This is a genomic window from Polaribacter marinaquae, assembly GCF_038019025.1.
GTDB lineage: Bacteria > Bacteroidota > Bacteroidia > Flavobacteriales > Flavobacteriaceae > Polaribacter > Polaribacter marinaquae.
Window position 1 is genome coordinate 1,295,868 of the sequence record NZ_CP150496.1, and the last position, 57,671, is coordinate 1,353,538.

A 57,671-nucleotide genomic window follows, 5' to 3' on the forward strand; every position below is an offset into this window, starting at 1 on the left:
AGAGGTTGAACAAATAAAAAAGACAGTTCCTTTTTATTTGGTATCAGTAATATTTGTAATGTTTTTAATATTTTTTTTATTAGAATCTAAAGTGTACAGCTTTTTTGGTGGTATTAAAAATTTTATAATTTTCTGTATTATTTTAACTATAAGCATTTGTGTTTCTTACGTTTATTTAAGTATTAAAAAAGTAAAGCGAAAAGAAAAATTATCAAAAAATATAGGTTCGAAAATATATAATTTAATGAAATTAGAAGATGAGTAGAAAATCTGTAGAAAATATATCATTATTAAAAGATAATAATCTTAAAGAGAAAAGTTTTAAACACGAAAACTTTGTAGCTGGTATTGCACCAAATTTAAGAGGTCCTTATTCTACAATGTACGTTAGAAGACCCTGGACAATTAGACAATACGCAGGGTTTTCTACTGCAGAAGAAAGCAATGCATTTTATAGAAGAAATCTAAAAGCAGGTCAAAAAGGATTGTCTGTTGCATTTGATTTGGCAACTCACAGAGGCTATGATTCAGATCACGAACGAGTTCAAGGAGACGTGGGTAAAGCTGGTGTTGCAATTGACTCTGTAGAAGACATGAAAGTTTTATTCGATCAGATTCCATTAGATAAGATGTCTGTTTCTATGACTATGAATGGTGCTGTATTACCAATTTTAGCATTTTATATTGTCGCTGCAGAAGAACAAGGAGTTTCGTTAGACAAACTCTCTGGAACAATCCAGAATGATATTTTAAAGGAGTTTATGGTAAGAAATACCTACATCTACCCTCCTTCTCCATCCATGAAAATTATTGCTGATATTTTTAAATACACCAGTAATAATATGCCAAAATTTAATTCTATTTCTATTTCTGGTTATCACATGCAAGAAGCCGGTGCAACTGCAGAAATTGAATTGGCTTATACATTAGCAGATGGTTTAGAATATATTAGAAAAGGAATTGATGCTGGTATGGATATTGATTTATTTGCACCAAGATTATCTTTCTTTTGGGCTATTGGCATGGATCATTTTACAGAAATAGCTAAATTAAGAGCAGCTAGAATGTTGTGGGCAAAAATTGTAAAACAATTCAATCCTAAAAATCCAAAATCTTTAGCATTAAGAACTCATTGCCAAACAAGTGGTTGGTCTTTAACAGAACAAGATCCTTTTAACAATGTTGCTAGAACTACCATAGAGGCTATGGCTGCAGCATTTGGAGGCACACAAAGTTTACATACAAATGCTTTGGATGAAGCCATTGCTTTACCAACAGATTTTTCTGCTAGAATTGCTAGAAATACTCAAATATACCTTCAGCAAGAAACTCATATTACTAAAACAGTAGATCCTTGGGCAGGTAGTTATTACGTAGAAGAGTTAACCGAAGAAATAGCAAACAAAGCTTGGGCACTTATACAAGAAGTAGAAGAACTAGGCGGAATGACAAAAGCTATTGAAAAAGGAATTCCGAAAATGAGGATTGAAGAAGCTGCTGCAAAAAAGCAAGCTAAGATAGATAGCGGACAAGATGTAATTGTTGGGGTAAACAAGTACAAGTTAGCGCAAGAAGATCCTCTGCATATTTTAGAGGTAGATAATGAAGCTGTTCGTAACTCTCAAATAGAAAGATTAAATAAACTAAAAACAGATAGAAATAATGATGCCGTTAAATCTTCGCTTTCAGATTTAACAAGTGCTGCAAAATCTGGTAACGAAAACTTATTAGATTTAGCGGTAAAGGCTGCTAAAAACAGAGCTACTTTAGGTGAAATATCTGATGCTTTAGAAGAAGAATTCGGAAGACATAAAGCAGTTCATAAAACAATTTCTGGTGTGTATAGTAAAGAAATTAAAGAAGACAAAGTATTTAAAGAAGCTAAAGAGTTAGCAGATAAATTTGCAGAACTAGAAGGCAGAAGACCAAGAATAATGATTGCTAAATTGGGGCAAGATGGCCACGATAGAGGAGCAAAAGTTGTTGCTACTGGTTATGCAGATTTAGGTTTTGATGTAGATATTGGTCCTTTATTTCAAACACCAAAAGAGGCAACTAAACAAGCTGTAGAAAATGATGTACATATTTTAGGAATATCTTCTTTGGCAGCAGGACACAAAACTTTGGTGCCGCAAGTAATTGCAGAATTAAAAGCATATGAAAGAGAAGATATAATGGTAATTGTTGGTGGTGTTATTCCTGCACAAGATTATCAATATTTATTTGATGCAGGCGCTGTTGGGGTTTTTGGCCCAGGAACTAAAATTGCACAAGCAGCAATAGATATGTTAACCATATTAATAGATAGTATTTCTGAATAATTAAAAAAAAGCAACTTTAAAAAGTTGCTTTTTTTATTCTTCATCTATTTCTTAAACATAATGTTTTCTGATTCAGAAAAATTCTCATCAGGAATTTTATTAAAAAACTCTAATGTCTCTGTTTCGTTTGTATTACCATACGGAACCAAAATTGTTCCTTTAGTATCGTCTTTCGTTTCAATTACATATAGTATAGACATATCAGACGGATTACTATAACCTTCGTATCTGTGTTTAGCCACAACCTTAATTCCGTTTGGTGTAAACCTCATGTCAGATCCGTTTTCAATCAACATATTTCCGTCTACTCTGTAACTATTTGTATAGCCTTCGTTTTCATATTTTTTAATGAAATCTAATTCGTTTGTTCCTTCGTTATTCATAATGTAGATTTTTAATTTTTACTAAATTAGAAACATTCTTAAATTTTGAATATCGCAATCCATATAAAAATTAACGCAAACAAAACTTCTATTTTTTTTGATAGAGTTAATTTTAAATCGATTAACGACAACATTACAGCCTGTATTCGATTAAATTTGTGTAAAACAATTCAACCATGGCTATTTTAGGAAATATTATTAAAGGAATTATCAGTTTAACTGATACACTTTCTACCGAAACAAATCATATAGAAAATCAGAAAGAAATATTAAATAAATTATTAGAAACTGCTAAAGAAACACAATTTGGAAAGCATTATAATTTTGAAGAAATTTTAAATTCTGATAATACTCAAGAAGCATTTCGTAAAGAAGTACCTTATTTTGATTACAATTCTTTACATAAAAATTGGTGGTATAAAATTCATGAAGGTGAAGAAGATGTAACTTGGACAGGTTCACCCTCCTATTTTGCATTAAGCTCTGGTACAACAGGTAAAACAAGTAAGAGAATTCCTGTAACCGATGATATGATTTCTGCTATTAGAAGCTCTGGAATAAAACAAGTTACCTCTCTTAACAACTTCGAATTACCCGCAGATTTTTTCGAAAAAGACATTATGATGTTAGGTAGTTCTACAGATTTAGCTGAAAAGGACGATCATTTAGAAGGAGAAATTAGCGGAATTAGTGCAAGTAATATTCCGTTTTGGTTTAAAGGATATTATAAACCCGGAGAAGAAATTGCTAAAATAGAAGACTGGGACGAGCGTGTAAATCATATAGCAGAAAATGCAAAATCTTGGGATATTGGCGCTTTAAGTGGTATTCCGGCATGGATTGAATTAATGTTACAAAAAGTGATCGAACATCATAATTTAGAAAATATTCATGAAATATGGCCAAACTTAAAGGTTTACACATCAGGAGGTGTTGCTTTTGGTCCTTATGAGAAAAGTTTTAAAGCATTATTAGGAAAACCGGTAACTGTAATTGATACATATTTAGCATCCGAAGGTTATATTGCAACACAAACAAGACCAGAAACAGATGCAATGCAATTAAATACAGAAAATGGTATTTATTTTGAATTTGTGCCTATGAATCCTGATTATATAAACGAAGATGGTTCTTTAAAGCAAAATGCACCTTCGGTTAGTTTAGATAATGTAGTTTTAAATCAAGATTATATCTTAATAATTAGCACCGTTAGTGGCGCTTGGCGATATTTAATTGGTGATACAATCGAATTTAAAGATGTAGAAAAAGCTGAAATTAAAATTACGGGTAGAACAAAATTCTTTTTAAATACAGTAGGTTCTCAATTATCTGTTAATAAAATGGATGATGCTATTCAATATTTAGAAGAAAAATTTGCTACTCAAATAACCGAATATACTATTTGTGCAAAAAGATTTGAAGATGGCGAGTTTTATCATTCTTGGTATTTAGGAACAGAATTGAAAGAAGATAATTCTAAAATTGTTGATGAATTAGATAACTATTTAAAAGGAGCTAATAAAAATTACAAAGTAGCTAGAAGCAAAGCTTTAAAAGGAGTTAAAGTAAACATCATTCCGGTAGAAAAATTTTATGACTGGAATGATAACAATAAGAAGAAAGGCGGACAAGTAAAGATGGAACGCGTTATGAAAGAATCTAAATTTGCAGAATGGGAACGTTTTGTAAATAACAACGATCTTAAATAATTAATTATGGAAACAATTACAACTATTAATCCGGCAACGGAAAAAAAAATAAAAACATACAAAAGAGATTCTAAAGAAGAAGCATTAAATAAAGTTGAAATAGCAAATAAAGCCTATTTAAATTGGAAAAACACTTCGTTCGAAGAACGCTCTAAATTAATGCATAAACTTGCAGATATTTTTGATAAAAAAAAGAACGAATATGCAAATTTAGCAACAGAAGAAATGGGAAAAATAATTTCTCAATCTAAAAAAGAAATTGAAAAATGTGCTTTAGTTTGTAGATATTATGCAGATAACATTGAAGAATTATTAGCAGATAAAATTATAGAAACAGAAGCTAAAAAAAGCTACGTTACATATCAACCATTAGGTGTAACTTTGGCTGTAATGCCATGGAATTTTCCGTTTTACCAAGTAATTAGATTTGCAGCACCTGCTTTAATGACTGGTAATACAGCTGTTTTAAAACACGCATCTAATGTACAAGGTTGCGCATATGCTTTAGAAGATGCGTTTAAAGAAGCTGGTTTTCCTAGTGGAACTTTTACCAATTTAAATGTAACCTCAAAATTAATTAAACCAATTATAGAAGATAAAAATATTGTTGCAGTAACGCTAACTGGTAGTGAACCTGCAGGAAGATCTGTTGCAAAAATTGCGGGAGAAAATTTAAAGAAAACCGTATTAGAATTGGGCGGTAGCGATGCTTACATTGTTTTAGATGATGCCGATTTAGAAAAAGCTACAGATTTAGCTACTTTTGGTAGATTACAAAACAACGGGCAAACTTGTATTGCTGCTAAACGTTTTATAGTTTTAGAAGGTATTTATGATGATTTTCTAAAATTATTTACTAAGAAAATGCAAAATGCAAAATTAGGCAATCCTACAGACGAAGATGCCTATTTCGGACCAATGGCAAGAATTGATTTAAGAAATGAAATTCATGAACAAGTAGAAAAAACGATAAAACAAGGTGGGAAATTAGTTTTAGGAGGAAAAATTCCTGATCGTGTTGGTGCTTTTTATCCTGCTACAATTTTATCAGAATTAAAACCAGGAATGACTGCCTTTGATGAAGAACTTTTTGGACCCGTTGCTTCTGTTATTAAAGCTAAAGATGAAGACGAGGCTATAGCATTGGCAAACAACTCTACTTTTGGTTTAGGCTCTGGTGTCTTAACAGGAAATTCTGAAAGAGGTGAAAAAATTGCACTACAATTAGAAGCCGGAAATAGTTTTGTTAATAAACTAGTAGCTTCTGACCCTAGAATGCCGTTTGGCGGAATTAAAAATAGTGGTTACGGAAGAGAACTTTCTAGTTATGGAATTAAAGAGTTTGTAAACACAAAATCTATTTGGATTGACTAAGAAAGATTAAAAACATAACTCACTTACTAAAATACTCAACAAAAAATCCAATTTTAAAAATTGGATTTTTTTATGTTAAATCTAATAATTACCATTACAAAAACTTAAATTATTTTGTAAATTGCAAAGCTATTTTCATTAAAAAATCGAACACGCAAAAAACTACTTATCAGTAATTTATGTCATTTACTAGAACCTTAGAAAAGCTTAAAATTCTTGCTGACGCCGCCAAATACGACGTTTCATGTTCTTCTAGTGGAAGCAAAAGAACAAATACAAATAAAGGTTTGGGCGATGCAACTGGTATGGGAATTTGCCATTCGTACACAGAAGATGGTAGATGCGTTTCTTTATTAAAAATACTTCTTACAAATCATTGTATTTTTGATTGCGCTTATTGCGTAACTCGTAAAAGTAACGATGTTAAACGTGCTGCTTTTAAAGTGCAAGAAGTAGTCGATTTAACTATCAATTTTTACCGAAGAAACTATATTGAAGGGCTATTTTTAAGTTCAGGAATTTTTAAAAGTGCAGATTACACAATGGAACGTTTGGTTGCCGTTGCAAAAAAATTACGCTTAGAAGAAAATTTTAATGGCTACATACATTTAAAATCGATTCCGGGTGCTTCTGATGAATTGATGAGAGAAGCTGGATTATACGCAGACCGATTAAGTGTTAATATAGAAATACCCACAAAATCTGGATTAAAGTTATTAGCACCTGATAAAAATTTTGATGATTTTATAAAACCAATGAATAAGGTTAAGAATGAAATCATTCAATACAAAACCGAAAAGAAAATTATAAAAAGCACACCAAAATATGCGCCTGCTGGCCAAAGCACTCAAATGATTGTTGGTGCGAGTGGCGAAAACGATTTTCAAATTTTAAAAACTGCAGAGCATTATTATAAAAACTACAATTTAAAAAGAGTTTATTATTCTGGTTATGTGCCAATAAGTTTAGATAACCGATTGCCAAAAATTGGTACAGAAGTACCCATGTTAAGAGAAAATCGATTGTATCAATCAGATTGGTTAACTCGTTTTTATGGCTTTCAAACAAATGAAATAGTAAATCTAAATCATCAAAACTTAGATTTAGATATCGATCCTAAATTAAGTTGGGCTTTAAGAAATTTACATGAATTTCCGGTTGATGTAAATACAGCAGACAAAAGAATGCTGGCTAGAATTCCGGGAGTTGGTATGAAATCTGTTTCTAAAATTTTAATGGCAAGAAAATACAGAAGATTAAATTGGGATCATCTTAAAAAAATAGGAATCGCTTTTAACAGAGCACAATACTTTTTAGTTTGCGATAGCAATATTTTTGAAAGACGAGATTTAACAGCAGAAAAACTAAAGGCAAAGATCTTGAAGAATTCTAAGAGCAAATATGATAAAATGCTAAGTCCGCAATTAAATTTATTCTCTTAAATGCAAGAGAAAACACTAATTTACGATGGCTCTTTTGACGGATTTCTATGTTGTGTTTTTTACGTTTTTGAATATAAACTTAAAAATGCTAAAATTCAGAATGAATTTGTTTTACAAAATGCCTTATTTTCTGAAAATGAAAAAATAAGTACAAATAAAGACAAAGCAGACAGAGTTTGGAAAGGTTTAAAAACCAAAGCATCTACAATTAGCACTACAAAAATTTATTACGCATTTTTAAGCGAGCAGCCTGGTGTAGAAAATATTTTATTAGACTATATATCTTATATTTTTAAGAGTAATAAAAAAGTAGACACAGATTTTACTTACGATAGTGTTTTAAAAACATCAAAGATTGCTAAAAACGTTAGTAGAGAAAAACATAGAATGGAAGCTTTTGTTAGATTTAAACTTACAAAAGACGCAATTTATTTTGCAAACATAGCCCCAGATTTTAACGTTTTACCTTTAATTTCTAAGCACTTTAAAAGCAGGTATGCAGACCAAAAGTGGGTTATTTATGATATTAAAAGAAATTACGGATTATATTATGATTTAGAAGTAGTTACAATAATGCAAATGGAGTTTCCTAAAGATTTCAATTTTTCTAAAACTGATAAAAACTTTTTTTCTGAAGAAGAGCTTGAGTTTCAAACGCTCTGGCAAAACTATTTTAAAAGTACAAATATAACAGAGAGAAAAAACATGAAACTTCATATTCAGCATGTTCCAAAAAGATACTGGAAATATTTAAGCGAAAAACAACCTTAACTAAACTGTAGTTAAGTTATTTCTTTCTTCAACTAACACCATTATTTCTTCCGGAGATAAATAATATCTCTTAATTCTTTTTTTATAAACTTCAGAAATATCAGCATTATTTAAAATAAAATCCTTTGTTTTTAAAATATACGATTCCATTTTGTGTTTTACAGCAAAACTATCAGCAGCTCTTTCTGCTTCAACAATATGATTATCAGAAAAAAGGTATTTAACTCCAAACCAAATTAGGTTTAACTTGCTTCTATCTTGGTAATCCATAATATGACCTAATTCATGACCAATCCAACCAATAAATACATCCGTAGGTATATCTCTGGTAGAAAATTCTTTATCAGAAATTTTAAATTTCTCGCTAATTAAAATTAAAAATTTACGATCTTTTTTAGATTTAAAAAAACTATCAAAAGTTGGTCTCGCTTGCATAGTAGATTTTTTAATATTCTTTTTAAACTTAAATTCAATATGAATATTTTTTAACTGCGGATAATATTTTAAAGCGGTTTCTACTTCTGCTTTTATAGAATTTGGTATGATATGATATGAAGACATAAATATTGTGATTTTTTTAAAACTTTAATACATAAATATACCGCTATCTAGAAGTTCTTTTGTGCTTTTATGCTTAAATTTGTAACTCTTTTAAAAAGCATTTCAAAAGGATGAAAAAATTATTAAATTTCCTATATTCTACTCGCTTAATGGCGATATTATTTTTCTTATTTGCAACTGCAATGGCAATAGCCACTTTTATAGAAAATGATTACGGCACACAAACTTCTAAAGCTTTAATTTACAATGCTTGGTGGTTTGAAGCTATCATGTTTTTCTTTGTAATTAATTTCTTTGGTAATATTTTTAGATATAAACTTTACAAAAAAGAAAAATGGCCCGTTTTAATGTTTCATGCAGCTTTTTTATTAATATTAGTAGGTGCTGGTATTACACGTTACCACGGTTACGAAGGTATAATGCTAATTAAAGAAGGCGAAACAACAGATAAATTTTTATCGGAAACAACATATTTAAATGCAATTGTAGACGATGGTAATTCGCAAAAACCAGAAATAAATGCACCTATTATGCTTTCTGCTTGGGGTTCTAATTCTTGGTCTTATGCAGATAATTTTAAAACTGATAAAAATGACATCGATTTTAAATTTGAATTGGTAGACTACATTCCGTGGGCAGAAAAAAAATTAATTGAAGATGAAAATGGTGTAGAACATTTATTCTTTGTAGAATCTTCTGAAGGTACACGTCATGAACATTGGATAAAAAAAGGAACATTACAAAACATTCACGGTGTTTTAGTAGGTTTTGAAGCCGATAACAATAACGCGTCTATTAACTTTACAAATAAAGATGGTGCATTAAAAATGATTTCTAAAGACGATGGAGATTGGTTTAGAATGGCAGATCAAAAGAAAGGAAAAGTAGTTAAAGATTCTCTTCAAAATTTTCAATACCTAACTTTACACAACATTGGTAAATTACAATTTGTAATACCAAAACCTGCAGAAAAAGGGATAATGAAAACAGTTAGCGGACCAAAAAGTGATAGTGTTTTAGATGTTATTACTTTAGATGTAACGGCTAATAATGAGACCAAAAGAGTAGAACTAAAAGGCGGTAAATTTAATTCTGATGGTTCTAAAGAAGTTTCTGTTGGTGGCTTAAATTTTAGAGTTTTGTATGGTGCAAAAATTCTTACAACACCATTTAGTATTAAGCTAAACGATTTTCAATTAGATAAATATCCGGGTTCAGAAAGTGCTGCTGCATACGCTAGTGAAGTTACTGTGATAGACCCTAAAGAAACTTTCGATTATAGAATTTTTATGAATCATATATTAGACCATAGAGGTTATAAATTTTTTCAAGCTAGTTACGATTTATCAGGAGAAAAAGAAGAAACACATTTATCTGTAAATCATGATTTCTTGGGAACTTTTGTAACTTATTTAGGTTACTCGCTCTTATATATTGGTATGATATGTATTCTTTTTGCAAAAAATACTCGTTTTGATGATCTTAAAAAAAGATTAACAAAAATTAAAAAGAAGAAGCTAACAATGTCTGTTGTATTTGCAATATTCTTATCTAGTTTTACTTTTGCACAACATCAAAATCAGCATCAACCAAATAAAATTACCAATCAGCAAATAGATTCTATTTTAAAAGCTAACATGGTAGATGTAGCGCATGCAGAAAGCTTTAATAAATTGGTTATTCAGGATAATGGTAGAATGAAACCAGCGCATACTTTTGCTTCTGAATTGGTAAGAAAAGTGAGCAAATCTGAGAAATTTAAAGGTATGGAACCTAGTCAGGTTTTATTATCTATTATAGAAAATCCTAGATTTTGGTTTGAAGTTCCTGTAATTTATTTAGAAAAAGGAAATACTCAAATTAGAGAACTTATAGGTGTTGCAGAAACTACAGAATATGCTGCATTAACAGATTTTATAACCCCTGTTGGTATTTATAAAATAGAAAAGAAAGTTGCAGAAGCACAAAAAAAGAAAATTAAAAATAAATTTGAAAAAGATTTAATTAAAATTGACAGAAGAATTGGTTTACTATATTCTGCTATTGGCGGTGGAATTCTTAAAATTTATCCAATACCTGGTGATGAAAACAACAAATGGGTTTCACAACCAGAAACTTCTGAAGCTAATTTTAAGGGAACAGATTCTGTTTTTGTAAGACAATCTTTACCTGTTTATATTAACTTTTTACAAAAAGGTAAGAAAACCGGTGATTATTCAGATGCTGATAAAATTTTAGACGGAATTAAAAAATTTCAACAAAAATTTGGATCAGAAGTAATACCTACTGATAAAAAAATAGAATTAGAAATCTCATATAATAAAATTCAACCATTTCAATTACTATCAAAGTACTATGGTTACTTAAGTTTTTTATTATTAATTTTTGTTTTATGGCAAATCTTTATTTCTAAAAAATGGATAAACAATACAGTTAAAATATTATCTTTTGGTGCTGTTGGTTTATTTCTATTTCATACGTTAAGTTTAATTGCTAGATGGTACATAAGTGGTTATGCACCTTGGAGTAATGCATACGAATCTATTATTTTTGTTGCCTGGGCAACAATGCTATTTGGGCTTTTCTTTGGACGAAAATCTGCACTTACAATTACTGCAACTACATTTTTAGTAGCGATTACCTTAGGTTTTGCTCATCAAAATTGGTTAGATCCAGAAATTGCTAATTTACAACCAGTTTTAAATTCTTGGTGGTTATTGGTACACACTTCTATTATTGTAGCTAGTTACGGCCCGTTATCTTTAGGTATGATTTTAGGAATCTTTGCACTCTTATTAATGATTTTTACGAATGATAAGAATAAAAAGAGAATGGATTTAAACATTAAAGAAATTACCATAATTAACGAGATGTCTATAACTGTTGGTTTGGTAATGTTAACTATTGGTAACTTTTTAGGTGGAATGTGGGCTAACGAAAGTTGGGGGCGTTATTGGGGTTGGGATCCTAAAGAAACTTGGGCTTTAATTTCTATAATGATTTATGCATTTGTATTACACATGCGATTGATACCTGGTTTACGAAGCAAGTACACGTTTAACTTGTGGTCTATTATTGCATACGCTTCTATAATGATGACTTATTTTGGAGTTAATTTTTACTTGGCTGGTTTACATTCTTATGCTAGCGGAGACAGAGTAATTACACCAACATCTGTTTATTATTCTGTTGGTTTTGTATTAATAATAGGTGTTTTCGCATTTTTGAAACACAAAAAATATTATAAAAAATAATTTTAAAAGGAAGTAACTTTATATTTTAAGAAGAAAATGTATTTTTGCTCACGAAAAAATCAATCATAAATATTCTAGTTTACTAGAAATCACAAAAGAAATACTTATATGTTTCATAAAAATATTAAATTAATTTTAGCCGGTTTAATTTCTGTTTGGGCTGTTTACCATTTTGCACAAGGAAATATCATGAACGGAATTTCAATCTTACTATTAGCAGGAATTTTTGTTTTGTTTTATTTTAAAAACGAGTTTATTTTACTTGCTTTTTTACAATTACGTAAGCAGAATTTCGAAGGAACAAAAAAATGGTTAGATTATATCAAAAATCCAGAGGCTGCTTTAATTGTAAAACAACAAGGTTATTATAATTATTTACATGGTATTATGTTAAGCCAAAAGAATATTACACAATCAGAAAAATATTTACGTAAAGCTGTAAAACTTGGCTTGTCTATGGATCATGATTTGGCGATGGCTAAGTTACAATTAGCAGGAATTGCAATGACTAAAAGACGTAAAAGAGAAGCTACTAATTTAATGGCAGAAGCTAAAAAATTAGATAAACATGGTATGTTAAAAGAACAAATGCAAATGATGAAACAACAGATGAAAAAAATCTAACGTTTAATTTGCTTTATATTGCATAAAAAAATCCGATGAAATAATTTTCATCGGATTTTTTTTATAACTAAAACTCTAAGATTATTTTATTCTTGTTAGAGTTAAATCTTCATTATACTTTACAATAAACAAACCTTTATTTTCTACTATTTTAAAAAGCTTATCTGTATAATCAAACTTACTTTCTACTCTGTAAGAATAACCATCATCAAAAGTAGATTTTAAACTTTTTCCTGAGGCCAAACGCACAAGAATATCATAAGTAACATCAAAACCTTTTGTAGCATATGCAGAAGGTAAAACTCCGTTTTTAGCTAAATAATTTTTATTAAAAGCCATAGCGCTGTAAGAATCTTCTCTAACATACTCATCGCTAACATACGTAAAACCTAATTTAGCTAATTTAGAATTGTCTATTTTATCAAATGCGCTAACCTTATCAAAAGTAAATAATGATGCAGTTGTTTCTTCTGGCAAACTAATTAAACTATTGATAACACTTGCAATAATAATTTTATCGCTTGTTGTTAATACAACAATATTTTTCATGTTTGGTTTTAAAACATCTGTAAATTTTTGCTTTTTTATATAACCATCTTTTGGTGTGATTAAGCTAACACTGTTTATAGAATCGTGTGATTTTAAAACTTCTCTAATTTTATTAGAATCAAAGTTAGAAGTTGATTTTCCATCTCCAACAATAATTATGTTTCCGTCATGAAAGCTTTCTTCGATATAACTTAACAACTTATCTCTAAATAATTTTTTATTTGGAGAAGTTTTGATAATTCTACTAGAAGAAAATTTGGATTGCTTTTTAGAATATACCGGAAAAACAATAGGTGCATTTACATTATCTGCTACATATTCTACCTCTTCAGAATATAAAGGACCAATAATTACATCTTTCTTCTTAAGATTATTTTCTGCAACAATTGTTTTAATTTTTGTACTATTTCTACCAGTATCAAAAACTTCTACGTTTAATTCTACACCTTGTTTTCTTAACGAATCTATTGCTATTTCTGCACCTAAATATAAATCTGTAACAATATTTGCCAACCTACTGTTTCCAAAGATTTCATCGCTAGTTTTTGCTTCTAACTCTTGCGCTCTAAAAGGTAATAGAATTGCAGCATTTATAGAAACACCATCTTTAATTTCATCTACATAAACCAGTTCTTCTTCAAAAACATCTTCTACAGGCATAATTTTTATAAGTTGCCCAAGATTTAAACCGTCTTTTAATTCTGGGTTTAATTTGATTAACTCTTCTCTAGAAACACTGTAAAACCTCGTTAAGCTAAAAAAAGTATCTCCTTTTTTAACTTCGTGAATTTTGAATTCTTTTTCTAACTCAGAAATTAACAAACTTCTTTGTTTTTCTTTTTCTGATATTAAATCAACGTCTAAGTTTTCTGTTTCCTTTACTTTAGAATTGTCTTCTGTTGCATTTTCGTTCTTTTCTTTTGAAATAGAATTACTTACCGAATTCATATTCTTATTAGGAATAATGATTACAGTATTTGCATCCGGATTTTTATCTACATCAGGATTAAGACGCAATAAATCTTTGGTTTTCATATCTAATTTCTTAGCAATCTCACCAATAGATTCTCCTTCTTTTACTTTATATTGAATGTATTTTTTTTGCTGACCGCATGATACGGTAAACGTTAGAATACACAGAAAAACAAAAAATTTAAGATGTTTCATATATTTTATTCCCATTCTATAGTTGCAGGTGGTTTAGAACTAATGTCATACACTACTCTATTAACGCCTTTTACTTGATTTATTATTTTATTTGAAGTTTTTTGTAAAAATTCATAAGGTAAATTTACCCAATCTGCCGTCATTCCGTCCGTACTTTCTACAGCTCTTAAAGCAACAACTTTTTCGTATGTTCTTTCATCGCCCATTACACCAACAGAGTTTACAGGCAACAACATTGCACCTGCTTGCCAAACTTTATCGTACAAACCGTCTTCCTTTAATCCGTTTATAAAAACAGCATCAACTTCTTGTAAAATTCTTACTTTTTCTGCTGTAATGTCTCCTAATATTCTAATTCCTAAACCTGGTCCTGGAAAAGGATGACGACCTAATAATTCTGAATCAATTCCCATAGAAGCTCCAACTCTTCTTACTTCATCTTTAAAAATCATACGCAAAGGCTCTACAATTTTTAATTTCATATAATCTGGCAATCCACCAACATTATGATGACTTTTAATAGTTGCTGATGGTCCTCCGTTTACAGAAACCGATTCAATAACATCAGGATAAATTGTGCCTTGTGCTAACCAAGTTACGTCTTTTATTTGATTGGCCTCGTCATCAAAAACTTCTATAAATGCGTTTCCAATGGCTTTTCTTTTTTTCTCTGGATCAGAAATACCTTCAAGAGCTTTCAAAAAACGTGCCGATGCATCTACACCTTTTACGTTTAATCCCATTCCTTCATATTGCGCCAATACACTTTCGAATTCATTTTTACGTAAAAGACCGTTGTTTACAAAAATACAGTATAGATTTTCTCCGATAGCTTTGTTTAAAAGAACTGCTGCTACTGTAGAATCTACACCACCAGAAAGTCCTAAAACAACTTTATCTTTACCAACTTTTTCTTTGATAGCGTTTACTGTGCTTTCAACAAAAGAATCTGGTGTCCAAGTTTGAGCTACACCAGCAATTTTTACAAGAAAATTTTCTAATAATTGTTTACCATCTGTAGAGTGATATACTTCTGGGTGAAATTGAATCGCATAAGTATCTTCACCTTTTATTTTATAAGCGGCATTCTCTACATCTTTTGTGCTAGCTAATAACTCGCCATTTGTAGGTAATTCTTTAATTGTGTCTGAGTGACTCATCCAAACTTGGCTACCTTCAGAAATATTTTCAAAGAAAGTTTCATTACCTTTTATGTAAGATAAATTTGCTCTACCATATTCTCTTGTGTTTGAAGGTGCTACTTTTCCGCCAGAAAAATGAGCCAAATATTGAGCGCCATAACATACGGCTAACATTGGTTTTTTTCCTCTAAGATCTGTTAAATCTGGATGTAAAACATTTTCTCCTCTAACAGAATTTGGACTACCCGATAAGATAATTGCTTTAAATTCTGATTGATTTTTTGGTGGATGATTGTAAGGATGAATTTCACAATAAATGTTTAATTCCCTAACTCTTCTTGCAATAAGTTGTGTGTATTGCGATCCGAAATCTAAAATAAGTACGTTGTGTTGTTGCATGCGCAAAAATACTATTTCAGTTTAAATTTCAAATACTGAAATCGATATTTTTTACGAGAAATTAGAATTCGTTCATTTTAAGTAGAATTCGATTTAAAAGTTTAAATTTTATACACAATTGCATTGATATTCATACCAGCCCCAACAGAAGCTAAAATAACAACATCTCCTTTTGTAACAGCCTGATTTACTATATTTCCTTTTAAAACTAAATCTAATAATGTTGGTACTGTAGCTACAGAACTATTACCTAACTTATGTATACTCATTGGCATAATTGCTTCTGGCACTTTTTCTTTAAACAATCTATAAAAACGTTTTACAATTGCCTCGTCCATTTTTTCGTTAGCTTGATGAATAAAAATCTTTTTAACATCATTAATTCCGTAACCACTTTTATCTAAAGCAGTTTTCATGGCTGCAGGCACATTTGTTATTGCAAACTCATAAATTTTTCTTCCATACATTTTTATGTATTGTGTATTGTCGGTTTCATTTAAATTATAAGATTTACCAAAATGTAAAAAATATGCTTCGTCATTTGCGAAAGTTTGTGTTGCATGACTAATAATACCAGAATCACCTTCTAAAGTTTGTTCTACAATACAAGCACCTGCACCATCGCTGTAGATCATTGAATCTCTATCATGTTTATCTACAATTCTAGACAAAGTTTCTGCACCAATTACCAAACACTTTTTTGCAATTCCGGCTTTTATAAATGCTTGTGCCTGTATTACGCCTTCTACCCAACCTGGGCAACCGAAAAGAATATCATACGCAACACAATTAGGGTTTTTAATATCTAATTTATGTTTTACCTTACTCGCTAAACTTGGTAGCGCATCTCCTTGAATTTGACCTTCTTTTAAATCACCAAAGTTATGTGCTAAAATTATATAGTCTAATTCTTCTGAATTAATATTAGCATCTGTAATTGCTTTTTCTGCAGCAAAAAAAGCCATGTCAGAAGTATTTGTTTCTGGTTTTGCATAACGTCTTTCTATTATACCGGTTATATCTTTAAACTTTTCTATAATTACATTGTTATCTGCAGAAAAACTTGAACCGTCATTATTTAAAAAATCTGAGTTTAAAAATGTATTGTTTTCTACTTTTAAAGAAGGAATAAAGCTTCCGGTACCAGTAATTTTAGATGAAATCATGTCTTAAGAGGTTTATCTCTCAAAAGTAAGAAAGCTATTTTGTTTAAATTTACTATGCATGCATAGTAATGGAAGGTTCAAACTGTTAATTTATTTCTAAAGTAAAAATTTATAACAGTTGTTTAAGGCTTGTATAAATTCATTTTTAGTTGCATAACCGTAGCAATAGAGGTAGCTCTATTTTTCATTTGCTGTGCTATTTCACCAGAAAAATTTGCATCAATAGTTGTAAATAAATACGATGTCCAAATGACAAAATGTTTCTTTTTAAACTTAATAAATGCATTTTTATCTATATGTTTTTGCATTGTATTGTTTTTATAAGTTGTAGTTTGAAACAAAATATCGTTCCAGAAATCTGTAATTATTTCTAAATGCTCATTTAAATGATTATTAATTAAGATATCTTCAAAAAAAGGAAGCATTTGATCATCCTTTAGAAGTAAATCATAAAAATTAGTAATAATAAATTTTATGTCTTTTCTAGAAGAAATATCTTTTTTAATCATTAGAAATGATTATAAATAAGAACTATCAAAAGAAAACGGCAATAAAGATAAAAGTGATTCCGTTTTTACAATTTCTCCAACTTCTCCCATAAATAAAAGAGGAAAAGCTTGTTTTTGCTTTATTTCATATTCCGATAAAGATTGTCTACAAGCACCACAAGGCCCTACAGGTTTATCTACTTTTGTAATTGTAGAACTTGCCGAAATTGCAAGTTTTATGATTTTAACTCCAGGATACGTTGCTCCTGCAGCCCAAATTGCGACTCTTTCTGCACACATACCAGAAGGGTATGCTGCATTTTCTTGATTATTTCCTAAAACAATTTCTCCGTTTTCTAATAATAAAGCAGCGCCAACATTAAACTTAGAATAAGGTGCGTATGCTTTCTTGCGAGCATCAATTGCCTTATTCATTAAAAATTTATCATCTTTAGATAACTCTTCTATATCGTTATAAACAATAGCCGAAGAAGATATTTTAATTTCTTTCATATTATAAAGTCAAAAAAAGCAGCCCAAAAATGACTGCTTTAAATATTGTGCTAAAATTACTAAAAAATTATGATTTTTTAATACTCATCGTAAATTTCACCTAAATCAAAAGATAATGAAAAACGTAATGAATTTTCTAATGGATTATTTACATCTGAAGAATTAATTAAATATGACAAATCTATGTTTAAAGCATTCGTTTTAAAGCCACCACCTAATGTAAAATATTGTCTATTTCCTTTATCTTCACTTTCATGAAAATATCCTGTTCTTAATGCGAAGGCATTATTGTATAAATATTCTGCACCAACAGCATAAGTAACCTCTTTTAATTCTTCGCTAAAACCACCAGGAGCATCACCAAAAGAACTAAAAATTCCGTCAATCCAACCTTTTTCATCATTAGGATCATTTACTGTTGGCACCAGTAATTTAGTAAACTCTACAGTTGTTGTAATTGTATTATAATCATCTAAAATAAAATCGAAACCACCACCTAATTTAAGGTTTGTTGGTATAAAATCTTCTTCACCTGGTGTATAAGAAACCTTAGGACCTATGTTTGCGATATTAAAACCGATTCTATATTTACCATTAAAATTACCATAATTTTCTTCTAAAGATTGGTAATAACCAGAAACATCTACTGCAAAAGAATTAATTGGCTGTAAAGAATTACCAGAAGTTCCGTTAAATGCTAAATTAGATCTTATGTATTTTAAAGAAACTCCCATTGCAAAAGTTTCACTTAACTTTAATGAGTAAGAACCAGTTGCAACAAATTCGTTTGGATTTATAGATCCATTTTCTGCACCGTTGCTATCGGTTAAATCTATTTGACCCAAAGAGAAATATTTAAAATCTGCACCCCAAGCTGCATTTTCACTAAATCTATTAATATAAGAACCACTTCCTATAAAAATATCATCTGTTAAATTACGTAACCAAGGCGAATAGGTAATACCCGTATAAATTTGTCTATTGCTAAACGCTATTTTAGCAGGATTGTGAAACAAAGAAAAAGCATCTGCACTTGTAGCAACACCAATATCTCCCATACCACCTGCCCTAGCATCTGGTACAATTAATAAAAAAAGGTGTAGCTGTTGTAATACCTCCTGTTTGTTGAGTATCTGTCTGTGCCGCAATTTTAAATGTTGCAAAAGCACTTAATAATAAACATAATCCTAATTTCTTCATTTTATATTCTCTGTTGAATTTTATTCTAATTACAAATATCTATATTTTATTGAAGTATTACTAATTTTTCATACTTCTCTGACACTAAATTACTTGTTGTAGATTTAACTCTTAGTTTATAAACATAAACCCCTTTACCAATTTTATTACCAAAATCATCTAAACCATTCCAAGTTATACTTCTAGACAAATTACCAACCGTAATAATATTTCTATTAATAGTTTTTACCAATTTACCAGAAATTGTAAAAATTTGCACTTGTACTTCTAAATTTTCGTTTGGTTTATTATGGTTAAACCAAAACTCTGTATAATTTACAAAAGGATTGGGATAGTTTAATACGTTTTCTAAATTTAAAATTGCATCACTAACAACTACGAAGTTTAACGTTAATTCTGATGAGTTATTGTATGTATCCCAAACTTTTATTTTTAATGTGTGTGGGCCAACTTCTAAATCTCTTAATCTATATGTAACTTTCCCTTTTGTAAAGTCGTTTAATTCTGTTTGATAAAAGTCATTTAATACAATAGGATTTGTGGTGTCGCCATCTAAAATCCCAATAATATCATGATCTACGGCAGTAATAGAAGTATTAATACCACTAACATCCGATAATAACGCAATTAAATTAGGAGAAGCATTTGTATTGCCACCGTCTATAAAAGACTCATCATTCATAAACAATTTAATTTCTGGGCCAACGGTATCTTCTGGTGCATTTTCATTAATACCACCAATTACCAAATCTATATTATAACCTGCTTTTTCTGATGTACCATTTTCTGCATAAAAACTTACTTTACCGTTTCCGAGTGCAATTTTAATATCTTTTGGCACAATAAAATCAAACTTAAACGCTCCGTTTTCTATACTAGATTTACCTCTAAACAACTTACTGTCTTGTGTGTCAAAATCTAGAGTTTCTCCAAAACTATTGTTTCCTAAAGTTGTTTTATCAATAATTTTATCGAAAACTGTTGTAGATAAAACACCGTTAAAATTATTTAAAACAGCATCTGAATTATTAACAATTACACCCTCGAAACTTACTTTAGACAAAGCTTTTAAAGTATCTAATGGTTGCGAAATATCTTTACCGTTTAATTTTGTGATTTTTATATTTGGTTCTGGCACTGCAAGTTTCATTGCCGGGTCTCCGAAAGAATAGATAAAAAACTTCTGTATACTCGAAAAATTATTTTTTGCTTGTGTTAAAGATTCTGCAATTGTAAATTTTTCATCATTAAATTCTAGTAAAATTCTAATTAAACTTTCATTAAACTGTTGCCCAACATTTATAAAAACCTCTCTTGTTGTAGTAATCATGCTAGATGCGCCACCATTTTTATTCCATAATGTTAACTCACCTGCAGTAATTCTACTCGGATTATCGAATCTAGAAAAATCGCAAGTAACTGTAATTAAAAGAGGCAACGTATTAATATTATTAAACTCTTGAATTTGAGGTTTTTCTAATATCCTTTCTGCTGCAAAACCATCTTCACCACCGTGCCCAAAATAATCAAAAACTAAAGTACCTTTTTCTATTGCATTCGTAATTGCTGTTTTTACTTCCGGATAACGTTCTCCACCAGAAGAATTTTGTTGTACAAAAGCATCAGCATAAATTTTACTAACATTAAAAATTGGTTTTCTATTTTTAATTTCATCAGCAATCGACTCTACACCTTTCTGAATTGGTATATCAAAATCATCATCAATATCATCTGCTAAAAGGGTTACTGTATTTCGCCAATCTCCTTTAGAGCTTTCATCATAATAACTTAAAATTTTAGTTACAACATCTTCTGCTTGCGATATTCCTGTAACTGGTATTCTGCTAGAAACAACATCTATGGTATGAGAAGAACTCATGCTACCCTCATTTGTATCTAACATCACAAAAAAATCATCTGTCACATAAGAAAAAGCTAAATTAAAGTGATAAATATCATCCGTTTGAGAAGGTAATTTAACAGGAACCACATTATTGTTATTTGCAATTCTACCTTTGTAATCGTAAGAAGAATCGCCAAAGAAACATACAAATTTTAACTTTTTATCTTCGGATGAATTGGTTGTATATAAATGTCTTATAAAATCTCGAATACCTGTAATATCTTTAGAGCCTGATGCAAACTCATTATAAATTTCATCTAAAATAACAACCTTTGTAGATAATCCGGAATTTGTTTGATGATAATCTGCCAATCTTTGTGCTTGTGAAACCAAATCTTTGCTAGTAATTACAAGATAATTTATGTCTTTTAAAGCATGTAAATTTTGATTTTCTACTCTCGAATTTTCAATAGTTCCTGGTATATAAAAATCCGAAGAATTTAATACAACATATTCATTTAAAACTCCTCCGTTGGCTTTAAATGTAAAATCTGAAGTAGAACTTTCGTTAGTTATTAATTCAGGATTAATAGCATTCGATACATCCCAAACTTGATAAATTTCCGCTGCATTTTTTACTTGAAACTCAACTGTGCCACTCGCATCAAATTGATTAAAACTTCTAAAACCAAACTGTTTACCGTTTGCTAAAAGATTTTTTTTACCATAAATCTCAATAAAATCTAAAAAAGCATTTGCAGACGGATTTCCGTTATTGTTGTAATTTAATTCTAAAGTAATTGCGTTTGTTGGGTTGCTAAATGCTGCAGTTCTTTCTGATGTTACAGCTTTTGTTAACGAACTCGGATTTAAACCACTAAAACTAAGCGTATATAAATCTGTATTATTTGCTTTTACCGATAATGTTGATGATGAAATGGAATTACTTACAGCTCTTGTTCTAATAAATATATCTTCATTTACCAATACTTTATCAAAAGGTATTGTAAAACTCTGTGTATTTTCGATATTAAAATTGTCATCAAAAAACCATTGTGTACCTGCACCTAATAAGTTTATCTCTTCTTTTTCATAAAAAATAAAATCATCAAAACTAGAAATTTGTGTAGCTACATTATTTGTGTTTAAAGCTTTATTTTGAATTCTTTTTCCGGCAGTATTTCCTACTGTTATAAAATAATAAGCCTTATCAGAATATATATTTTGTCTATGTTTAGCACTTTTGTTTGCAGTATCTAAAACCCAATCGTGAGGGCCTTTCGCATAGAATAAAATAAAATCGTTGGCATCGAAACTACCGTCAGATTCACCTTCTACGTAAATAGCATTTTCCTGTAAATCTTGATACCTAAAATCATTATTTACAAAGGGCAATAAAGCACCACCGTTACCATAAATCCTTATATTTTGAGGGTTTATATTATTTGTAGAAACTCCAATTCTTTGTAATAAATTTCTATCGATCTTAAAAATACCTGTTGTGTCTACAGAAAATTTAAACCAGTCTCCAGAAGCCAAAACAGATGAATTTACTTGTGCGTTTAATTGCAACGCACAACATACTGTTAGTATTAGTAGAAGATTTTTTTTCATAAAATAGTAATCAAATAACGTAAAATAAGTGTTTATATTTTAACAACCACAAATATAAGTTATACTAAATATATAAAGCTTACGTTTAATAGAATGTGTATAAAAAATTGATGCGTTAAAATTTATATTTTTCTTGCACTAAATTTTATTTATTGTAAATTGCATCCTTAATAAAAACCCTAAATAATTTTCGATTAGGAAATGGAAAAAATTTTTAAAATATCTTTAGTTGTTTTCACAACATTGCTTTTAGCAAATTGTAATAGATCTACAACTGGTAAATCTAGATTAACTGGTTTATCTTTTAACGATCCTAAAAACGGAAATTATATAAGAAACAGCTCTTTCGAAGGCCAAGAAACTCCGTTAGGAATGGTAGATATTGAAGGTGGTTCTTTTACAATGGGGCAAGTTCAAGACGACGTAATGTTCGATTGGAATACAACTCCGAAGAAAATTCATGTTCGATCTTTTTTTATGGACGAGGCAGAAGTAACAAATTCTGAATACTTTTTATATGTGCAATATATGAAAGATGTTTTCTCTCCTTCTGAAGAGAAATACAAGCACATTTACAATTCTACTTTACCAGACACCTTAGTATGGAGAAAAAGTTTAGGTAATACCGATATTTTAACAGAAAACTATTTTAGACACCCAGCATATGCAGATTACCCAGTTGTTGGTGTTACTTGGTTACAAGCTAATGAATACTGTAAATGGAGAACAAACGCAGTAAACTTAAAAAAGTTAATTGATAAAGGCCATATTAAAAATATTTTTGAATCTGACTCTACAAGAAACTTTTTTGATACAGAAAGATTTTTAAATGATTCTGATAGGCTTTTTGATGGAGATACAACAATCTATAAAAGAGGTGTAAGAACCAGAGTTGTAAGACGTAGAGGAGAACCTAGACCAGGACAAGATGATTTTCAAGGTAGAAAAATAACACAAGCAGACGGCGTTCTTCAACAAAAATTTAGATTACCTACAGAAGCAGAATGGGAATTTGCAGCAAAAGCGATTGTAGAAAACAGAGAATATAATACTGTTAGAGGAAGAAAAAAATATGCTTGGAATGGTAAATACACAAGAGCTCAAAAGAAAAGATTTAGAGGAGACCAGTTAGCTAACTTTAAACAAGGTAAAGGACAGTATAGTGGTTTACCTGGTTGGAGTTCTGATGGTTCTGATATTCCTATTAGAATTAAATCTTACCCTCCTAATGCCTTCGGATTATATGATATGTCTGGTAATGTAGCAGAATGGGTTGCTGATGTTTATAGACCAATTATCGATAACGAAGCAAATGATTTTAATTATTTTAGAGGTAATTTATTTACTAAAAAAATGATAAATCAAGAAGGAAAAGTTGTTATTGTTGGTAATGATGTAGCTGTAGAATATGATACTTTACCAAATGGTAGCGTTATACCAAAGCAACTACCTGGAACAATTAAATATGTACCAATTACAAAAGATGATGCATCTTTTAGAACTAATTTTTCTAGAGCAGAAAATGCAAATATTAATGATGGTGATTTAAACTCTAGTAGATTTTATGAAGATGATGAAGATCGTTTTGCTTCTAGACCAAGTATGTATAATTCACCAAAAAAACCTGCAAGATTTAGAGACTCTTTATCTGGTAGAGATGTATTAATAAATGATGACAAGAAAAGAAGAACGCTAATTAGCGATCAAACAAGAGTTTATAAAGGTGGTTCTTGGGCGGATAGAGAGTATTGGTTAGATCCAGCTCAAAGAAGGTATTTACCAGAATATATGGCAACAAACTTTATTGGTTTTAGATGTGTTACAGACAAATTTGGTCCAATGACATATAAAAAACGTACTGCCAGAAATCCTAGTAGATAATACACGTATATTTTAAAAAAACAAACCTCATTGTGACTTCACAATGAGGTTTTTTTATATCTTTATTTTATGAATATAACAGAAATCTATAAGCTTTACTCTAAAAACTACTTAGTAGATACAGATACAAGAAAAATTAGAGAAAACACACTTTTTTTTGCTTTAAAAGGAGATAATTTCAATGGAAATAAATTTGCATCAGAGGCTATAAAAAAAGGTGCTAGTTTCGCTATTATAGATGAAGAAGAATATCATAATAATAAAACTACAATTCTTGTAAAGAACGTTTTAGAAACTTTACAAGATTTAGCTCGCTACCACAGAAAGCAATTAAAAGCTACAATTATAGCTCTTACAGGTAGTAATGGTAAAACAACTACCAAAGAATTGATAAATGTTGTTTTATCTAAAAAATACAATACAAAAGCAACAAAAGGGAACCTAAACAATCACATAGGAGTTCCCTTAACACTTCTTTCTTTTACTCCGGATGAGGAAATGGGAATTGTAGAAATGGGTGCAAACCATCAAAAAGAAATTGAATTCTTATGTTCGATAGCGAATCCAGACTATGGATATATCACAAATTTTGGAAAAGCACATTTAGAAGGTTTTGGTGGTGTAGAAGGTGTAATTAAAGGCAAGAGTGAATTGTATAATTATTTAATAAAGAATAATAAAACTGCTTTTATTAATTCTGATGACGAACTTCAAGTGCAAAAAACTAATAATTGTAATACAATTCATTTTAATAGTTCTATAAAATTAATTGACGCCTCTCCTTTTGTTAAATTATCTTTTAACAGCAACATAATTACCACCAATCTAATAGGATCTTATAATTATAATAATATTGCAGTTGCAATTACCATTGGTAATTATTTTAAAGTTTTAGATGTAGATATACAATCAGCAATCGAGAAATACACACCAACAAACAACCGCTCTCAAATAATCAATAAAGAAAGTAATTATATCATTTTAGATGCCTACAATGCAAATCCTTCGAGCATGAAAGTTGCTTTAGAAAACTTTGCTAGATTAGAGTCTAAATTTAAAACTGTTATCTTAGGTGATATGTTTGAGTTAGGAAGTTCTGCTGAAATAGAACATCAATACATAGTCGATTTAGCTGATAGTTTTAACTTCGAAAACACATTTTATGTAGGCGAAAATTTTCATAAAACTACAACAAAAAATAAAAAATTAATTTCATTTTCAGAATTAGAAGATTTTATAAAAAAGAATCCTCTAGAAAATCAAAAAATATTAATTAAAGGATCTAGAGGAATGGGTTTAGAAAGAATATTAAATTTTATAGATTAATATTTTCTTTATGATATTCTAACAGGTTATCTATTGGTCTTTGTATTACACCAGTAATTTTAAGATTGTATTTACTTGCAACTTTTTCTAAAATATCACTAAAATAATGTGCAATAGAACCTATAAAATAAATTTTTGTTGATTCGTCTTTGTTGTAAGGCAGTATTCGATATTTAAAAAATTCTTGAAACCCTTTTTTAATCAACCTCTTAATATATTTTTCATCTTTAAAATCGAACATAAATTTAGCAAATGTTGCCAAGTACATATTAGGATTCGCTTCTTTATAAATATTATTTTTTATAAAATCTGCTTCTAAATTAAACTCATTTTCAAATTTTGAAGCTATTTTTTTGGGCATATTTTTGTAGTAATAATCTATAATTAGTTTTTTACCAAAATAATTACCACTTGCTTCATCCATCAAAATATATCCAAGAGAAGGCACAACCATTTCCATGTGTTTACCATCAAAATAACAACTATTAGAACCTGTTCCTAAAATACATACTATTGCTGGTTCTTTGCCCGTAGCAGCATAAACAGCTGCCAACATATCTTCAGCAATAAAAACTTTGGCATTTACAAAAATAGTTTCTAATACTTTTTTTAATACTGCAGTAGGTTTTGGTGTACCACAACCTGCACCATAAAAATGAATTTCTGTTACATCATCTTTAATATTAATAAGCTGAAACATATTAATAATTCTATTATGCAACTCTTCCTCTTCTACAACTACAGGGTTCAATCCCAAAGTTCGAACTCTAAATTCTTCTTTTTTATTCGTATTTAAAGCAATCCAATCTGCTTTTGTAGAACCTCCGTCTGCAATTAAAATCATAATATTATTGTTTTAATCAAATATATAATAACTTCAATCAATTGGCAATAGCTATTAAAACTTCAATCGTTTTCGTTTCAAAGAAATTATAAATTAGTATTTTTGCAAAAAATAAAACCTTTATGTTTTTCTTTAAAAAGAAAGAAATTCCGTTAACAGATTTCTTTACAAATAATTTTGTTGATATACATTCTCATTTACTTCCGGGTATAGATGATGGCGCTAAAAATATTGATAACTCTGTAGAATTAATTTTGAAGATGTATTCTTATGGAATAAAAAACTTTATAACAACACCTCATGTTTTAGGAGATGTATATCCGAATTCATCTGAAACTATAAAAAGCAAATTAGAAGAAGTAAGAACAGCTTTAAAAAATAAAGGCTACAGTGACATTAAAATTAATGCTGCTGCAGAGTATATGATGGATGAGCAATTTATTGATAGGCTTAAAGCAAATGATATTTTGACTTTGAAAGGTAATTATATTCTTGTTGAGATGTCTTATTTTAATGCTCCAATGAATTTATATGATGTACTTTTCGACATTCAGTTAAAAGGATACAAACCAGTTTTGGCACATCCAGAAAGATATAATTTTTTTCATAATGATTTACAAAACTACCACAAGCTGAAAAAAGCGGGGTGTTTATTTCAATTAAATCTATTATCACTAACTGAGCAATATGGTAAAAATGTTCAAAAGATAAGTAACGCATTATTAAAGCAAAACCTTTATGACTTTGTTGGCTCTGACACACATCATAAAAATCATTTGCAGTTGCTAAAAAAGATTGGAACTCAAAAAAATCTAAAAAAAATAAAACATTTACTAGATAACAATAGTAAAGTATTTAACTAAAAAAAAGGAGCAATTAAAATTGCTCCTTTTTTTTAGTTTTAATAATAATAATAATAATAATAATATTAACTTCTGTTAAAAATCTTTCCAAACCAAGATTTCCCTTGCTCTTCTTCAGCTAAATAACCATAACCATAGCCACCGTATCCGTAACCATAACCATAACTTCTCTTAGGGTCTGTGTCATTTAAAACGATAGACATATTAGGTAAACGCTTATTTTTATAAAGTTCTTGAGGTACCGCTAATAAACGTTTATCTAAATAATTTGCTCTAACAATATATAAGAACATATCTGCATACTTAGAGATTAGCAAAGTATCTGTAACTAAATTAACAGGTGCAGTATCTACTACAACATAATCATAATCTTGTTCTGTATCAATTTCTTCAAATAAATTCTTCACATTATCACCACTTAATAATTCAGCAGGATTTGGAGGTATTGCTCCAGAAGAAATAATATCTAATGTTGGCGCCTGTGGAATTTGAAACTTTAATTCGTCTAGTGTCAAGTCGTTACTTGTAATATAATTTGTTACACCTTTTTTACTTTCTAAACCTAAATATTCGGTAACCTTTGGTGCTCTTAAATCCATTCCAATTAATAGAACTTTTTTACCAGACAATGCAAGTGTAGCAGAAAGGTTTATCGAAATAAATGACTTCCCTTCTCCACTTGTTGTAGAAGTAATAAATATAAATTTCTTAGAACCTTTTTTACTCGCTAACATAAAATCTAAATTAGTTCTAACCAAACGGAAAGCTTCGGAACCACTAGAACGAGCATCACTACCGACAATAACTTTTTCTTTAGATTCAGATCTAGGTATGTCACCTAAAAAAGGAACTGTTAATGCACTTTCGATATCTTTTTTACTATGTACCTTTGTATCTAAAAGATTTCTTAAATAAATTATGATAAAAGGAATAATTAAACCTAATAATATTGCCCCTAAATAAATTATTTTTCTTTTAGGAGATACAGGAACTCCTGAACTATATGCAACATCAATAATTTTAGCGTTTGGGACAGTTACTGCAAGAGAAATGGCAGTTTCTTCTTTTTTCTTTAATAAATAAGAATATAAGCCAGATATAATCTCTTGTTCTCTTTCAATATCGATATAACCTCTTTCTAACAAAGGTATTGTCGAAACTTTATAATTTACTTTATTGGCTTCTTTATTGATCTGATTGTATTGTGTTTCTAAAGATGTTATTAAATTTGAAATACTTTGTTTTAAATTAATTTTAAGGATTTCAATTTCTTTATTATACTGTATAATTTGCGGATTTTTACTTCCTGCATTTACACTTAATCTATTTTTTAGTAAAACTAAATCATTAAATTGCTTAATTGACTCAGCTATCGATGCATCTGAAAATCCTAAATTTTGTGGTAAAGTTTCATTGTTACTAGAATTTTTTCTAATGTTTTGATAAACTCCTTTTGCTATTTCAAGTTCTGTTTTTATTGCAATTAATTTCTCATTATTTGCATTAGCTGTGGCTAAAGCCAACTCACCTTCACCAGAAAGACCTGTAATATTATTATCAGTTTTAAAATCTTTAACTTTGTCTTGTATCGCGCTTAAATCTCTACCAATAGCCTCCAATCGGTCATCTATAAAATCTTTAGTTTTCTGTGATACTTCACTTTTATCAGAAATAGCGTCTAAATTATACTGCTTTACCAATTCATCTAAAAAATCTTCTGCTTTTTCTTGAATTGGATACGTGATAGATAAATCTAATACACTCGCATTTTTATTAACAGGAGAAATATTTACAGCTTTTTTAAATTTATCAATTATTTTATCCCTTCTTATAATTGTTATAAGAATTTCGTTTAGTGCCTCGTTAAACGTCTTTTGTTTTTCAATAATAAACTCACCTAAATCTGAAAAAACTTTTTCTTTAAACTGATGCTTAGATATAATTCCTCCTTGAAGATTTTTTAAATCATAAGTATCATTGGAAGTAAAACCGATTATAAAAGAAGTATCTTTTCTACGTTTTAAAAAATCTTGATTAAAACTTTTCAATATAAGATTTACAGGATTACTAGCTCCATATATCTCTGACCTTTTTACTCTTCCTTCCCTAGAATAGATTGTTGTAAGATTTAAAGAATCAACAACAGTTCCTATGATTTTTCTTGATTTTAAAATTTCAATTTCATTATCAGTATTATTTGCAGAACTTCCACCAACAATCCCCATATCTTTAAAAGCTTCCAACTCTTTAGAGATACCCGATTTTTGATTATCTTTTATTAAAATTGATGCTGAAGCACTATATTCTGGTGTACTATACCTTAAATATAAAAATGCCAAAATAAATGAAACAAAAACACCTAATACAAACCATTTCCAATGATAGATATATTTTTCAATCTCTTCTCTAATATTAATTGTTTCAGTTGATTCATCAATATTTAATGAATTACTATCTTTGTGTATTTGCATTTTTTACCTTGTTAAAAGAGATACTATTGTTATGATTAAACCTGTAACCGATATAAATAAACTCGTATTTGTATTAGAAGAAGCGGATTGAATTCTCGCATAATTATGCTCAACATAAACGGCATCATTTTGCTGAAGATAATAAACTGGCGAAGTCAAAGTTTTATTGGAAGTAAGGTCTACAAAATACTTATTTTTTTGATTATTTTCTTCTCTAATCACCATCACATTTTTTCTTTTACCAGAAATATTTAAATCACCTGCTAAACCTATAGCATCCAAAATACTAACACGTTCGTTTGGTATTGTATACGTTCCTGGCTTCTTAACATCTCCATATACAGAAATTTTAAAATTAGAAATACGAATATTTACCGTTGGATTTTTAATATAATCTGGATCTAATTTATTATCAAATAACTCAAGGGCTTCTTCTCTTGTTAGTCCACCTAATTTTAATTTACCCAATACAGGAAAATCAATTTCTCCTTTACTATCTATCAAATAAGTTTGTTGCCTTGGTTGCCCAACAGCAGAATTTGATGTTCCAAACGATGCTACTGGCAAATTGAAGGGTTTAGTTGCTTCTAAATCATCAGAAGATATTGTAATTTGCAACAGGTCATCTGGTTTAAAAATTGTTTGAAATTTGTTACTCACCTTACTTTGATCTACTTCATCAAATTGAAAATAGGCAATATCTTTATTTGAAACACATGCTGATGCGGTTATAATTAGATAAAGTAAAAAAATAAATTTAATCTTATTCATGTAAATTTTTTTTCAAAAATAATATAAAAATCAAATACTAACTAACATTATCTAATTTTTCAAATTCAGAATTATTTGATACGTATTCTGGTACTAAATCTTTCATAACAGCTACTAAATCACTATTGTTTAAATCACTAAAAGTAGTTGTTAATTCTTCAATTTTAGGTTTGATCTCTTTTGCATCAATTTTTTGAGTCTTGGCAATCATAATTTTTTCATGATAGGTTTTGATTGTGTTCTCTCCATTTGCCAATAACTCTTCATATAATTTTTCTCCAGGTCTTAAACCTGTAATTTTTATGTCAATATCTTCTGGATATTTCAATCCAGATAAATAAATCATTCTTTTTGCTATTTCAAAAATCTTTACAGATTTACCCATATCAAAGATATAAATCTCTCCTCCTTTCCCCATAGTACCAGCTTCTAAAACCAAACTACAAGCCTCTGGAATCGTCATAAAATACCTTGTAATCTCTTTATGAGTAACCGTTAAAGGACCTCCTACTTCAATTTGCCTTTTAAATAACGGAATTACAGAACCATTAGAACCTAGCACATTTCCAAACCTAGTAATTGTAAATTTGGTTTTTTTAGCCTTTTTACTAACACAACTCACATATAACTCGGCTATTCTTTTCGATGCTCCCATTACGTTTGTAGGATTAACCGCTTTATCTGTAGAAACCATTACAAACCTTTCTATTTTGTTTTCAATAGCTAAATCTGCTAAATTTTTTGTTCCTAAAACATTCACCTTTATTGCTTCGTAAGGAGATTTTTCCATTAAAGGAACATGCTTATATGCAGCAGCATGAAAAATTCTTTGAGGCTTGTATTTTTTAAAAATTCTTGAAATCTTAAATTTATCTCTTACATCAGAAACAATAGCAACAAAATTGGTAACACCTTTCTGAATTAGTTCTTGCTGTAAATCATACAAGGGTGACTCGGCTTGATCAATTAAAACAATCAATTTACAATTATAAAGACTTAACTGTCTAGAAATTTCACTTCCGATAGAACCTGCTGCCCCAGAAACCAAAATCACTTTACCTTCTACTTCTCTTTGTACAATGGGGTTATCAATTAGAATTTGTTCTCTATCTAATAAATCTTCTATATTTACTTGCTTAATTTGATTTGCTTGTAAATCTCCATCAATCCACTTAGTTAAAGGTGGTACAATTTTAACTTCAACATTTAGTTTTATTAAACTATCTGTTATTTCTAATAACCTACTTGGTTTAATCTTCTGAATGGAAATAATAACTTCTGTAATATCGTGCTTATCTATAAAGCTTTGATCTATCATAGATATATCATAAACACGTATTCTATCAATTTTTTTGTTTACTTTATTTTTATCATCATCAATAAATCCTAAAATTTGGTAACTTCCTTTTCTTTCTCTATTTAAAGCTCCGTAAGTTATAATTCCAGAATCACCAGCACCATAAATTAAAGCGTTTGTAATCGTATCTAACTCAGTTGATATAATTTCAAAAAATGCTTTAAATACATACCTACTAATAATTAATACAAAAACAGAAACTAAGTAATGTATTAATATGATAGAATTTGGAATTGTAAAAGATGGATAAATCTTAAATAATTTATTAAAAACTACGATAAAACTTAAACTAAGACTTAAAATAGTTACACCTATAAAAACGTTAAAAACATCTTTTGTTCCTGTATGTCTAATAACCCCTTTATAAGAACCAATGATTAAAAAACTTAATGCTGAAATTATAACGACAATTGTTAGTTGTGGAATAATTTTATTTATATCAAAATTGAAACTTATATCAAGCCTTATAGAATACGCTAAGATAAAAGACAAACAAATAAGAAGAATATCTATTGCAAAAACTACCCATTTAGAGGCATATTTATTTAATGCTTTTAAAAAAAAATTTCTTATCATTATTTTTAGGATATAAAAAACGAATTTACAAAAATTTCTGAATTGAATTTGATATTCTCTTAAAATCGATTTTTGTTAAATTGGCGCTAGATGGCAAACATAAACCTTTTTTAAATAAGTTCTCGGCAACATTTCCTCCGTAATAAGCACAATTCTTAAAAATTGGTTGTAAATGCAAGGGTTTCCAAAGCGGTCTTGATTCGATATTATCTTTTTCTAATTGATCTCGTAATTCTTTAAAAGTAAATTTTAATGTTTTAAAATTAATTAAAATACAACTCAACCAATGATTTGACTTCATAAAATCATCGTTTTCTTTGAATAAAGAAACACCTTTAACAACTTCTAAAAGCCTTTTATAATTTTGATGATTCGCAATTCTTGCACTTACATAATCATTTAAATAACTTAATTCTTCAGTACCAATAAAGGCAGATAGAATACCCATTCTATAGTTAAAACCTAACCTAGAGTGTGAATAGTATTCTGATTTATCTTTAGCTTGCGTTGCCAAAAAAATAGCTTCTTCTTTTTCTTCTATGGAATTACATATTAATACGCCTCCGCCAAATGATGATACTATTTTATTATTATTAAAAGAAAAGATACTAAAATCTCCAAAAGTACCACATTTTTGTTCTTTATACATTGAACCTAGTGCTTCCGCAGCATCTTCAATTAAAATTATTTGATACTTTTTTGCAATAGCCACAATTTCTTCAATTTTACATGGCATACCATACAAATGAACGATAATAATTGCTTTAGGCTTTTTCCCGTTGGCAATTCTGTCTTTAATTGCTCGTTCTAAGTGCTTCGGACAAATATTCCAAGTATCTGACTCACTATCAATAAAAACTGGTTTTGCTTTTTGATATAAAATAGGATTTGCCGTTGCAACATAGGTAAAAGATTGACATAAAACCTCATCTCCTTCTGTAACTCCGCTTAAAATTAAAGCTAAATGAATAGCAGAAGTCCCGGAATTTAGAGCTACAACATGTTTTTTTGCTCCAAGGTATTTTTCGAGTTTACCTTCAAAATCAGCAATAACATTATAATTAGTAGTATTTATTTCTGAAGGTAAATCCACAGAGATATTACTACTCGAAAGCGCTATTCTTTTACTCATTTTTTAAAGCTAAATCTTGTTTTATTTTCCTAAACAAAAATATGTAACCCAAGATAAAAATAAATATTAATGCAAAAAAAACGATAAACTGTATTGACAATTTTAGATTATACGTTTTATAAACTATAAAATTAACAAGCAATTGCAGTATTGCATAAATACCCGCAACCTTTAAATGAGAAATTTTATAAACATCTACTAATTTTTGATAAATATGATGCCTATGTGGATCGAAAATGCTTTCTTTTGTAAAAATTTTACGGTACAGCAACGTATTTCCAGCATCGGCTCCGTAAACAATTATTATCAATAAGATTAATGGTGATGCTAATTTTATTGCCATTAAAAAACCTACAAAATACATAAATAACCCTATTGCTATACTACCTATATCCCCTGCAAAAAACAGTGCTTTTCTTCTAAAATTATAATATCCAAAAATAACCAAGGATATTGCTGTATATATTAACAAATTATTATCGACAATATTTTCAGTATTATTAATCATAAACAACCCCGAGATCACTGCTAAAGAATATAAGCCCGTTATGCCATTAATACCATCCATAAAATTGAACATATTTACAACTCCAATGCCTAAAAACAAGAATGAAACATATAAATAAATTGGAGAAAAAGGGTAATCAACTTGATATAAAATTAAAAAGACACCTAAAAACTGAAAAGGAAATCTAATTTTAGAGCTTAAGGTATAAATATCATCTAAAAAGCTAATCACTGAAATCAAAAATACGCCTAAAACAAAATAAGGGTATTGATAATCGTTTAAAATAAAAAACAATAGAATGGCAATCGGAAAAATAATTCCGCCACCTCTAACAGTAATTTTTGTATGAGAACTTCTTTGATTTGGTTTATCAATTATCTTAAATTTAATTGCTAGTTTTAAGTATACATAAGACAATATTGCTAAAAGTAATGTAACAAGTACGTAGATTTTCATAAATATTAAAATGATGCTATCGTTTTTTCTATTCCTTTTTCTGCGGATAAAGGTAATTCTTTTTCTATCCGATTTTTAATTTTTTGATTAGAAACAACATAGTTTTCTGTTAACTTTTGTAACCTTTCCGAATTTATTGGTAAAGGTAAGATGTCACCTAATTTGGCTAAAGTGCTCACTAAAAACTTAGGCGTCTTCAAAATTTTAGCAGGTTTATTTGTAACCTCTCCCATTATTTTCACCAAATCTTTTGTGGATAGTGATTCATTATCGGCAACATTATAAACTCCCGATTCTATATTAGTGTTATCTATTAATTCATTAATCACAAAACACAAATTTTCTACTGAAACAAAAGATCTTTTATTTTCATATTTACCAAAAGGATAAGGAATTCCTTTAGACACAAAACTGTATAGCAGATTTAAGTTTCCTTTATTATTTGGCCCATGAATCATACAAGGTCTTAATATGTACACCCTCTTACCATCCGGTATCTCTTTAGATAATATATATTTTTCTGCTGCTAATTTAGATTTTCCATACACCGTTACTGGATTTGGTGTTACTTCTTCGGTTAGAACACCTTCTACTTCATCTGCAGCTGCTTTTACAGAACTCATATAAATAAAAATTTCACATTCACTTTTTAAAAATTGGTTAAACAAAGTTTTTGTTAACTCTGAATTTACTTCAAAGTACTCTTTATCTTCTGATGTTTTCTTTAAATCGTGTGCTTTACCTGCTAAATGGATAAAACTCTTAGCTTGGTTCAATTTTTCTAAACTTAAAGTTTCATAACTTAGTTCATCTTTAGTCGGGTTTCTAGAGACACCCGTAGTCTCTTTTTTCTTTTGGACTAAATAATCGGTCAAATTAAGTCCTACAAATCCTTTGTTACCTGTTATTATATGAGTATTTTTATTCAAACTAATTCTTTTTTAAAAAACCGATTACTTTCCAAAAACCTCTTAATTGTACTTTTAAGTAACTGAATTTTATATTATTTCTAGACAATGCTATTTTTATCTCTTTAGAGATTAATTGATAACTACTAACTCCAGAACTACTTACACCACCTATCAACATAGAAGTAGTAGTAATATTAGAAAATTTCCAAGAGATGTTCTCTTTTAAGAAAAAACGCGTAATTAATTCGTAATCTGCTCCAATGGTAAAATCTAAATGGTATAATCCATATTTACCAAATAAACCTCTTTTAAAAAAAATAGCTGGATGCGCTGGCATAAAGCCTATTTTTAATTTCTCTGGATTCCAATTTTTTGCAGAGTATTTTCTGACCGTTTTTCCTTCTTCATTAAATTGTAAAATATTACCTACAGAGGCATCTATATTTGGATTATCCATATGAAAATTAGCTACATTTTCTAGCACTTTTTCATCTGTAAAAATATCATCAGAATTTAAAACCCCCACTAGATCACCTGTAGCAATTGCAATCCCTTTATTCATAGCATCGTACAAACCTTTATCTGGTTCAGATACCCATTTAGACACTATAGATTCGTATTTCTTTACCAAATCTATAGTAGCATCTTTAGAGCCACCATCTACAACAATATATTCAACATTTTTATAGGATTGCCTTAGTACAGATTGAAATGTTTTTTCAATAGTCTTCTCGCTATTGTAACAGACTGTTATTATAGAAATTTTCATAATGAATTAATCATTTAACGCATTTTCATAAACATAAACAACTTCTTTCCAGGATTCTGGAAATTTACTTAATACTTTATTATAATTTATTGATTTATTTTTTTTTAGATCACTCGTTAAATTATCAATAGCAGTCAAAAAAGATTTTTCTTCATAAGGTTTAAAATAATAAGCTAAATCTTCACATAACCAAGTAGCGTAGTCAAACTTTACAGTTACAATAGGTAAGTTTATAGTTAGAGCTTCAACCAATGGTAAGCCATAACTTTCCATTGAAGACAAAAATAATAATGCATCAACTTTTCTATAGTAATTATTCATCTCTACACTATTTAGCCTTCCCAAGTTTTTTAAAAACTTAATCCCTTTTAATGAAGCGAACTCTTCTTTTGTTAATGTTAACAAAATTTCGAAATTAGAAATATCTATATTATGAACCTTAATAAAGTTATTTATTTTTAATAAAAAATCGTGTTTTTTATGAGGATAAAAAGCAGCTGGATAAAATAGTACTACCTTATCATTATTCTTAAATTCTACAATTTTTTCTTGAAATAACCAGTTCGGTACGGGTTGAGGAGATATAATAACTTTATCTTTAATACTAGGGTAAGAAGCAATCATATCTTTTGCCATCGCACCTGTTTGTACAATTATTTTTTTTGCAAATTTATGATTGATAGTAAATAAAAATCTGTTTACTCTAAATATAAGACTCGTGCTAGAAGAATAATTAATTTTAGGATATATTAAATTTGGCTGATGTACTAGTACAACTTGATCTTTAATTCCTCTTAATGGAATATCTCCTAAAACAATGGTAGGAATGTTCTCAAAAAAAAATCTTGAAAATAAGCATTCTAACAAACGAGAAATGGAATTGGGCAACATTCTATTAAACCTTTTTACCATACCTTTACTAGGTTGATAGCCCTTTAAAATCCCACAATTAGGCAAATGTATCATTGCCTTATCAGAATTTTCACTTTTTACAAAAGCATCAAGAAATGAAATTACAACTTGTGAAGCTCCTAAGCCGTTGATATTTGTTGCGTGTATTTGAATATGACTCATTGTATTTTTTTAATTCTAATTCCTTCCATGTTTTGAGATTTTTAAATTAGTTGCAGCTGCTATAAATAGAAACGTACCAATTGTAAAATATCCAGCACCTCTCATAAATAATTCAAAAAATAAACCTAGATAACAACATTCTAAAAAAATCATTCCAGCTCTCTTTTCAATATTATTCAAATTAAATATTAATTTTATAAAGCCTACCAAATATAAAATAATAAAAAAAACAGAAAAAACTCCAAATTCGGCTATTAATTTAGGGGAAATACTTCCTCCATCATATTTATTTAGTTCCTCTAAATTATAATTAGAAAGTTCTTTAAAAGCATTTCCATTATTTGTAATTATACTTGAGTAGCCTAGTTGCTGATAACCTAAGCCAATGCCATCTGTTTTGGTAAAAGATTCAACCGCATTCTCCCAACCCTTTAAAAAAACTAAACTAGAAATACTTGCATTATCCGAATTTAAGTTAATTCGACTTGAAAAGTAATCTGTATCAATAAAAGGCCATATTAAAACACTTAAAAACACAAATAAAATAATAGATAAAAAAAAATCTCTAAACTTAACTATATAAAAAAGAGAAGAAAATAAAACTACCAATATAATTGTTAAATTTTTATCTACAGCGCCCCATAGCAAAAATATTAGTAAAAATATTTTATTACCTCTTAATCGTTTCCTAGAACCATAAATTAATAATGGGGCCAAAAAAATAGCTACATGTGAAGGCTCTGGGTATATACCGACTGGAGACCATCCATCACCTAAGTTTAGCCCCAAATAAGAAAAAAATATATTTAAAATTAAAAAAAACATCAAGTAAATTACAATTTTATTTAAACTTTCTGCACGTTGATTTATAATTAAATTACCAAAAAGCCATGCTGATAGAAATGTGATTAATAAACCTAAATACGTAACAAAAAATTTAGTTAGATTAAAAGAATAATCTAATACAACCATGATAAGAGCTGAATGAAAAAAAATAAAACTAAATAATAGAATTATAAAAATCCCTAAATATTTCTTTTTGAACCTTAAATCTAATTTCCTTTTTAAATTTAACAGTATCGATGCTAAAAATATCATTTCAAAAAAAATAATACCTTCTGCATATGAACTTGAATTAAATAAGCCTATAAATACAGGTGGAATTGTAAATAATAAGAAAAAAAAATATAAAGGTATCTTCTTATATTTGTCTAACAGGCTATCGTAATTATGTTGAATTATATCTTTCATTAAGCTCCTATTTGAACCTGTATTTTACCTTTAAAAAACTATTGTATAAAGAACCAATAATTTTTTCCGGAAATACAATATTCACAAATGCCTTTATATAAATTTTACTAAGATTCCAATAATAAATAAAAAAAGGTAAATTTACATTAAATTCTTGGTTAATAAATTTTAATTCTTTAATGATCAATAATAAGTTTTTACCGGTAGTCGATACTCCTCCAAAGAGCATTTTATCAATATAAATTGGCACAAATAGAGGTTCTTTATCTATTACAGCAGTCATTAGCGAATGCGTATCACCGGCAATTTTTAAACTAGTTGGAAATAAATACTTTTTTTCACAAAAAAAAGAAACATGTAAAAAACTACCTGGATGAGGAGGTAATGCAATTCTTATAGACTCCGTTTTATTTTTTAACAACTCCCAAGGCTCTCCCCAATCAGCAACTGACTCATTATCGTCATTTACTACATCTACCTTACCATAAACTAAATTATATTTAGGAAAAGCATCGGAAAGATGAGAGGCCATATTACTAAGTACATTATTTGAATACAAAACATCTCCAGCTCCCAAAAATATAACCCACTCTCCTTTTATATGTTTTACACCCTTATTCCATGCGTCATAAATACCTTCATCTCTTTCACTTAGCCAAAAATCAATAATATCTTCATTTTTATTTATTAACTCCACTGTTCCATCTGTCGACTTCCCATCAATAATTATCCATTGTATATTTGTATAATTTTGGTTACGGATTGAATCTATTGTTATACTTAAAGCGCTAACAGCATTAAAAGTTGATGTGATAATGGTTATAACTGGTTCTGTTTTAATTTGTTTCATTAGAACTAAAAATAAATTAATTATATTTTTTTTATAAACACTGCTGGATTACCACCCCAAATTTGATTACTTGGTATATCTTTAGTAACAACACTTCCTGCAGCAATTACAGAATTTTCACCAATAGAAACTCCTTTCAAAATGGTACAATTTGCTCCTATAAAAACACTTTCCATAATTTCAATAGGACTAGTTTTAATTGACATATCTCCATTTAATCTATCTATACTATTTATAGAATGAAAATTAGTATCCCAAATCTTACAACCTCCGCCTATCAGTACATTTTTATGAATAATAATTTTATCCCAACAAACAATAGTAGAATTAGAAATGCCGACATTTTCATGAATGTGTAACATTCCATCAATAGAACATATTAATCTTAAACACGTATCACCCCCAATTGGATTTATCATTTTACCCGAATTAGCAGTAAAACCTGCCCCTAACTTTATACTCCCCTTATTTCTCACCAGTATCCTACCATTAATTAGAAAAGAATTAACTTCAACTCCATTAACTTTAAACATTAATAAATTAAATAAATAATTTAAACCAGAAAGAATAAACCTAAAAAAGAGAATAACACTTTTAATCATACAATTCAAAGGTTTTTTTAGAATTCAATTTTGCAGAAAAAAATTTTTCTGCAAAATTTCTAGCATTAGCACCATAATCCTTAATTACTTCTCTATTTTTATCGAAAAATAATATAGCTTCTTTTGCTTCAATTACAGTATCATACAAAATACCTGTATTATTATTTTTAACCAATTCATTCTGACTCCCAACATTTGAAACAACAGAAGGCAAACCAATCGCAGATGCCTCCACAACTGCTCTAGAAAAATGAGGCTCAATAAACGGACTTATCAATAAGTCTGAAGCACATAAATAATCATTTACATTATCCACCATAGGCATCAATAAAACATTTGATACCTTATTATTTAAAATTTCTTTTTCATAACTAGATTGATTCTTAAATCCAAAAATTGCAAATTGCACATTAGGTAATTCTTTAGCGAGCTTTAAAATATTAGAAACTCCATTCTCCGCTGATACTCTGGCAAAATATGACACTAATAGTCTGTTCTTATCTTCAATTTTAAGTTCATTTCTAATTTTTTTTCTAGTTAAACTATCAAAGTTATACTCATCAATATTAACAAAGTTATATATTACAGATACATTATTTTTAATATTTAAAAATGGTTTCGCATCATTTTTACTTATTGCAACAAAAAAATCAACATATTTTAAATTTTGATTTGCTAAAATATTACCAAAAAAATTTGGTAATAAAGGCTCTCTTATGTGAGATATAACTCTAATGTTTTTATCTAATTTCGATGCAGCTTTTGCAAAATGAAACAAACATGTAGTAGATAGATGAACTATATCAGGTTTTATTCTGTTTAGAACTTTTTTCGCATGAAAATAAGTTGGTAAATATCCAATAATATTTTTAAAAAACAACATTGGATTCATCCCTGAAACAGTAGTCCCATGAAAAGGTTGTAACCATTTATTTTTATTGAAAACAACCTCTGCACCTGCTTCAATAAACAAATCTCGAGCTACACCATCCCGCATCATCCATACAACAGGTTCATATATAGTTTTATCGAGTTCCTTAATTAAGAAAGCTAAACTTTTTGGAGCACCACCCATGGCACCTGAATGGTGAACATATAATATTTTTTTTCTCATAAATTTTAAAATTTCAATACGAGTACCTAATAACATTTAATAGCACAAAAAATGCAATAATTAGTTCTTTAAATTTGTTAATAACTCCTTAGATAACTTTTTATTAATTAATACTCGAACTCCAACATCTATAAATAAATCTTTAGCTACTCCATCTCGTATCATCCATACTATAGCCTCATATATTGTTTTACCCAAATCATTAATTAAATTAAACTTTATCTAGCCCAATTATTACTAACTACTAGATAAACATAGATTTTTTTAATCATTACTCTATTAAGTGTTAAGTAAAATATTAATAAAGATTAATTACTCTTTTTTTAACTTAATTACTCCAAATCTTATTCCACATAGATTGAATTTCAATAGCTAAAAATTCTTTTTTAGCACTTAATGCTTTGTTAATCTCTTTATGGTTATTAAATGTTTCAATCACCTTTATCCTGGTAGTCAACCAATCGTCATTAACATTTATAATCTGATCTTGTTGGTCATAATCTTGAAATAACATTTTATATTTATGATTCCAACTTGTAGCCAAACAAGGAACACCTTGACTTAATGCACTTGCAACACCATGAAATCTTGATGATACAGTTATAAATGACGCCCCAATAACCCCTTTTACTTCTTTGGCATTTAAATCTGTAACTATCTCAAGTGAATCATCAAATAAAGAATTTAATTGGTTACAAATTTTTAAGTCTCCAGAACCTTCATGGTTTAAGATAAAAACATCTTTACCTAACTCCTTAAATACCAAAATAATTTTCTTTAAAAACTCTAAATATTCGCTATCCCCTGCATTAGTATGCGTCACCATTTTAATATTTGGTATAATACAAACCTTTCCTTTTAGATGATTATATTTTTCCGGAAAAATACCTTTTACAAGTAGGGTAAAATCAGGATGTTTCCAAACCTTTTTCTTATTTGCACCTGCATTAATTACGTAATCATAGGAAATTTGCTCTCTAGCAATAATAATATCCGAAAACTCATTAATAATTTCTACTGCTTTTTTTCCAGGTTCAGTTTCAAAAGGACCTAAGGCCTGTGGTAAAAAAACAATTTTAGATTTATATTTTTTTAAATCTCTAAGGTAATTCTCTAATATATTTAACCTTTCTTTTGAATAGTTCCATTGGTCAGAAAACTGAAAACCAGAAGCATCTAGAACAATATCGATATTCTTTAAAGCATATTTAGATGTAAAAAAGGTATAAGGCAATTTTAACCGAGATAAAAGAGCTATCGGTAATCTTCCATTTTTTAGCCAAAACCTTTTTTTAATATTTAAGTCAGTTTTAATGTTTAATTTTTTTTCATTTGTATGATTGGAATTATAAATTACCTTAGCTCTAGGGTATTTTTCTTCAATTTGTTCAATAATTGCAACCAACATTAATTCTGCTCCTTTGTTTAATGTATTGGTACCGTCAATTTGTATAATCATAACTTTATTTATTGTATGTTCTTATATCACTTATCTCTCTTTTTCCAGAGTAAGCTACCTTTAAATCAAGGTCTGGATGACCAACAGCTATCCACATTATAACCCTTTCATGTTTTTCTAATTTTAATGTCATCTCCATTTTCTTTTCCAAATGCTCAATATCAGGCCAATTAATAGCACAACTACTTAACCCAAGAGTTTCTAAAGCATACATAAATGTCATGCTTGCTAAAGATCCATCAATATAAATTATATGTCTATCTCGTTCATCAAAATAAGCATCTAAGTTCCCCACTACGGCAATCATCATTGGAATTCCTTCAACGTATCCCTTTACCCCCATAGGTAAATTAGCTACTTCTTTAAGTAAAATTGGATCATCAAAAATTCTAAATTTAAATGGCTGTCTGTTACAAGCACTTGGAGATTGCTTGGCTGCAAGTATCGCTTTATCAACTAAATCATGAGAAACCTTTTTATCAAGAAACCACCTTACTGAGCGCCTATAAACAGTTAAATCATAGAATTGATCATATGATATTTTAGATTCTACTTTTAAATGTCTTCTATAAGGAGAATTTTTAATGGTATTATTATTTGATTTTTTTTCAATATATTTTTTTGTATGCTCCTTAAACCTAGCTCTTTCAGAGTCAATCACTTTATGACTACCCGTAACCTCAAAATATTCATTTAAAACATCATAAAACCATTGGTACTGGGCATTTTTTGAAATTTTTTCTACACTCCATAAAGCTATAAAAGCATCCATAGTTTCAGAGATAAAATCGACTGCAAAAATTAATCTACGCTCTTTCATTATTAACCCTTTTTCAACTCTATGTACATTCCTTATTAATGTATAAATATTGTTTTTATGAAACTTTAAATCTTTTAAATGCTTCATTTTACCTTTTAAAACGGCATGTTGCTCTCTTTTGAATTGATTAGAAAACAACAAATAATATAAACTACTTAAAAAAGGATTGAAAACAAATAATTTTGGTAAAATTTGAGTCCTAAAACGTATTTGAAATTTGTATATTTTTATTAATATTTTTTTCATTTTAATTTAGATAATAAAAGATTTATATTTTTCTTTTCTAATATAAATACTGTAATTAAATAGGTAACAACAAATAATATCATTAAAAAGACTACATTATCATAAACAAAGTTCTTAAATAACAAAAAAACTGTTGTAGCTAACATAATAGAAGCAACCGCTCCTTTAATCGAATAAATTAATTCTTTTATAGAAAGGTTAATTTCATTTTTCAATACATAAACACCTACAATTACAAGAGCTAATTTATTTAATAATATAGCCAATGCAGCCCCTATTAAGCCAAAATTCAAAATACCAAAGTACAATGAAGGAATTAAAACAAAAATTGTTAATCCCATAATAATTTTCATTTCCAACGCAGGCTTGCCTAACCCTCTAATTAATGAAGTAAAAGAATTTATTAATAAATGTACCATCATGGCGATACACATTATTTTTAATGGAATAATAGCATCTGACCACCTTTCTCCAAAAAAATCAATAATTTCTGTTGCAAACAAGAATATAAAGCTCATTAACGGATAAATAGCAATAGAATTAAGATTTACTATTTTCAGAAAATAGTTCTTTAGTTTAATTTTATTTTCTTGATTTTTACCAAAAACGGGATACAATACTTTATTTAAAACACCGCTAATGGCTTGTCTTATTTGTTCGGTTAACGAAAAAGAAAGTGTATACGAACCTAACATCGACGACCCTAACATTTTTCCTATCAATAAATTATCTACATTATATGTTAACGTACTAAATATTAATGTACCTGAAGAGTAAGCTCCAAAACCGAATATACTTTTAAAATGTTGTCTATTCCAAATTAAAATAGGCTTCCATTTTGTAATATAAAAAAGTAAAGGTACAGAAATCATTACTGCTAAAACATTATTTAAAACTAAAGCCCATACACCAAAGTTAAAAAAATAGGCACTAATTAAAGAAACAACTCCAGCAATAATCGAAGAAGTATTTAAAATTTTTGCCAAAGATTTAAAATCCATACTTCTTGTTAATATTACCGTCTGAATTAAATTAAAAGGTTTTAAAAGCATACCTAAACTTAAAACTGGTATTAAAACTTTAAGTTTAGGTTCGTCATAAAAACTAGCAGCTAAAGGCGTAATCAATAAGCTTAAAACACTATAAATTATCACTCCCCAAATTAATCCCGACCAAAAAGCCGTAGGGTACATTTCCTCAGCTTCATGGTCATTTTTTTTTTGGATTAAAGCTGCTGACATCCCTAATTCAGATGCAGCACCAGCAACTGCAATAAACACTGTACACATACCCACCAAACCAAACTGACTAGGTAACAATAATTTGGCTAATATAAACCTAACTGCAAAACGGAATATTATATCTATAACAAATTGAATACTTGTCCAAAGTACTCCTGTAAAAATTGAATTAAAACTCAATGATCTTTTTATTTTAGTAATAATGTAAAGTTGCATTTACCTCTTAGTGTAAATACTAATTTTTAATTAAAACGTTACTCCGCCTGCTTTAAAATTTCATGACCTGCCTTTAACAAATCAACATCTTTTTTCATTAAGGCAACATCTCCTTGCATCATATCTTTTACTAAGGCAGCCAAATCATATTCTGGAACCCAACCTAATTTTTCTTTCGCTTTTGTTGGATCTCCTAATAGTAAATCAACTTCTGTTGGTCTAAAATAAGTAGGATCTATTGATAAAACTTCTTTACCTATTTCGACTTGAAAGTCTTTATGATTACAAGCTGTAACAAATGCTTTTTCGTCAACACCTTCTCCTTTAAATTCTAATTCTATTCCTACTTCACCAAAAGCCATTCTTACAAAATCACGAACAGTAGTTGTAACTCCTGTAGCAATTACCCAATCTTCTGGTTGATCTGCTTGTAAAATCATCCACATCATACGTACATAATCTTTTGCATGTCCCCAATCACGTTTTGCATCTAGATTTCCTAAATACACTTTTTCTTGCAAGCCTAAAGCAATTTTAGCAACAGCACGTGTAATTTTTCTTGTTACAAAAGTTTCTCCTCTTCTAGGAGATTCATGATTAAACAAAAGTCCGTTACAAGCAAACATGTTATATGCTTCTCTGTAGTTTTTAGTAATCCAAAAACCATATATTTTAGCTACTCCATAGGGAGATCTAGGATATAAAGGGGAATTTTCATCATAAAATCCTCGTTCATTTTTATTTTCAGGTAAACCACCAAACAATTCTGAAGTAGAAGCTTGATAAATTCTAGTTTTATTTGTTAATCCTAACAATCGAACTGCTTCTAATATTCTAAGTGTCCCTAATCCATCAACATTTCCTACATATTCAGGCATATCAAACGAAACTTTAACGTGCGACATTGCTCCTAAATTATAAATTTCATCGGGTTGACATTCTTGTATGATTCGCGTTAAATTCATTGAATCTGTCAAATCGCCATAATGTAATTTTAATCTTTGATTGGGGTCGTGTGGGTCTTGATATAAGTGATCTATTCTATCCGTATTAAACAAAGAAGCTCTTCTTTTAATACCATGAACCATATATCCTTTTTCCAATAATAGTTCTGCCAAATACGATCCATCTTGACCTGTAATCCCCGTGATTAATGCTACTTTCATATTTTTTGTTTCAAAAAATGACATTGACTTAAACTTTGACTTAGACTAATTTGTCTTTGTCTTTGTCTTTGTCTTTGTCTTTTAATTTATAATTTTTCTTCTCAGTGCGTATATTCTTTTCTGTAAACTATTTAGCTTCAAAATACTTTCCTCTATATGAGATTCTGATATATACTTTATTCTTTCAGCTATGATTAATTGTGTTTCTAATTCAAAAGCTGACCCCAATCCTATTTTCAAAAACCTTGCAAAATCCTTTTCTGAATTTCTAGATGCTCCTTCTGCAATATTTGAAGGAATTGAAACCTCAGATCGTGTTATCTGAGAACTCAATCCATATTTTTCGGAATTGGAAAAAGCTTCTACAAACGAATAAACGTAATCAACAAGTTCCATACTATCTGTCCAAATATCATATTTTCTAAAATCCTTCAATGTCTACGTCTCTATTTTCTCCTTCGTCTTCATCTTCGTCTTTGTCAAAGTCTACGTTAACTTTACTTCTTTTATATTCTCAATATTTTCTAAAAACCATTCATAGGTTTTTTCAATTCCATCTTGTAATTCTGTTGAGTATTCCCAACCGATATGTTGCATTTTTGACACATCCATTAATTTTCTTGGCGTTCCATCTGGTTTTTCAGCATCCCATACAATATCACCTTCGTGTCCTGTAACTTTTTGAATGGTTTCTGCCAGTTCTTTTATTGTAATATCTTTACCAGAACCAACATTATACAAGTATTCTGGCAATTTGTTCTCTAAAGCGTAAACTACTGCTTCTGCCATATCTTCTACAAATAAAAATTCTCTCATTGGTGTTCCACTACCCCATAACGTCACATCTGAATTTCCATTAATTTTAGCTTCATGAAACTTTCGTAACATTGCAGGTAAAACATGTGATGTTTCTAAATCGAAATTATCAAAATATCCATATAGATTTGTTGGCATCAAGCTCACAAAATCTTTTTTAAACTGTTTTCTGATAGCTTGACAAGCTTTTACACCTGTTATTTTTGCAATTGCATACCATTCGTTAGTTGGCTCTAACGAGTCTGTTAGCAAGTATTCTTCCTTAAGTGGTTGTGGAGCCAACTTTGGATAAATACAAGAGCTTCCTAAAAAAATAAATTTATTGATACCAGATTTAAGAGCACTATCAATTAAATTATTTTGAATTTGCATGTTTTCCATTAGAAATTGGTATGGAAAATCATTGTTTGCTAAAATCCCACCAACTCTTGCAGCTGCATCAATAATAGCCTCTGGTTTTTCTGTCACGAGAAAATCGAGAACGTCTACTTGATTTTTTAAATCTAATTCTTTACTTGTTTTACCTATTAGATTTGTATAACCTTTTTTCTCTAAAGCTCTCCAAACTGCAGACCCTACCATTCCGCGATGACCAGCAATATAAATTTTTGTATGTTTATTCATTACAAACTATTTTCCAATTTGAAAATATTCAAATCCATTGTCTCCTAAATTAAATGCATTATATTGATTTCTACCATCAAAAATAATTGGTAATTTCAATTGTGTTTTAATCTCTTCAAAATCAGGAGATCTAAACTCCTTCCATTCTGTTAACAAAATTAAGGCATCAGCACCTTGTAAAACTTCATATTTAGAATTACAATATTTTATATTTTTTGCATCTTTTAAGTAAAACTCTTTAGACTCTTCTATTGCTTTCGGATCATAAGCGTTTACTTTTGCTCCTCTTTTTTCTAATTCTTTAACGATATAAATAGCCGGAGCTTCCCTCATATCATCAGTTCCTGGCTTAAAAGCTAATCCCCATAAACCAAAAGTAAATCCTGTTAAGTCCTCTCCAAAACGTTTTACTATTTTGTTAGCAATCACTAATTTTTGAGCATCATTAACGTTTTCAACAGACTCAATTAAATTTGCTTTATAACCATTTTCTTCGGCAATCTTCTTTAGAGCTTTAACATCCTTAGGAAAACATGAGCCTCCGTAACCTGCGCCAGGGTAAATAAAACTGTAACCAATTCTTTTATCTGAGCCAATACCAATTCTTACTTTATTGGCATCTGCACCAACCCTTTCACAAATATTCGCGATCTCATTCATAAATGAAATTTTTGTTGCTAACATTGTATTTGCAGCATATTTTGTCATTTCCGCAGAACGAATATCCATAGTGATAAAGCGATCATGTGTTCTAAAGAAAGGAGAATACAATTGCTTCATTTTATCAAAAGCATAATCGGAATCTGAACCTATCACCACTCTATCGGGTTTCATAAAATCATCAATAGCTGCACCTTCTTTTAAAAATTCCGGATTTGATACGACATGAAACTCAATATTTTCTCCTCGTTTATCTAATTCAGATTGAATTGTTGCTTTCACTTTATCTGCAGTACCAATAGGAACTGTAGATTTATCAACAACAATTAATCTTTTACCCATAGTTTCTCCAATAGATTTAGCAACCGCTAAAACGTATTGCAAATCTGCAGAACCATCATCTCCCATTGGCGTACCAACAGCAATAAACACAATTTCGGCATCGCTAATTGCTTCACCTAATTGCGTTGTAAAAAACAAATTATTATTTTTTACATTTTTTAAAACCATTTGCTCCAAGCCTGGTTCAAAAATAGGAATAATCCCTTGTTCTAATTTCTGTATTTTATTTTGATCAATATCAACACAAGTTACCTTATTTCCCATTTCAGCAAAACAAGTCCCAGAAACTAAACCTACATAACCAGAGCCTATAACAGCTATATTCATAAACTATTTGTCCTTAACTTTTAAATTTTCTTTTTCTTGCACCTCTTTACGCAATCCGCTACTAGAAAAACGATGCTCTCTTTTATTGAAATATAATTCTATACCTTTTTCTTCGCAATACTGTCTACCAGTAAACATCTTACTTGCATACTCATCACCAATAATACGAACATCGATTTTAAATGATCTTAAAACATCTTCTAAATCTTGCTCTGTTGCATAAGGAACAATTTCATCTACATATTTACATCCTTTCAACTGAATATATCTTTCTACTACAGATTGTACTGGTCTATTTTTTTCCGGTCGATCTAAAGTTGGATCAGTTTGTAAACCACAAATTAGATAATCACACTCGCGTTTAGCATCTTCTAACATCTTTATATGACCTGAATGTAACAAATCAAACGCACTAAAAGTTATCCCTATTTTCATTTCTTTATTTTTTATTTAACAACCAAGAAGATGATTGTATTTTATCTCCTAAACCATCAATTAAATCAATACCTAATTCTTTGCAAATTGGCACCTCTGGAATAGAATTATTATTTTGATCTCCACCATTTGCAAAACCTAATTGATATTCGTCTCCGTAAGTATCATGAAGATGTTTAATTGAAGCACAAACCGTTCTATCTTTATCTATAGATATAAATACTTTATCAACAGCTTTTATATTCTGAACAATAAATAAACGCTCTTCTTCCTTTTGAAATTCTTTAGAACCCTTTAACGCTCTTTGTAAATCGCTATTAACAATTACAAATAATTCGTCTGCTAAATTTTTAGCGTTATTAAAATACTCTAAATGTCCTTTATGAATCGGGTTAAAGTAACCAGATACGATGATTGCTTTTTTCTTCATTTTTAAATTTTAATGCAAATATAGATTAATTATTTACTTTACAAAGGGGTGTTTTTCACCTGTTTGTAATATAGCTTTATTTCTGATATCATGAACGATTTCTATAGAGTTTTTTACCTCATCCAACCCAAAACCTTCATTTAATAAAATCTTTTGATAACTTTTGGTATGCAATTCTGTAAACCCATTACTAAACTCTAGCTCTTCATTATCAATAGTTATAGATCTATATGTTCGTTGTAATTTCTCTTTAACCTCTTTTGGCAAATCATTTTCGTCGATAGATAAAAACCAACGCACTCTTGCATTTTCAAACTCTAAAAAACCGGCAGCTTTGTTTTTTTCTCTTAAATGAACAACATTATTTTGAACTTTTCCAAAAATCCAAGACAACATATCATAAAAATGAACACCTATATTAGTTGCTATTCCGCCCGATTTAGCCTCATCACCCTTCCATGAAATATCATACCATTTACCTCTCGAAGTAATATATGTTAAATCAATATCGTACTTCCCTTTTTTATTTGCTAAATCTACTTTATTTTTCAATTGAATAATAGATTGATGCAATCTTAACTGAAGAATGGTATTTATTTTACCTTGAGACTCTTTTTCAATTGCCGCTAAAGCATCAATATTCCAAGGATTTAATACAATTGGCTTTTCGCAAATAGCGTCTGCACCTCTTCTTAACGCCATTCTTATGTGAGAATCATGTAAATAATTAGGAGTACAAATACTTACGTAATCTAAATTTGTATTTTGATTTCTCTTTAACTTCTCTATATGCCTATCAAATCTCTCGAATTCAACAAAAAAATCTGCATTCGGAAAAAAGCTATCCATTACACCAACAGAATCAAATTTATCTAAAGCAGCAACTAAATTATTATTAGTATCCTTTATCGCTTTTAAATGTCTTGGTGCAATGTAACCTGCGGCACCTATTAATGCAAAGTTTTTCATCTTTATAATGATTTATCTACTACTTTTGAATCGAAAAAATTCTTAACATCGTATACTACAGCTTTCTCATTTTTTAAAGAATTCAAATTTATCGTTTTATATTCCTTATGAGAAACTGTTAACACAATTGCATCAAACTTTTTATTTGGTAACGTAGTTTGAGACTCTAAATTGTATTCTTTTTTAACTTGAGCAGGATCTGCACATGGATCGAAAATTGTAACATTTGTTCCAAAATCAACTAACTCATTTACAACATCAACTGCTTTTGTATTTCTAACATCAGGACAATTTTCTTTAAAAGTAATACCCAACACCAACACAGCTGCATCTTTAACCTCAACACCTTCTTTTATCATTAGTTTCGCAACTTCAGAAGCAACATATTTCCCCATACTATCATTCACTCTTCTACCAGAAAGAATAATTTCTGGATGATACCCAAACTCTTGGGCTTTTTGCGCTAAGTAATATGGATCAACACCAATACAATGTCCGCCAACCAAACCTGGTTTAAATGGTAAAAAATTCCATTTTGTACCAGCAGCGGCTAAAACATCTTGTGTATTAATATCCATTAAATTAAAAATTTTCGCCAACTCATTTACAAAAGCAATATTAATATCTCTTTGAGAGTTTTCGATAACTTTTGCAGCTTCTGCAACCTTAATTGATGATGCCAAATGGGTTCCTGCCGTAATTACAGAATTGTATAATTTATCAACTTTAATACCGGTTTCTTTATTAGAGCCCGATGTTACTTTTAATATTTTATCGACAGTATGTTTTTTATCTCCTGGATTTATTCTTTCTGGCGAATAACCTGCAAAAAAATCTTTATTAAATTCTAAACCAGAAATATTTTCTAAAACCGGAATACAATCTTCTTCAGTTGCTCCTGGATAAACAGTTGATTCATATATAACGATATCATCCTTTTTTAGCACACCTCCAATTAGTTCGCTTGCTTTTATTAAAGGAGTTAAAACAGGTCTGTTATTTTTATCTACGGGAGTTGGAACTGTAACTATGTAGTAATTACTATCTTTAATATCTTCTTTAGACGTTGTGAAAAACAATCCTTTTTCGTGATTATTATCATCAACTAAAACCTCTTTTAAAACATCTTCTTCTATTTCTAAAGTAGAATCGACACCTGTCTTTAAATCAGCAACTCTATTTTCGTTGATATCAAAACCAACTACAGCATATTTTGTAGCAAAAAGTCTAGCCAATGGCAACCCTACATACCCTAAACCGATTATTGTGATTTTTATTTTACTCATTTATAAATTTTCTACGTACCATTTTATAGACTCTTTCAACCCTTCTTTTAAAGAATATTTAGGATTGTAATTTAAAAATTCTTTGGCTTTCTTGATTTCTGCATGAGAATGCGGAATATCTCCTAACCTATTAGGACCATGAATTACATCAATATTTTTTATTTCTGAATTATATTCTGACAAGAACTCTTTTAAATAACTAACTAAATCATTTAATGAATTTCGATCTCCGAAAGCCGCATTGTAAACTGTATTTATAGCGTTTTTATCAGCAACTAAACTCAATAAATTAATCTGAATTATATTATCAATATACGTAAAATCTCTAGAATGTAAACCATCCCCGTTAATAGTTGGCGATTCTAATTTAAGTAACTGATTAATAAATTTAGGAATAACAGCCGCATAAGCACCATTAGCATCTTGTCTTTTTCCGAAGACATTAAAATACCTTAAACCAATAGTTTCTATCCCGTATGTTTTGCTAAAAACATCTGCATAAAGCTCATTAACATATTTAGTAATTGCATAAGGCGATAAAGGTTTTCCTATTACAGATTCTACTTTTGGCAATGAATCTGAGTCACCATAAGTTGATGAACTTGCAGCATAAACAAACCTTTTTACTTTATTTTCTTTAGCCGCAACTAACATATTTAAAAACCCACCAACATTAACCTCGTTTGAAGTAACTGGATCTTTAATAGACCTAGGCACAGAACCTAATGCTGCTTGATGCAATACAAAATCTACATTTAAACTTGCTTTTAAACAAGTTTCAATATTTCTTACATCACCTTCAATTAAAGTAAAGTTAGGATTCTCTAAAAAAGATAGAATATTTTCTCTTTTTCCTGTTGAAAAATTATCTAAGCAAACTACAGCATTTTCTTTAGCCAGTAATACTTCACACAAATTAGAACCTATAAATCCGGCTCCTCCTGTAACAAGTATTTTTTTTCCTGATAAATCTATATCCATTGTGCTCTTTTTACCTTTTCTCACGAAAACAAATGTAATAAAAAAGAACCACTTGTGAGATTTTAGATTTACATAAAACTAAAAAATCCCTCACAAATTGTGAAGGATTTTACTTAGTGGGCAATGAGGGATTCGAACCCCCGACCCCCTCGGTGTAAACGAGGTGCTCTGAACCAACTGAGCTAATTGCCCTAAGCGGATGCAAATATATAATGTTTTTTTAATCTAGAGAAATTTTTTCTTAAAAATAAATAATTATTTTAATCAAACAATTTCAATAAAAAAATCCTACTATTTCTAGTAGGATTTACTTGGTGGGCAATGAGGGATTCGAACCCCCGACCCCCTCGGTGTAAACGAGGTGCTCTGAACCAACTGAGCTAATTGCCCTAAGCGGATGCAAATATAAGATAGATTTTAAACCTACCAAATAAAAAACAAACTTTCTTTAAATTATTTCTGCAACTACAAAAGTACTTCCTCCTACATAAACTATATCATCTTGATTAGCAATACTTACAGCTTTACCAAACGCCTTTTTAACTGAGAGAAAAGTTTTTCCGAATAACTTAAATTCTTTTGCTTTTTCTTCAAGAATAGCCGCAGGTAATCCTCTTGGAATGTCTGGTTTACAGAAATAATAATTAGCATCTTTAGGAAATAAAGGTAAAACCTCATCTAACTTCTTATCAGAAACAACGCCTAAAACAATATGTAAATTTACAAACCTCTCGTTTTTTAACTGATTTAAAACTATACTTAATCCCTCTTTATTATGAGCGGTATCACAAATAACTTTAGGAGAATCCTGCAAAATCTGCCACCTTCCTTTTAAACTTGTATTTTTTACTACGTTTAATAATCCTTTTTTGATATTCTCATCTGTTACCTTGAAACCTTCTAGTTTTTTAATTGCTCTAACTGCAGTTTTAACATTTTTCTTCTGATAATCCCCCAACAAATCGGTTTTAAATATCTCTTCGAAACCTGATGCAAACTCAATTAAAGCATTTTCACTTAAGGCTTTATTTACAAAAACCTGCTTAACCTCTTCCTGCTCTTCACCAATTACAACCGCAACTCCTTTTTTTATAATTCCGGCTTTTTCGAAAGCAATTTCTGGTAAAGTTTCTCCTAAAAACTGTGTATGGTCTAATCCAATATTTGTAATTACAGAAACTTCTGGTGTAATTATATTTGTAGAATCTAATCTACCACCCAAACCAACTTCAATAATTGCTATATCTACTTTTTCTGTTGAAAAATATTCAAAAGCCAAACCTACAGTCATTTCAAAAAAAGAAAGTTGTTGTTTTTCTAGAAAGGCTTTATTCTTATTAATAAAAGAGGTAACGTTTTGTTCTGGAATTTCTTCTCCGTTAATTTTAATTCGTTCTGTAAAATTTTTTAAGTGGGGCGACGTATACAGGCCAACCTTATACCCAGCTTCTTGTATGATTGACGCCAACATATGGCTTGTAGAACCTTTTCCGTTAGTACCTCCAACATGAATTGTTTTAATTTTTTTCTCTGGAAAATTTAGCTTTTCTGATAATGCTAAAATATTGGTTAAGTCTTTTTTAAACGCTGTTTTACCTTGCTTTTGATACATCGGTAATTGCGAAAACATCCAATCTAAAGTTTCTTTGTAGGTCATTTTAATGAAATAATACTTTTATAAAAAAGTAACTTTTTTAAGGCAAATGTAAGTGATTATTTAGATAAAGAGAATTTATAAATAATTGTACCTGTTTGAACTGCTGGCGCATCACTATCAGGGTTCCATATTGTTTTAAGAGCGGCTGCTTCTGCAGGTTTCGCTAAACAAGGCTTACTATTTGTTGTTCCTTTTTCACCAGCTTTTGCGTAAATTACTTTACCATTTTTATTTACTCTAATCTTAACAACCACGATACCTTCTTCGTTACAATCTGGTTGATTGATTGGTTTAGACAATGCTTTTCTACCTGCAAGATTGTAGTTTCCGCCAGAACCAGCACCTTTATTACCATAGTATTTAGAGGATTTATCATCACCTCCTTCATTCCCTTTAACACCTTCAACCTTATCATCACCTTCTCCTTTAGGCTCTCCAGACATATCATTACCATTTAACAATTTGTTTAATGCATCTTGATTTTCTTTTGATGGTTTTGGTTTAGGCTTTTTCTTTTCAAGAACTTTTTTCACTTCTTCTTTAGTAGGTTCTTTTTTTAGTTCTTTCACTTTTTCAACAACTGGCACTTCCTTAGTTGTTTCTTGTGTAATCACTTCTTCTTTTACAGTTTCTTTAATTGTTTCTTCTACCTCTTCAACAACCTCTTCTTTCTCAATTATTTTAGGTGCTATTTTTTTTGATTTAACAACTGGCTCTCCGTTTCCTGCATTAGAATCTCCAAAATTAATAGCAAGACCATATTCTTCTGGCGGATCTAAATACTGCATTCCATAATTATAAATTCCGAAGATTAATAAAATCAGGATTGTTGCTGTAATTAGTGCAGATTTACGTTTATGTCCTGTATCTAAAATTGCCATTTATTTACCTTTAACAGCTAAAATCATTTTTAATTTATTCTTATTCGCAATATCAATTACTTTCATCACATTTTTATAAGGAACATCTTGATCACCTCTTATAACAATCGTTTTCTTTTTATCCGTGCCAACTTCTTTTAAAATTTCGCTTTCTAAATCCGAAGAAGTTACTTTAGATTTATTAATATAAAATAATGAATTATTGGTAATTGTAACAGCAACTGATTTGCTGTTTTCTGTTTTACCTCCTGCTTTTGGCAAAATAACATCTATAGCACTAACTGTTACTAGCGTAGAAGTTAGCATAAAAAATATCAGTAATAAAAAAACAATATCTGTCATTGAAGACATATTGAAAGACGGATCTACTTTATTTCTACCTCTTAAATTCATACTAAACAGGTTCGTTTAATAAATCTAAAAACTCTACAGATTTAGCTTCCATTTGATATACTACTTTATCTGTTCTTACTACTAAATGATTGTAAGTTATATACGCAATAATACCTACAATTAAACCAGCCACAGTTGTAGTCATTGCGGTATAAAGTCCATCAGAAAGCATTTTTATATCTATTTGTCCGCCAGCATTTGCAATTTCATGAATAGCTACAATCATACCTATTACGGTTCCTAAAAAACCAATCATTGGTGCAGCACCCGCAATAGTTGCAAGCACACTCACATTTTTTTCTAGTTGATACACTTCTAACTTACCTGCGGTTTCTATTGCTGTATTAATATCTTCTAAAGGCTTTCCTATTCTAGTAATTCCTTTTTTAATTAATCTTGCAGTTGGTGTATTTTTACTATCACACAAAGACTTAGCAGCGTCTAACTTACCGTTTGACACATAATCTTTAATCTGATCCATAAAATTCTTATCTACTTTAGAAGCTGCCTTTATAGCAAAAAATCTTTCAAAATAAATGTACAATCCTACAGCTAATAAAAGAAATAGGATTGCTATTATTATTTGACCTCCAATACCTCCATCCATAATTAAATTATAGATAGAAAGTGTTTTTTCTTCGGAAACTGTTTCTTCTAACAATTCTTTATTTTCTTGAAAAAATGTTACCATTTTGTTTTCTTTTAAAGTTCTTAAGTACTAACGAGTTTTCTCTTGTAAAATTGCTTTTAAACAAAAAGCTTTTTATGAGATATAAAAAATGCCATTTTGTAAATAACAAAATGGCATTTGATAAATATTTTGCTATTGATTATACAAACATTCTTAGTACTACAAATGATATAGATCCTACTAAAAAGCCTATAAAAGCTAACCAAGATATTTTTTTGATATACCAGAAAAAATCAATTTTTTCCATTCCCATTGCAACAACACCTGCAGCAGAACCAATGATTAACATACTTCCTCCTGTACCAGCAGAAAATGCAATAAAGTGCCATAATGGATCATCTAAACCTTCAGAAAACATACCTAAACTCGCTGCTACTAATGGTACATTATCAATAATTGCAGAACCAATACCTAATAAAATTACAACTAAATCAGAAACTCCTGTTCCGCTTAACTCTGTTCCTATTAACGGAATTCCTTGTTTTAAACTGTCTGCGAAATTAAATAAAATACCTAAAGACTCTAACGCTGCTACAGCCATTAAAATACCTAAGAAAAATAAAATACTTGGCATTTCAATTTTTGACAACGAATGATGAACCGGACTGTGATGCGCTCCACTTTCATGCTCTTCTGCTTGCTCTCCTTCTACTGTAGAAATAGAGAATTTAGAGTTACTATAAATCTCTGCAAAAGTTGCTACAATTGCTAAAGAAAGCATCATACCTACATAAGGAGGTAAATGTGTAACTGTT

At 29.5% G+C, this 57,671-nt stretch carries 48 protein-coding genes, 2 tRNA genes and 1 pseudogene (1 of these 51 only partly in view); 10 read left to right on the forward strand and 41 right to left on the reverse strand.

The annotated features are described in order from the left end of the window. Positions 1-257: 257 nt before the first annotated feature. Positions 258-2,321, forward strand: a complete 2,064-nt coding sequence (scpA, locus tag WG950_RS05970; RefSeq protein ID WP_340934847.1) for a methylmalonyl-CoA mutase — start codon at positions 258-260, stop codon at positions 2,319-2,321. A gap of 44 nt (positions 2,322-2,365) precedes the next feature. On the opposite strand, the gene WG950_RS05975 is transcribed toward scpA, so the two are convergent. After that, complete coding sequence (locus tag WG950_RS05975; RefSeq protein WP_077811270.1) at positions 2,366-2,704, reverse strand: hypothetical protein; 339 nt, start codon at positions 2,702-2,704, stop codon at positions 2,366-2,368. Between the two features lie 176 nt (positions 2,705-2,880). On the opposite strand from WG950_RS05975, the gene WG950_RS05980 reads away from it, so the two are divergent. From WG950_RS05980 to WG950_RS05995, 4 genes are all read left to right on the forward strand, one after another. Next, entirely contained in the window at positions 2,881-4,413 is a 1,533-nt protein-coding gene (locus WG950_RS05980) for a GH3 family domain-containing protein (RefSeq protein ID WP_340934849.1), read from the forward strand. A gap of 6 nt (positions 4,414-4,419) precedes the next feature. Next, positions 4,420-5,787, forward strand: coding sequence for an NAD-dependent succinate-semialdehyde dehydrogenase (locus WG950_RS05985; RefSeq protein WP_340934851.1), 1,368 nt, complete (start codon positions 4,420-4,422; stop codon positions 5,785-5,787). 179 nt (positions 5,788-5,966) lie between these two features. Beyond that, complete coding sequence (locus tag WG950_RS05990) at positions 5,967-7,229, forward strand: putative DNA modification/repair radical SAM protein (RefSeq protein ID WP_079738278.1); 1,263 nt, start codon at positions 5,967-5,969, stop codon at positions 7,227-7,229. After that, positions 7,230-8,000 (forward strand): TIGR03915 family putative DNA repair protein, encoded by a 771-nt coding sequence (locus WG950_RS05995; RefSeq protein WP_340934854.1) that lies wholly within the window; start codon positions 7,230-7,232, stop codon positions 7,998-8,000. On the opposite strand, the gene WG950_RS06000 is transcribed toward WG950_RS05995, so the two are convergent. Then, entirely contained in the window at positions 8,001-8,561 is a 561-nt protein-coding gene (locus tag WG950_RS06000; protein ID WP_340934856.1) for a hypothetical protein, read from the reverse strand. Positions 8,562-8,671: 110 nt separating this feature from the next. On the opposite strand from WG950_RS06000, the gene ccsA reads away from it, so the two are divergent. After that, entirely contained in the window at positions 8,672-11,815 is a 3,144-nt protein-coding gene (ccsA, locus tag WG950_RS06005) for a cytochrome c biogenesis protein CcsA (RefSeq protein ID WP_340934860.1), read from the forward strand. A 108-nt stretch (positions 11,816-11,923) separates the two neighbouring features. Further along, complete coding sequence (locus WG950_RS06010; RefSeq protein WP_077811263.1) at positions 11,924-12,439, forward strand: hypothetical protein; 516 nt, start codon at positions 11,924-11,926, stop codon at positions 12,437-12,439. An 81-nt stretch (positions 12,440-12,520) separates the two neighbouring features. Here WG950_RS06010 and WG950_RS06015 read toward each other — a convergent pair whose 3' ends face one another. From WG950_RS06015 to porU, 7 genes and pseudogenes are all read right to left on the reverse strand, one after another. After that, positions 12,521-14,155: a LysM domain-containing protein gene (locus WG950_RS06015; RefSeq protein ID WP_340934862.1), complete on the reverse strand. Its 1,635-nt coding sequence runs from the start codon at positions 14,153-14,155 to the stop codon at positions 12,521-12,523. 5 nt (positions 14,156-14,160) lie between these two features. Next, positions 14,161-15,696 carry a glutamine-hydrolyzing GMP synthase gene (gene guaA / locus WG950_RS06020; protein ID WP_077811261.1) on the reverse strand — a complete coding sequence of 512 codons (1,536 nt, stop codon included), beginning with the start codon at positions 15,694-15,696 and terminating at the stop codon, positions 14,161-14,163. Between the two features lie 101 nt (positions 15,697-15,797). Then, positions 15,798-16,862, reverse strand: coding sequence for a ketoacyl-ACP synthase III (locus WG950_RS06025; RefSeq protein WP_340934865.1), 1,065 nt, complete (start codon positions 16,860-16,862; stop codon positions 15,798-15,800). Between the two features lie 122 nt (positions 16,863-16,984). After that, positions 16,985-17,371: a group III truncated hemoglobin gene (locus tag WG950_RS06030; protein ID WP_340934867.1), complete on the reverse strand. Its 387-nt coding sequence runs from the start codon at positions 17,369-17,371 to the stop codon at positions 16,985-16,987. Positions 17,372-17,380: 9 nt separating this feature from the next. Next, positions 17,381-17,863: a cytidine deaminase gene (gene cdd, locus WG950_RS06035; RefSeq protein ID WP_079738272.1), complete on the reverse strand. Its 483-nt coding sequence runs from the start codon at positions 17,861-17,863 to the stop codon at positions 17,381-17,383. A 77-nt stretch (positions 17,864-17,940) separates the two neighbouring features. After that, positions 17,941-19,063: pseudogene (gene porV, locus WG950_RS06040) on the reverse strand (type IX secretion system outer membrane channel protein PorV). A gap of 46 nt (positions 19,064-19,109) precedes the next feature. Beyond that, positions 19,110-22,520, reverse strand: coding sequence for a type IX secretion system sortase PorU (porU, locus tag WG950_RS06045; RefSeq protein ID WP_340934874.1), 3,411 nt, complete (start codon positions 22,518-22,520; stop codon positions 19,110-19,112). A gap of 201 nt (positions 22,521-22,721) precedes the next feature. Between porU and gldJ the strand changes: the two genes are divergently transcribed. Both gldJ and WG950_RS06055 read left to right on the forward strand, forming a co-directional pair. After that, positions 22,722-24,401 (forward strand): gliding motility lipoprotein GldJ, encoded by a 1,680-nt coding sequence (gldJ, locus tag WG950_RS06050; RefSeq protein WP_340934876.1) that lies wholly within the window; start codon positions 22,722-22,724, stop codon positions 24,399-24,401. Between the two features lie 69 nt (positions 24,402-24,470). Further along, positions 24,471-25,727: a UDP-N-acetylmuramoyl-tripeptide--D-alanyl-D-alanine ligase gene (locus tag WG950_RS06055; RefSeq protein WP_340934878.1), complete on the forward strand. Its 1,257-nt coding sequence runs from the start codon at positions 24,471-24,473 to the stop codon at positions 25,725-25,727. Here the strand turns inward: WG950_RS06055 and WG950_RS06060 are convergent. After that, positions 25,717-26,571 (reverse strand): N-acetylglucosamine kinase, encoded by an 855-nt coding sequence (locus tag WG950_RS06060; RefSeq protein WP_079738268.1) that lies wholly within the window; start codon positions 26,569-26,571, stop codon positions 25,717-25,719. The two genes, WG950_RS06055 and WG950_RS06060, sit on opposite strands and share 11 nt — an antisense overlap. A gap of 122 nt (positions 26,572-26,693) precedes the next feature. On the opposite strand from WG950_RS06060, the gene WG950_RS06065 reads away from it, so the two are divergent. Then, positions 26,694-27,434 (forward strand): tyrosine-protein phosphatase, encoded by a 741-nt coding sequence (locus WG950_RS06065; RefSeq protein WP_340934881.1) that lies wholly within the window; start codon positions 26,694-26,696, stop codon positions 27,432-27,434. A gap of 65 nt (positions 27,435-27,499) precedes the next feature. On the opposite strand, the gene WG950_RS06070 is transcribed toward WG950_RS06065, so the two are convergent. The 31 genes from WG950_RS06070 to nhaD form a co-directional block, all read right to left on the reverse strand. Continuing rightward, positions 27,500-29,905: a GumC family protein gene (locus tag WG950_RS06070; RefSeq protein ID WP_340934883.1), complete on the reverse strand. Its 2,406-nt coding sequence runs from the start codon at positions 29,903-29,905 to the stop codon at positions 27,500-27,502. A gap of 3 nt (positions 29,906-29,908) precedes the next feature. After that, positions 29,909-30,676, reverse strand: coding sequence for a polysaccharide biosynthesis/export family protein (locus tag WG950_RS06075; protein WP_340934885.1), 768 nt, complete (start codon positions 30,674-30,676; stop codon positions 29,909-29,911). 37 nt (positions 30,677-30,713) lie between these two features. Continuing rightward, entirely contained in the window at positions 30,714-32,609 is a 1,896-nt protein-coding gene (locus tag WG950_RS06080) for a nucleoside-diphosphate sugar epimerase/dehydratase (protein WP_340934888.1), read from the reverse strand. Positions 32,610-32,634: 25 nt separating this feature from the next. Continuing rightward, positions 32,635-33,741 carry a DegT/DnrJ/EryC1/StrS family aminotransferase gene (locus WG950_RS06085; protein ID WP_340934890.1) on the reverse strand — a complete coding sequence of 369 codons (1,107 nt, stop codon included), beginning with the start codon at positions 33,739-33,741 and terminating at the stop codon, positions 32,635-32,637. Beyond that, positions 33,734-34,705, reverse strand: coding sequence for a glycosyltransferase family 4 protein (locus tag WG950_RS06090; RefSeq protein WP_340934892.1), 972 nt, complete (start codon positions 34,703-34,705; stop codon positions 33,734-33,736). Before WG950_RS06090 ends, WG950_RS06085 begins: the two co-directional genes overlap by 8 nt. Positions 34,706-34,710: 5 nt before the next feature. Continuing rightward, positions 34,711-35,634 carry an NAD-dependent epimerase/dehydratase family protein gene (locus tag WG950_RS06095; protein WP_340934895.1) on the reverse strand — a complete coding sequence of 308 codons (924 nt, stop codon included), beginning with the start codon at positions 35,632-35,634 and terminating at the stop codon, positions 34,711-34,713. Position 35,635: 1 nt separating this feature from the next. Beyond that, the gene (locus WG950_RS06100; RefSeq protein WP_340934897.1) at positions 35,636-36,385 is read right to left on the reverse strand and encodes a glycosyltransferase family 2 protein; all 750 of its coding nucleotides are present in this window, start codon (positions 36,383-36,385) and stop codon (positions 35,636-35,638) included. A gap of 6 nt (positions 36,386-36,391) precedes the next feature. After that, positions 36,392-37,459: a glycosyltransferase gene (locus tag WG950_RS06105; RefSeq protein WP_340934899.1), complete on the reverse strand. Its 1,068-nt coding sequence runs from the start codon at positions 37,457-37,459 to the stop codon at positions 36,392-36,394. Positions 37,460-37,474: 15 nt separating this feature from the next. Further along, positions 37,475-38,710, reverse strand: a complete 1,236-nt coding sequence (locus tag WG950_RS06110) for a hypothetical protein (RefSeq protein ID WP_340934901.1) — start codon at positions 38,708-38,710, stop codon at positions 37,475-37,477. Positions 38,711-38,717: 7 nt separating this feature from the next. Beyond that, positions 38,718-39,560, reverse strand: a complete 843-nt coding sequence (locus WG950_RS06115) for a glycosyltransferase family 2 protein (RefSeq protein WP_340934903.1) — start codon at positions 39,558-39,560, stop codon at positions 38,718-38,720. A gap of 20 nt (positions 39,561-39,580) precedes the next feature. After that, positions 39,581-40,162: an acyltransferase gene (locus tag WG950_RS06120; RefSeq protein ID WP_340934906.1), complete on the reverse strand. Its 582-nt coding sequence runs from the start codon at positions 40,160-40,162 to the stop codon at positions 39,581-39,583. After that, positions 40,155-41,276, reverse strand: a complete 1,122-nt coding sequence (locus WG950_RS06125) for a glycosyltransferase (RefSeq protein ID WP_340934907.1) — start codon at positions 41,274-41,276, stop codon at positions 40,155-40,157. Before WG950_RS06125 ends, WG950_RS06120 begins: the two co-directional genes overlap by 8 nt. Before the next feature lie 328 nt (positions 41,277-41,604). After that, a complete protein-coding gene (locus WG950_RS06130; RefSeq protein WP_340934908.1) occupies positions 41,605-42,735 on the reverse strand; it encodes a polysaccharide pyruvyl transferase family protein in 1,131 nt (376 codons plus the stop codon). 4 nt (positions 42,736-42,739) lie between these two features. Continuing rightward, positions 42,740-43,801, reverse strand: coding sequence for a nitroreductase family protein (locus WG950_RS06135; RefSeq protein WP_340934909.1), 1,062 nt, complete (start codon positions 43,799-43,801; stop codon positions 42,740-42,742). Beyond that, entirely contained in the window at positions 43,798-45,222 is a 1,425-nt protein-coding gene (locus WG950_RS06140; RefSeq protein ID WP_340934911.1) for a lipopolysaccharide biosynthesis protein, read from the reverse strand. Before WG950_RS06140 ends, WG950_RS06135 begins: the two co-directional genes overlap by 4 nt. Before the next feature lie 74 nt (positions 45,223-45,296). Beyond that, positions 45,297-46,424, reverse strand: coding sequence for a GDP-mannose 4,6-dehydratase (gene gmd, locus WG950_RS06145; protein WP_340934912.1), 1,128 nt, complete (start codon positions 46,422-46,424; stop codon positions 45,297-45,299). 81 nt (positions 46,425-46,505) lie between these two features. Next, positions 46,506-46,859, reverse strand: coding sequence for a four helix bundle protein (locus WG950_RS06150; protein WP_340934914.1), 354 nt, complete (start codon positions 46,857-46,859; stop codon positions 46,506-46,508). Between the two features lie 51 nt (positions 46,860-46,910). Continuing rightward, positions 46,911-47,864, reverse strand: coding sequence for a GDP-L-fucose synthase (locus tag WG950_RS06155; RefSeq protein WP_340934916.1), 954 nt, complete (start codon positions 47,862-47,864; stop codon positions 46,911-46,913). 6 nt (positions 47,865-47,870) lie between these two features. After that, on the reverse strand, positions 47,871-49,193 hold the full coding sequence (locus WG950_RS06160; RefSeq protein ID WP_340934918.1) for a UDP-glucose/GDP-mannose dehydrogenase family protein: 1,323 nt from the start codon (positions 49,191-49,193) through the stop codon (positions 47,871-47,873). A gap of 3 nt (positions 49,194-49,196) precedes the next feature. Beyond that, the gene (locus tag WG950_RS06165; RefSeq protein WP_340934920.1) at positions 49,197-49,628 is read right to left on the reverse strand and encodes an adenylyltransferase/cytidyltransferase family protein; all 432 of its coding nucleotides are present in this window, start codon (positions 49,626-49,628) and stop codon (positions 49,197-49,199) included. A 4-nt stretch (positions 49,629-49,632) separates the two neighbouring features. Further along, positions 49,633-50,058 carry an adenylyltransferase/cytidyltransferase family protein gene (locus WG950_RS06170; protein WP_340934922.1) on the reverse strand — a complete coding sequence of 142 codons (426 nt, stop codon included), beginning with the start codon at positions 50,056-50,058 and terminating at the stop codon, positions 49,633-49,635. 33 nt (positions 50,059-50,091) lie between these two features. Next, the gene (locus tag WG950_RS06175; RefSeq protein WP_340934923.1) at positions 50,092-51,027 is read right to left on the reverse strand and encodes a Gfo/Idh/MocA family oxidoreductase; all 936 of its coding nucleotides are present in this window, start codon (positions 51,025-51,027) and stop codon (positions 50,092-50,094) included. Between the two features lie 2 nt (positions 51,028-51,029). Continuing rightward, positions 51,030-52,313 (reverse strand): nucleotide sugar dehydrogenase, encoded by a 1,284-nt coding sequence (locus WG950_RS06180; protein WP_340934924.1) that lies wholly within the window; start codon positions 52,311-52,313, stop codon positions 51,030-51,032. After that, on the reverse strand, positions 52,314-53,294 hold the full coding sequence (locus tag WG950_RS06185; RefSeq protein WP_340934926.1) for an SDR family oxidoreductase: 981 nt from the start codon (positions 53,292-53,294) through the stop codon (positions 52,314-52,316). Positions 53,295-53,411: 117 nt separating this feature from the next. Beyond that, positions 53,412-53,486: transfer RNA gene (locus WG950_RS06190), tRNA-Val, on the reverse strand. Positions 53,487-53,606: 120 nt separating this feature from the next. Further along, positions 53,607-53,684, reverse strand: a tRNA-Val gene (locus WG950_RS06195). A gap of 58 nt (positions 53,685-53,742) precedes the next feature. Continuing rightward, positions 53,743-54,951 carry a folylpolyglutamate synthase/dihydrofolate synthase family protein gene (locus WG950_RS06200; protein WP_340934927.1) on the reverse strand — a complete coding sequence of 403 codons (1,209 nt, stop codon included), beginning with the start codon at positions 54,949-54,951 and terminating at the stop codon, positions 53,743-53,745. 56 nt (positions 54,952-55,007) lie between these two features. Next, positions 55,008-55,832, reverse strand: coding sequence for an energy transducer TonB (locus WG950_RS06205; RefSeq protein ID WP_340934928.1), 825 nt, complete (start codon positions 55,830-55,832; stop codon positions 55,008-55,010). Beyond that, the gene (locus tag WG950_RS06210; protein WP_340934930.1) at positions 55,833-56,225 is read right to left on the reverse strand and encodes an ExbD/TolR family protein; all 393 of its coding nucleotides are present in this window, start codon (positions 56,223-56,225) and stop codon (positions 55,833-55,835) included. Between the two features lies 1 nt (position 56,226). Continuing rightward, positions 56,227-56,916 (reverse strand): MotA/TolQ/ExbB proton channel family protein, encoded by a 690-nt coding sequence (locus WG950_RS06215; protein ID WP_340934932.1) that lies wholly within the window; start codon positions 56,914-56,916, stop codon positions 56,227-56,229. Between the two features lie 139 nt (positions 56,917-57,055). Then, positions 57,056-57,671, reverse strand: partial view of a sodium:proton antiporter NhaD gene (gene nhaD, locus WG950_RS06220; protein WP_340934934.1) — the final stretch only. Its footprint extends 788 nt past the window's final position; the window shows 616 of its 1,404 coding nt (coding positions 789-1,404); the start codon falls outside the window, past its right edge — the gene reads right to left on this strand; it ends in the stop codon at positions 57,056-57,058.

Excerpts from the sequence above, each read along its gene's own strand:
- scpA (WP_340934847.1), top strand. The coding sequence starts at position 258 with ATGAGTAGAAAATCTGTAGAAAATATATCATTATTAAAAGATAATAAT.
- WG950_RS05975 (WP_077811270.1), bottom strand. The coding sequence starts at position 2,704 with ATGAATAACGAAGGAACAAACGAATTAGATTTCATTAAAAAATATGAA.
- WG950_RS05980 (WP_340934849.1), top strand. The coding sequence starts at position 2,881 with ATGGCTATTTTAGGAAATATTATTAAAGGAATTATCAGTTTAACTGAT.
- WG950_RS05985 (WP_340934851.1), top strand. The coding sequence starts at position 4,420 with ATGGAAACAATTACAACTATTAATCCGGCAACGGAAAAAAAAATAAAA.
- WG950_RS05990 (WP_079738278.1), top strand. The coding sequence starts at position 5,967 with ATGTCATTTACTAGAACCTTAGAAAAGCTTAAAATTCTTGCTGACGCC.
- WG950_RS05995 (WP_340934854.1), top strand. The coding sequence starts at position 7,230 with ATGCAAGAGAAAACACTAATTTACGATGGCTCTTTTGACGGATTTCTA.
- WG950_RS06000 (WP_340934856.1), bottom strand. The coding sequence starts at position 8,561 with ATGTCTTCATATCATATCATACCAAATTCTATAAAAGCAGAAGTAGAA.
- ccsA (WP_340934860.1), top strand. The coding sequence starts at position 8,672 with ATGAAAAAATTATTAAATTTCCTATATTCTACTCGCTTAATGGCGATA.
- WG950_RS06010 (WP_077811263.1), top strand. The coding sequence starts at position 11,924 with ATGTTTCATAAAAATATTAAATTAATTTTAGCCGGTTTAATTTCTGTT.
- WG950_RS06015 (WP_340934862.1), bottom strand. The coding sequence starts at position 14,155 with ATGAAACATCTTAAATTTTTTGTTTTTCTGTGTATTCTAACGTTTACC.
- guaA (WP_077811261.1), bottom strand. The coding sequence starts at position 15,696 with ATGCAACAACACAACGTACTTATTTTAGATTTCGGATCGCAATACACA.
- WG950_RS06025 (WP_340934865.1), bottom strand. The coding sequence starts at position 16,862 with ATGATTTCATCTAAAATTACTGGTACCGGAAGCTTTATTCCTTCTTTA.
- WG950_RS06030 (WP_340934867.1), bottom strand. The coding sequence starts at position 17,371 with ATGATTAAAAAAGATATTTCTTCTAGAAAAGACATAAAATTTATTATT.
- cdd (WP_079738272.1), bottom strand. The coding sequence starts at position 17,863 with ATGAAAGAAATTAAAATATCTTCTTCGGCTATTGTTTATAACGATATA.
- porU (WP_340934874.1), bottom strand. The coding sequence starts at position 22,520 with ATGAAAAAAAATCTTCTACTAATACTAACAGTATGTTGTGCGTTGCAA.
- gldJ (WP_340934876.1), top strand. The coding sequence starts at position 22,722 with ATGGAAAAAATTTTTAAAATATCTTTAGTTGTTTTCACAACATTGCTT.
- WG950_RS06055 (WP_340934878.1), top strand. The coding sequence starts at position 24,471 with ATGAATATAACAGAAATCTATAAGCTTTACTCTAAAAACTACTTAGTA.
- WG950_RS06060 (WP_079738268.1), bottom strand. The coding sequence starts at position 26,571 with ATGATTTTAATTGCAGACGGAGGTTCTACAAAAGCAGATTGGATTGCT.
- WG950_RS06065 (WP_340934881.1), top strand. The coding sequence starts at position 26,694 with ATGTTTTTCTTTAAAAAGAAAGAAATTCCGTTAACAGATTTCTTTACA.
- WG950_RS06070 (WP_340934883.1), bottom strand. The coding sequence starts at position 29,905 with ATGCAAATACACAAAGATAGTAATTCATTAAATATTGATGAATCAACT.
- WG950_RS06075 (WP_340934885.1), bottom strand. The coding sequence starts at position 30,676 with ATGAATAAGATTAAATTTATTTTTTTACTTTATCTAATTATAACCGCA.
- WG950_RS06080 (WP_340934888.1), bottom strand. The coding sequence starts at position 32,609 with ATGATAAGAAATTTTTTTTTAAAAGCATTAAATAAATATGCCTCTAAA.
- WG950_RS06085 (WP_340934890.1), bottom strand. The coding sequence starts at position 33,741 with ATGAGTAAAAGAATAGCGCTTTCGAGTAGTAATATCTCTGTGGATTTA.
- WG950_RS06090 (WP_340934892.1), bottom strand. The coding sequence starts at position 34,705 with ATGAAAATCTACGTACTTGTTACATTACTTTTAGCAATATTGTCTTAT.
- WG950_RS06100 (WP_340934897.1), bottom strand. The coding sequence starts at position 36,385 with ATGAAAATTTCTATAATAACAGTCTGTTACAATAGCGAGAAGACTATT.
- WG950_RS06105 (WP_340934899.1), bottom strand. The coding sequence starts at position 37,459 with ATGAGTCATATTCAAATACACGCAACAAATATCAACGGCTTAGGAGCT.
- WG950_RS06110 (WP_340934901.1), bottom strand. The coding sequence starts at position 38,710 with ATGAAAGATATAATTCAACATAATTACGATAGCCTGTTAGACAAATAT.
- WG950_RS06115 (WP_340934903.1), bottom strand. The coding sequence starts at position 39,560 with ATGAAACAAATTAAAACAGAACCAGTTATAACCATTATCACATCAACT.
- WG950_RS06120 (WP_340934906.1), bottom strand. The coding sequence starts at position 40,162 with ATGATTAAAAGTGTTATTCTCTTTTTTAGGTTTATTCTTTCTGGTTTA.
- WG950_RS06125 (WP_340934907.1), bottom strand. The coding sequence starts at position 41,276 with ATGAGAAAAAAAATATTATATGTTCACCATTCAGGTGCCATGGGTGGT.
- WG950_RS06130 (WP_340934908.1), bottom strand. The coding sequence starts at position 42,735 with ATGATTATACAAATTGACGGTACCAATACATTAAACAAAGGAGCAGAA.
- WG950_RS06135 (WP_340934909.1), bottom strand. The coding sequence starts at position 43,801 with ATGAAAAAAATATTAATAAAAATATACAAATTTCAAATACGTTTTAGG.
- gmd (WP_340934912.1), bottom strand. The coding sequence starts at position 46,424 with ATGAAAGTAGCATTAATCACGGGGATTACAGGTCAAGATGGATCGTAT.
- WG950_RS06155 (WP_340934916.1), bottom strand. The coding sequence starts at position 47,864 with ATGAATAAACATACAAAAATTTATATTGCTGGTCATCGCGGAATGGTA.
- WG950_RS06160 (WP_340934918.1), bottom strand. The coding sequence starts at position 49,193 with ATGAATATAGCTGTTATAGGCTCTGGTTATGTAGGTTTAGTTTCTGGG.
- WG950_RS06165 (WP_340934920.1), bottom strand. The coding sequence starts at position 49,628 with ATGAAAATAGGGATAACTTTTAGTGCGTTTGATTTGTTACATTCAGGT.
- WG950_RS06170 (WP_340934922.1), bottom strand. The coding sequence starts at position 50,058 with ATGAAGAAAAAAGCAATCATCGTATCTGGTTACTTTAACCCGATTCAT.
- WG950_RS06175 (WP_340934923.1), bottom strand. The coding sequence starts at position 51,027 with ATGAAAAACTTTGCATTAATAGGTGCCGCAGGTTACATTGCACCAAGA.
- WG950_RS06180 (WP_340934924.1), bottom strand. The coding sequence starts at position 52,313 with ATGAGTAAAATAAAAATCACAATAATCGGTTTAGGGTATGTAGGGTTG.
- WG950_RS06185 (WP_340934926.1), bottom strand. The coding sequence starts at position 53,294 with ATGGATATAGATTTATCAGGAAAAAAAATACTTGTTACAGGAGGAGCC.
- WG950_RS06200 (WP_340934927.1), bottom strand. The coding sequence starts at position 54,951 with ATGACCTACAAAGAAACTTTAGATTGGATGTTTTCGCAATTACCGATG.
- WG950_RS06205 (WP_340934928.1), bottom strand. The coding sequence starts at position 55,832 with ATGGCAATTTTAGATACAGGACATAAACGTAAATCTGCACTAATTACA.
- WG950_RS06210 (WP_340934930.1), bottom strand. The coding sequence starts at position 56,225 with ATGAATTTAAGAGGTAGAAATAAAGTAGATCCGTCTTTCAATATGTCT.
- WG950_RS06215 (WP_340934932.1), bottom strand. The coding sequence starts at position 56,916 with ATGGTAACATTTTTTCAAGAAAATAAAGAATTGTTAGAAGAAACAGTT.